Here is a 53,819-nt window from a genome sequence, read left to right as displayed (position 1 = left end):
CTGAAGTACCATATCTGAGAAAAACTCTTGGACATAAGTTCAAAGATTTTGGAAGTGATATTAATTATTTACAGTCGAGCTATTCTTCGAAGTTCTATCAATATGAAGAAGGGCATTATTTAGGAAATCCTGGCAACTATAGAAATTTTTACCTTGCCTATAATCCTGCTGGAGTTGATTATTTTGAGTTAGATCCACTTCCAGATCTCTCTAATGACGACAAATCGCCTCCAAATAAAAAATGATCTTGAAAAATTCAGAAATAATAATGCTCCAAATACATTTGGGGTTGGCGATATCCACGGAGGTCCTGAGGGGCTTGATTTAAGCTTTGGACTTGGGATTGATTATTACGATGCGAGAGATATTCCAGATAAAGATTAGTGATCATGTATCATACCATTTTTATATCGTTTCAAATTAGGTAGTCACAATTAGACTAGTTAATCTAACCAGCACTGAGGTCCGCTCCTCGCTCAAAGCGGGCCTACAGACGCTGCGACCGTCCATTTCGTGCCAGAAACATACATCACAAGTTACGGGTCAGTTCTTCGATATTGCTGGAAAGCATATCCAGCAGCGATCTCACATAAATATTCGTGTTTCCTTGATGCCACATCGCGCTCAGTGGAAGCCCTTCAACGTGTTGCTGTGGCGAAAGAGGAAGGTACTTGACGCCGTCAGCATTCATATTTTTATAGGAGGCAGGCACAAGGGCAATGCCCAGCCCGGCGGCGACTAAACTCAGGATGGTCTGCTTCTCTTCGGCATACTGCGCAATGACGGGCACGCTGCCTCCTTCTTTGAAAATATTCATTGTCAGATCATGGCTGTGACGACGGGTACGTCTTTCCGGCACGATAACGGGTTCATCACGAAAATCATCGATACTGACTTCGCGATAACTGACCAGCCTGTGGTCAGCGGGAACCGCGAGCATGCAGTTTTCATTAGCGATAAAACGCGTGGTCAGCGTAGCGTCAGCATGTTCAGGCGGACGTACAAAGACCACGTCCAGCCATCCTGAAATGAGACGCGGGATAAGATTGTGAGATTTATCTTCCGTAATATGGATATCCGCATCAGGAAACTGCTGGATAAAAAGATTAAGTAATTCAGGCAATAATCCTCTGGCTGCGCTGTCAATCGAACCAATCCGCAGTGTCCTTTTATGCAAGGGTGTCTTTTTTCGAAAATGCAGCCGCAACGCATCGAAGCTGGCAATGACGATCTTAGCCTCATTTAAAAAATCTGCACCCTCTGGTGTCAGTGACACGTTCCGGGTCGATCGATTCAGCAACCTTATCCCCAGATCTTCCTCCAGTAGCTTGATGAAACGGCTGAGTGATGCAGGCATCATTTCGAGTTTACGCGCCGCCCGGCCAAAGTGAAGTTCATCACCTAATACCACAAAGCAACGTAGCTGATTTATATCCATTTTTTCACCAGAAACAGATTATATAAATTATTTGTATAAAGTTGTGCTGATGATAAAACCGCACATCTCTCCATACTGGGTTTATTACAAAACGATAACAACCCTACACGACAATGGAGCATCCCGAAATGAATAATGACCTCGAAAAAAAGGTTATGCGAAAGGTTACCCTGCGCATTATTCCTTTTATTATGCTGCTGTATTTCATCGCTTTTCTCGATAGAGTGAACATTGGTTTTGCCGCCCTGACCATGAATGAGGATTTGGGTTTTTCGCCCACCGTTTTCGGGCTGGGCGCCGGCATTTTCTTCATCGGTTACTTTTTGTTTGAAGTCCCGTCAAACCTAATTCTGCATAAAGTCGGTGCCCGTATCTGGATAGCCCGCGTGATGATTACCTGGGGCCTGGTCTCTGGATGCATGGCTTTTGTTCAGGGTACAACAAGCTTCTACATCCTGCGTTTTTTACTCGGTGTAGCAGAAGCCGGTTTCTTTCCTGGCATCATTCTCTATCTCAGCTACTGGTTTCCGGCCGCAAAACGTGCGCAGGTCACTGCCATATTTATGGCCGCAGCACCGCTTTCGACCGCGTTGGGATCGCCTATTTCAGCCGCTCTGCTTGAGATGCATGGTTTCCTCGGCTATGCGGGATGGCAGTGGATGTTTGTGCTGGAAGCCGTGCCTGCACTGACTCTTGGGGTTGTGGTTCTGTTCTTCCTCACCGATCGCCCGGCCAAAGCCAAATGGCTGACTGACGAAGAGCGTGCGTGGCTGGAAAACACCATGCAGGTCGAGGAACAGGCTCGCGCTGCAAAACAAGGCCACAGCAGCGCATGGAAAGGGCTTGCGGATAAGCGGGTACTGGCTCTCGCGCTGGTTTATTTTGGTACGTCTGCCGGATTGTACACACTCGGCATCTGGTCCCCACAAATCATCCGCAGCTTTGGTGCTACCTCGCTGGAGATTGGTTTCCTCAACGCTTTCCCGGCGGTCATCGGCGTCATCGCCATGATCGTGTGGGCCCGGCATTCCGACCGCACCAGAGAGCGCAGCTGGCATGTGATTAGCGCCTGTCTGCTGGCGGCAGCCGGTCTGATTTACGCCGGTAACGTCAGCACACTGTTTACCGTGATCGTCGCCCTGATGCTGGTCAACGTAGGCATCAGCGCATCGAAACCGCCTCTCTGGAGTATGCCTACCGTGTTCCTGAGCGGCCCGGCAGCGGCAGCGGGTATTGCCACGATTAACTCCATTGGCAACCTCGGTGGCTTTGTTGGCCCGATGATGATTGGCGTGATCCGCCAGCAAACAGGTAGCTACACCTGGGGCCTGTACTTCGTCGCCGGGCTGCTGGCTGTCTCGGCCCTCATTGTCCTGATTCTTTCTGCCAGGGCAGACAAGCCGCAAACGGCAGAACTCCCTCATCCTCATACCCATTAACTGGAGAAATAACAATGCGTAACTACAAAATTGCCGCCATACCTGCCGACGGTATCGGTCCAGAAGTCATTTCCGCAGGCGTTGAAGTGCTGTATGCGCTGACGCGCCACGACCCGCAGCTCAATTTTGAGGTACAGCCCTTTGACTGGGGGTCGGACTATTACAAAAAACACGGTGTGATGATGCCGGAAGAGGGGCTGAATACGCTGAAAAAGTTTGATGCTATTTACTTTGGCGCAGTGGGCGCGCCGGATGTGCCTGACCACATCACTCTCTGGGGCCTGCGCCTGCCCATTTGCCAGGGCTTTGACCAGTACGCCAACGTGCGTCCCACTAAAATCCTGCCGGGTGTCACCTCACCGCTGCGCAACCGCGGGCCGGGCGATCTTGACTGGGTCATTGTGCGTGAAAACTCCGAGGGGGAATACTCTGGCAACGGCGGCCGCGCGCATCGGGGCTTACCGGAAGAGGTGGGCACCGAGGTGGCGATCTTCACCCGCGTCGGCGTGACGCGCATTATGCGCTATGCCTTCAGACTGGCGCAGTCTCGTCCACGCAAGCTGCTGACCGTGGTGACCAAATCCAACGCCCAGCGCCATGGAATGGTGATGTGGGATGAGATTGCCGCCGAAGTGGCGCAGGAATTCCCGGACGTACAGTGGGACAAGATGCTGGTCGATGCCATGACGCACCGCATGACGCTGCATCCACAGACGCTGGATACCATCGTGGCCACCAATCTGCACGCCGATATTCTCTCCGATCTCGCCGGCGCGCTGGCGGGCAGTCTCGGCGTAGCGCCGACCGCCAATATCGATCCGGAACGACGCTTCCCTTCCATGTTCGAACCTATCCATGGTTCCGCTTTTGATATTACCGGTAAAGGTATTGCTAACCCGATAGCAACCTTCTGGACGGCGGTACAGATGCTGGAACATCTGGGTGAACGTCACGCTGCGGCGCTGATTATGGAAAGTATCGAATATGTTTGTGAGAAAGGCATTCTGACGCCAGATGTGGGTGGAACCGCCAGTACGGCGGACGTCACCCGCGCGGTAGTGGAATTTATCGAAGCCAGAGCAACTATCGCCGAGACCGTATAACCATGAAAAATGAACAGGCTGCAGCGATCCTGCAGGATATCTTCCAGCATGCTATCGACAGCGCCCGGGCTGGACCAGCAATCCTGTCAAACCTGCCGGAAAAACCGCGTGGCCGCTGCGTGGTGATCGGCGCCGGTAAGGCCTCGGCGGCGATGGCTGCGGCTGTGGATGCAGCCTGGCCGGATGTGGATGTTTCTGGCGTGGTGGTCACGCGTTACGGTTACGCAGTGCCAGCTGGCCGCATCCGGATTATCGAGGCTGCGCATCCGGTATCCGATTCAATGAGCGAAGTTGCCGCCATGCTGATTGTGGAAGCGCTGCGCGGATTGACCTCTGATGACCTGGTGCTGGCGCTGATTTCAGGTGGCGGGTCGGCGCTGATGGCGCTGCCCGCACCCGGATTAACGCTGAAAGATAAGCAGGTCATTACCCGCGCGCTACTGCACAGCGGTGCCAGCATCAAAGAGATGAATCTGGTACGTCGTCATCTCTCCGCGGTGAAAGGCGGCAAGCTGGCACGAATGGCGCAACCGGCTCGTATTGTGTCACTGATTATCAGCGATGTGCCGGGGGATAACCCGGCAGATGTGGCATCAGGCCCGACGGTCGCCGATGATAGCACGCCGCTGGATGCGCTTCGGGTTCTCCAGCGTTACGGTATTCAGGCCCCGGAACCTGTTCATAACCTGCTAAGCCAGCCGGCAGGCCCGGCTGAAAGCGCAGCGAAGAGTGAAGTCAAACTCATTGCCACGCCGCATCTGGCTTTGCAGGCTGCCGCGTTGGCTGTGCGCAGACACGGACTGATGCCGCTTATTCTGGGCGATGCGATTGAAGGCGAAAGCCGTGAAGTGGCTATCGCTATGGCCGGGATTGCTAAATCCGTGAAGCAGTATGGTCATCCGGTTTCCGGCCCGGCGGTACTGCTGTCGGGGGGCGAAACCACCGTGACGGTAAACAAGGGTCAGCACGGAAAAGGGGGGCGTAATACTGAATTTTCGCTCAGTCTGGCTTGTGCATTGCAGGGTGAAAGCGGCATATGGGCAATCGCCGGGGATAGCGATGGCATCGACGGAACGGAAGATGCCGCCGGTGCGCTGGTCTTTCCGGACACGTTAACACGCGGCAAAATGGCAGGCCTGGATGTGGCGAGTTATCTTGATGGACACGACAGTTATCGCTATTTTCACGCGATCGATGACCTGGTCATAACCGGCCCAACGTTAACAAACGTCAACGATATCCGGGCAATAATGATTATCTGACGCAGCCATATCGCTCTCCTGCAGGCAGGGAGAGCGATATTCCCGGCGTCGCATCGCTCGGCCAGGCAGAATGATTTAACGGCGGGATTCGGTCGCAATCTTCACCGCCAGGCCGGTCAGCACGCCGCCCATTAGCCAGCGTTGGATCACGCCAAACGACGGACGACGCACCAGAAACAGGGCGATGGTACCGGCTGAAATCGCCACCAGCGCGTTAATAGAAACGCTTATCACAATCTGCGTCATACCGAGCAGCAGCGACTGCGCTAGCACGCTGCCGTGCGCGGGGTTGATAAACTGCGGCAGCAGCGACAGGTAGACAATAGCAATTTTCGGGTTAAGCAAATTCGTCAGTAACCCCATCAGAAACAGCTTACGTGCGCTGTGTCTGGGTAGCGCTTTGAGCTGAAACGGCGAACGGCCCCCAGGGCGCACGGACTGCCAGGCCATCCACAATAGATACAGAACGCCTGCGATACGCAGCGCATCATAGGCGTAGGGGACGGCCATCATCAGCGCGGTTAAGCCGAAGGCGGCGCTGACCATATAGAAGATGAAGCCTAAAGCTACGCCGCCGAGAGAGACCAGCCCCGCCGCGCGGCCCTGCGAGATGGAGCGGGAAATCAGGTAGATCATATTAGGCCCAGGCGTGAGCGCCATACCGAGTGAGACGAGCGCGAAGGCGAGTATGTTGTGGGAATCTGGCATGGTAAGGCTCCGGCAAGGCGATGATTTCTTATACTACGGCTTCCCATTTTGTTGGGCGAGGGCTTTGTGCGCAGGCTGTTAATTCTGGTAGTGCATCCGGGGCGGAGCGGTAAGCAAAAAAAAGCCCGCATTGAATGCGGGCAAAAATACTGGAAGCAATGTGAGCAATGTCGTACCGAATACCTGAGTGATTTGCTCAACTATTCGGTAATGAGAAAGATAATATTTCTCATTTAAGATATCAACCCTATCTTTTGTGTGAAAGCGATTTTTTTGCCGTCGAGGGGAGATGAGTGGACCAAATTAAAAAAGAAGCGCTATTCGGTTCCCTCTCCCCATTGGGGAGAGGGGGCACACCGAGCCAATACGGTATTGAAGGGTTATGCGGTTCGGGTCGCCGCCTTCATGCTCTGCACAAAGCTCTTCAGCTCGTCCAGCATCGCCTGCGGATTATCGACGTTGCGTTCGATGATTTTCACAATAGCTGAGCCGGAAATGGCCCCGGCGGCACCGGCATCAATCGATGCTGCAACCTGATCCGGCGCGGAGATACCAAAGCCCTGCAGCGGCGGTGCGGCGTTGTACTCTGCCAGCTTCTCCACCAGATGGTGCAGCGGCAGAGCGGCACGGGTTTCGGTGCCCGTTACGCCTGCGCGGGAGAGCAGGTAGGTGTAGCCGCGGCCGTGCTCGGCAATCTGACGCAGCAGCTCATCGTCGGCGTTTGGCGGGCAGATGAAGATTGGCGCGACGTTGTGGCGCATCGCCGCCTGGCGGAACGGGGCGGACTCCTCCACCGGCACGTCGGCAACCAGTACCGAATCCACGCCGACGCGAGCGCATTCTGCATAAAACTCATCAATGCCGCGATTGAACACCAGGTTCGCGTACATCAGCAGGCCGATTGGGATCGTCGGATGCTTCTGACGGATCGCCGCCAGCATTTCGAAACACTGGGTTGGCGTCACGCCTGCGGCAAATGCGCGCAGGGTGGCGTTCTGGATGGTCGGGCCGTCGGCCAGCGGGTCGGAGAACGGGATCCCCAGTTCCAGCGCATCGGCGCCGCCTGCAATCAGCGCATCAATAATTTTCAGCGACTGTTCCGGGTTCGGGTCACCTAAGGTCACGAAGGGAACAAAGGCGCCTTCCTTGCGGGCCTTCAGTTGGGCAAACAGGTTGTCATAGCGTTCCATCAGATTTCCCCTCGCGCTTTCAGAATATCGTGTACGGTAAAGATGTCTTTATCGCCGCGGCCGGAAAGGTTAACCACCAGCAGCTGCTCTTTTTCCGGGTTCTCGCGCATCATTTTCAGCGCGTGAGCCAGGGCGTGGGACGACTCCAGCGCCGGGATGATCCCTTCGTGGCGGCTGAGTTCTTTGAACGCGTCCAGCGCTTCGTTATCGGTAATCGACACGTACTCGGCGCGGCCGATGCTGTTCAGGTAGGCGTGCTGTGGCCCTACGGACGGGAAGTCCAGCCCGGCGGAGACGGAGTACGACTCTTCAATCTGCCCTTCGTCGGTCTGCATCATCGGCGATTTCATACCGAAGTAGATGCCCACGCGGCCATGCTTCAGCGGCGCGCCGTGCTCGCCGGTTTCGATACCGTGGCCGGCTGGCTCAACGCCAATCAGGCCGACGCTGGTTTCGTCGATAAAGTCGGCGAACATACCGATGGCGTTAGAACCGCCGCCGACGCAGGCAATCACCGCGTCCGGCAGACGACCTTCTTTCTCTCGCACCTGTACTTTAGTCTCTTCACCGATCATGCGCTGGAACTCACGCACGATGGTCGGGAACGGGTGAGGGCCCGCAGCGGTACCGAGCATATAGTGCGCGGTGTCATAGCTGCCAGACCAGTCGCGCAGCGCCTCGTTACAGGCATCTTTCAGCGTTGCCGAGCCGCTGTGCACCGGGATCACCTCCGCGCCCATCAGACGCATACGGAACACGTTTGGCGACTGGCGCTCAACGTCTTTGGCCCCCATGTAGATGCGGCATTTCAGGCCGAGCAGGGCGCTCGCCAATGCCGAAGCCACGCCGTGCTGACCGGCGCCGGTTTCGGCGATGATTTCGGTTTTGCCCATCCGTTTCGCCAGCAGCGCCTGACCCAGCACCTGGTTAGTTTTGTGCGCGCCGCCGTGCAGCAGGTCTTCACGCTTGAGGTACAGCGTGGTCTTAGTCCCCGCCGTCAGGTTGCGACATTTGGTCAGCGCTGTCGGGCGACCGGCGTAGTTTTTTAACAGGTCGGTGAATTCGGCCTGAAACTCGGGATCCTTCTGCGCGTTCACAAACGCTTCTTCCAGCTGGCGCAGGGCGGGCATCAGAATCTGCGGAACATACATACCGCCAAATTCGCCGAAGTAGGGGTTCAGTAAAGTACTCATTATTGCTCCTTAATATGCGCGCAGCGTCTGAAATACCGAGGCCAGTTTGCTGGCATCTTTCACGCCCGGTTTTGACTCGACACCTGAATTGAAATCCAGCCCGACGCAGCCGCTTTTGGCTGCCTCTACGCAGTTGTCTGCGCTTAAACCACCGGCCAGCATCACGTTGCTGAGATCCTGACCTTGTAACAGAGACCAATCGAAACGCTGGCCGCTGCCGCCCTGGCCGTTGTCGAACAGGTATCTGTCGACATGATGCAGATGACGTTGCGGCAGCGTGTCGACCACGCTCAGCGCTTTCCAGATTTGCACCGCCGCGGGCAGCTCGGCGCGCAGAGCGTCGATATAGGCCTGGTCTTCATCGCCGTGCAGCTGCACCGCGTGAAGGGATAATGTGCTGGCACGCTCAACGACGTCGGCGACCGGGGTATTGCGGAACACGCCCACGTAGCTCAGCGGGGCGGCAGCCATCACCTCACGGGCCTGCTCCACGCTGACCGCGCGCGGCGAGGCGGGAACGAAAATCAGGCCGCCGTAGATTGCGCCTGCTTCATAGGCGGCCTGCGCATCCTGCGCGCGGGTTAGCCCGCAGACTTTATTTTCACCCAGCAGCACGCGACGCACCGCGGCGTTGAGGTCGTCGTGGGACATCATCGCCGAGCCGATCAGGAAACCGTTAGCGAAGTGCGCCAGCTCGCGCACCTGGGCATTGGTGTTAATGCCGGACTCGCTGATCACCGTTACATCGTGGCCCAGACGCGGCGCCAGCTGGCGGGTGCGGTTGAGGTCGATGGAGAGATCGCGCAGGTCACGGTTGTTGATGCCGACCACTTTGGCCTTCAGCGCGATGGCGCGTTCCAGCTCTTCTTCGTTGCTTACCTCGGTCAGCACGCCCATGTTCAGGCTGTGCGCCACGGCGGCGAGCTGGCGATACTGCTCGTCGTCCAGCACCGACAGCATCAGCAGGCAGGCATCGGCCTGGTGGTAGCGCGCCAGATAGATCTGGTAGGCATCGATGATAAAGTCTTTGCACAGAATCGGCTGCGGCGCGATCTGGCTGACGATCGGCAGAAAGTCGAAGCTGCCCTGAAAATACTTTTCATCCGTCAGAACGGAAATAGCCGAGGCGTAGTGTTTGTACACGTTGGCGATACGCGCCGGGTCGAAATCATCGCGGATCACCCCTTTCGACGGCGAGGCTTTTTTACACTCCAGGATGAAGGCGGTGCGGGTACCGCGCAGCGCGTCATAGAAGCTGCGCTGGCTTGGCTGCACATCGTTCTGGAACGAGGCTAACGGTTGTTGTTGTTTGCGGGCTTCTACCCAAATCGCTTTATCGGCCACGATTTTTGCTAATACGGTCTGCATTTTTTATCCTCTTGCCGCTAATGCGGTTACGCGGTCGTAGGCTGCGCCGCTGTGCAGCACGTCCAGCACTTTCTGGACGTTCGCCTTCAGGTCTTCATGCCCGTAAAGACGCATCAACATGGCGACGTTGACCGCCACGGCGGACTCATGCGCAGCTTCACCTTTACCTTGTAGCAAGCGCGTCAGAATGTCACGGTTTTCTTCCGGCGTGCCGCCCGCCAGCTCGGCCTGATGGTAAGGCGTGAGGCCAAAGTCGTCGGCGGTCAGCTGATAGCTCTTAATTTCGCCGTTGTGCAGTTCAGCCACCACGGTAGGCGCATGCAGCGAGACTTCATCCATGCCTCCGCTGTGGACCACCGCCGCCCGCTCATAGCCCAGCACGCGCAGGGTCTCGGCAATCGGCAGCACCAGCTCCGGGCTGTACACGCCAATCAGCGCCAGCGGCGGGTGTGCCGGGTTAATCAGCGGCCCCAGCACGTTGAACAGGGTGCGGGTTTTCAGCTGCTGGCGAACCGGCATCGCGTGGCGGAAACCGGTGTGATACTTCGGCGCGAACAGGAAACACACGCCCAGTTCATCCAGCGCCTGACGCGATTTGTCGGCATTCATATCCAGATTGATGCCAAACGCCGCCAGCAGATCCGACGAGCCGGATTTACTGGATACGCTGCGGTTGCCGTGCTTGGCCACTTTCAGCCCGCACGCCGCGGCGACAAAGGCGCTGGCGGTAGAGATGTTGATGCTGTTGCTGCCGTCGCCGCCGGTGCCGACGATATCGGCAAACGGGTAGTCCGGACGCGGGAACGGCGCGGCGTTTTCCAGCAGCGCGGTAGCGGCGCCGGCAATTTCGTTCGGGCTTTCGCCGCGAATTTTCATGCTCACCAGCGCGGCGGCCAGCTGCTCCGGCTTCACTTCACCGCGCACCACGGCGGAGAACAGCACGTGGCTTTCCTGCTGGCTCAGGGTTTGCGCCTGATACAGTTTTTCCAGAATCGGTTGCAGCGTGTTGCTCTGCTCCAGCTTCTGTAGCGCCCAGGCCAGCGTCTGCTCCAGCAGGCGCGCGCCCTGAGAGGTGAGAATCGATTCCGGGTGGAACTGGAAGCCGCAGACGCGATCCGCATCGTGGCGGACCGCCATCACCATGCCGTTAAAGTGGGCGTTGATGGTTAAACCCGCCGGAATATTGCTGCCGACCAGCGAATGATAGCGGGCGACCGGCAGCGGATTGCTCAGGCCGTCGAACATCGCCTGGCCGTCGTGTTCAATGCTGGAGGCTTTGCCGTGGAGAATTTCACCGGCCTGGCCGACGTAACCGCCGTAGGCTTCCACAATCGCCTGATGGCCGAGACAGATGCCGATGATCGGCAGCTTGCCGCGCATACGGGTCAGCAGCTCCGGCATGCAGCCCGCTTCCGACGGCGCGCCCGGGCCGGGAGAGAGCATCAGCACCGGGTTGTCCATGGTGCCGATACGGTCGATTAAAGTTTGTGCCGGAACGTGGTTACGGTAAATCACCACGTTGTGCCCGTTCGCGCGCAGCTGATCTGCCAGGTTATAGGTAAAAGAGTCGATATTATCGAGCAGCAGAATGTCAGCCATCAGAAAATCTCCTGTGCATGATGGGCGGTAGCGATGGCGCGCAGAACCGCACGCGCTTTATTACGGGTTTCATCGGCTTCAGACTGCGGGACGGAATCCAGCACTACGCCCGCGCCCGCCTGCACGGTAGCGACGCCGTTTTCGACAAACGCCGAGCGGATCACGATGCAGGTGTCGAGGTCGCCGTGGGCGGTGAAGTAGCCCACCGCGCCGCCGTAGCTGCCGCGGCGCTTGCCTTCGGCGGCGGCAATCAGCTGCATGGCGCGCACTTTCGGCGCGCCGCTGAGGGTGCCCATATTCATGCAAGCACGGTAGGCGTGCAGCACGTCGAGATCCTGACGCAGCTCGCCCACCACGCGGGAGACAAGGTGCATCACGAAGGAGTAACGATCGACTTTGGTCAGGTCGGCCACGTAGCGGCTGCCCGGCGTACAAATGCGGGCCAGATCGTTACGCGCCAGGTCAACCAGCATCAGGTGTTCGGACAGCTCTTTGTGGTCGGTGCGCATTTCCAGCTCAATGCGGCTGTCAAGATCGCGATCCAGCGAGCCGTCGGCGCGGCGGCCACGCGGGCGGGTACCGGCAATCGGGTAGATTTCAATCTGGCGGTTTGTCGCATCGTACTTCAACGAGCTTTCCGGTGAGGCGCCGAACAGGGTGAAGTCGTTGTCCTGCATAAAGAACATGTACGGGCTGGGATTGCTCTTCTTCAGCACATCATACGCTGCCAGCGGCGACGGGCAGGGCAGCGAGAAGCGACGAGACGGCACCACCTGGAAGATTTCCCCGGCGCGAATCGCTTTTTGCATTTTGCGCACCACGTCGCCGTACTCTTCATCGCTTTGATTGGTTTCGCAGCGCATCTCTTTAATGGTGTGCACCGGCAGCGCCGTCGGCGGTTCGTTAAGCTGCTGGCGAACCTGCGCGATGCGTTGCAGCAGACGATCTTTTTCCGCTTCAGACGGGGTAAACAGGCTCGCCTGAATACGGGTGTTTTTGGTCTGGTGGTCAATCACCAGCAGCGTTTCGGCCAGATAGAAGCAGTAGTCCGGGCAGGCGGTGTCGCTTTCAAGCTGCGGCAGATCTTCAAACCCGGCGACCAGGTCGTAGGCGAACAGCCCGCCGAAGAACATCGCTTCACGCTCGTCCTGCGGAACGGTAACCAGCTCTTGCAGCAGGCGGAAGGCGTCAAACACCGACAGTGAGCACAGGCGAGCGTCTTCATCCAGCAGCGTGCTGACCGCCGGGAAGCGCAGCACACGGCCATCCGGCTGATGGATATTTTCAACGCCCGCCGGCAGCGCAGCGTCGAGCAGCGGCAGCAGGGACGCGCCGTTGGCGGAAAGCGCCTGCAGCGTCACGGTATCGCCCAGCGCGGTGATGCGCAGCGCGCTATCGACCAGCAGCAGGCTTTTTAAATCATTTTTACTGTCAATGTCGGCTGATTCAAGCAGCAGCGTCGCCGGGCGCGCGCCGCACAGCTGGTGGAACAGTGCGGTCGGGTTCTCACGGTAAATCGCGTCACTGGTCAGAAGCTCGAGCATAGGTTTTGGTGTTTGCATCGTTGTTCTCGCCTGTTCTGTATTATTTTTGCTTAATAAAAAGCCCGCTCATTGGCGGGCTGGGTATCTGTATGCGTTACGCAGACGTGATGACTCCGCCCTATCGGGAAGTACGCCACCAGCCGCCGTGCAGAGCAATCATTTTACGTGTCATTTTCAGATACCTTACTAAGTGAACTTGCGTACTAGTTAACTAGTTCGAAGGGGCAAAGTCAACCCCTGATTTTAGAATTTCCCGCAATCCCGCTATGATAGGCCGCGAACAACTCTGAGTAGCATTAAGGAAGCCGTTTTGAGCGACACCAATTACGCAGTGATTTACGATCTGCACAGCCACACCATCGCCTCGGATGGCCGCCTGACGCCGGAAGAACTGGTGCATCGCGCCGGGGAGATGCGGGTGGGGACGCTCGCTATCACCGATCACGATACCGTGGACGGCATTCCTCGCGCGCAGGCGGAAATTGCCCGCGCCGGGCTGCCGCTGACCCTGATTACCGGCGTGGAAATTTCCACGCTGTGGGAAAATCATGAAATTCATATCGTCGGGCTGAATATCGATATCGCCAACCCGGCGCTCAGCGCCTTTTTAAGCGCGCAGATCGACCGACGCCAGCAGCGCGGGAGGATGATCGCCGAACGCCTGGAAAAGGCGCATATTCCCGGTGCCTGGGAGGCGGCGCTGAAAATGGCCGAAGGCGGCGCGGTCACCCGCGGCCATTTTGCCCGTTTCCTGGTCGAGCAGGGCAAAGCCAGTAATATTGGCGACGTCTTCAAAAAATATCTCGCGCGTGGGAAAACCGGTTATGTTCCGCCGCAGTGGTGTACAATAAAGGAAGCTATTGATGTCATTCATCATTCGGGTGGGGTAGCGGTTATTGCTCACCCGGGGCGGTATAACCTGTCCGCCAAGTGGCTGAAAAGATTGCTGACACACTTTAGTGAACACGGCGGCGACGCGATGGAAGTTGCCCAGTGCCAGCAGGCGCCGCACGAGCGCGCTCAGCTTGCCACCTATGCCCGCGAATACGGTTTACTGGCGTCCCTTGGGTCGGATTTCCATCAGCCCTGCCCGTGGATTGAGCTGGGCCGCAAACTGTGGTTACCCGCAGGCGTCGAGGGAGTCTGGCAGCGCTGGGAGCAGCCGCAGAATACAATTGAGAGGGAAGCATGAGTCAGTTTTTTTATATCCATCCGGATAACCCGCAGGCGCGTCTGATTAACCAGGCGGTCGAGATTGTGCGTAAGGGCGGCGTGATCGTCTACCCAACCGACTCCGGCTACGCGCTGGGCTGCAAAATTGAAGATAAAGGCGCGATGGAGCGTATCTGCCGCATCCGTCACCTGCCGGACGGCCACAACTTTACGCTGATGTGCCGCGACCTGTCCGAGCTGTCGACCTACTCCTACGTCGACAACGTGGCGTTTCGTCTGATGAAAAACAATACGCCGGGCAACTACACCTTTATCCTCAAAGGAACCAAAGAGGTACCGCGCCGCCTGCTGCAGGAAAAGCGTAAGACGATCGGTATGCGCGTGCCGTCCAACCCGATTGCCCAGGCGCTGCTGGAAACGTTAGGCGAGCCGATGCTCTCCACGTCGTTGATGCTGCCGGGCAGCGAATTTACCGAGTCCGACCCGGAAGAGATTAAAGACCGTCTGGAGAAACAGGTGGATCTGATCATCCACGGCGGCTACCTCGGCCAGCAGCCGACCACGGTTATCGACCTGACCGAGGATTCACCGGTGGTGCTGCGTGAAGGCGTTGGCGACGTCAAACCGTTCCTGTAATCGGTCATCGCCCGGCGCATTCTCTATGCCGGGCGTTTTTCTGTCGCTTCCTGACCTTTTTTCTTAAAATTCGTGTAGTATGTGCGGTCACCATTCTGGGCGGGTAGCCCGCGTTGTTTTCAAACGTCGCTGCTTGCCTGCTTATGCAGCCCGGTGTGTATTTCCTGCGCTGCTAATAAAGTCTCTAAGACGCCTGTGAAGGCGACACCTGAAGGAAGCTCGATGAGCGATAAAAGCGAAAAACTGCAAAAAGTGCTGGCGCGCGCCGGCCACGGCTCCCGTCGTGAAATTGAAACGATTATTGAAGCGGGCCGCGTCAGCGTCGACGGTAAAATCGCCAAGCTGGGCGATCGCGTTGAAGTGATCCCGGGCCTCAAAATCCGTATCGACGGCCATCTGATCTCCGTTAAAGAATCCGTAGAACAAATCTGTCGCGTTCTGGCCTATTACAAACCGGAAGGCGAACTGTGCACCCGTAACGACCCGGAAGGGCGTCCGACCGTGTTTGACCGTCTGCCGAAACTGCGCGGCGCGCGCTGGATTGCCGTGGGCCGTCTGGACGTGAACACCTGCGGTCTGCTGCTGTTCACCACCGACGGTGAGCTGGCTAACCGCTTGATGCACCCAAGCCGTGAAGTTGAGCGTGAGTACGCGGTGCGCGTCTTTGGTGAAGTGGACGACAACAAAGTGCGTCAGCTTTCTCGCGGCGTGCAGCTGGAAGATGGCCCGGCGGCGTTCAAAACCATCAAATTCAGCGGCGGCGAAGGCATCAACCAGTGGTACAACGTGACCCTGACCGAAGGCCGTAACCGTGAAGTTCGTCGTCTGTGGGAAGCGGTTGGCGTGCAGGTGAGCCGCCTGATCCGCGTTCGCTACGGCGATATTCCGCTGCCGAAAGGCCTGCCGCGCGGCGGCTGGACCGAGCTGGACCTGGCGCAGACCAACTACCTGCGCGAGCTGGTTGAGCTGCCGGCGGAAACCTCATCAAAAGTGGCGGTGGAAAAAGACCGTCGCCGCATGAAGGCGAATCAGATTCGTCGCGCCGTTAAGCGCCATACCACCACCGGTAATAGCAATAACAACGGCAATCGCCGCTCCAGCACGCGCAATAACCCGAAAGGGAAATAATCTCTGTTCCGGCGGCGCTGCCGCCGGGCTTTCCCCCCCCCGAAGCTATTCTCTCCTGTGATTCCATTCACACTTCTGTATAAAGACAAAAAACGGGAATTTCCCGGACAAAGAACGCAAAGTGATAAAATAGCGCTCGCCCTATACTGACGCCACAGATTACTCAAACAGGTAGCCCGAAATGGAAACAAACAAAAAACTCTCGGCAAGCTATGTGGTTATCGGCGTTAAAGAAAAAATTGGCTATGGCTTTGGCGATTTCGCCTCTAATTTATCCTTCGGCTTTGTTTCGCTCTTCTTATTATTCTTCTATACCAATATCTTCGGTATTAGCGCGGTTCAGGCAAGCCTGATTTTCGTTATTGCGCGGGTAGTGGATGCTATCTTTAATATTCTGATTGGCTTCGCCATTGATAAAACCCACAGCCGCTACGGTAAGCTTCGTCCGTGGCTATTATACGGTTCGATTCCGCTCGGGCTGCTGACGGTGCTGTGCTTCCTGCCGCTGGGCGGCGAGGCGAAATTCTGGTTCGCGCTGTGCTCTTATACCATTTATTGCCTGGCCTACACCGCGGTTAACACGCCGTATTCGGCGATGACCAACCGCTTAACCCAACATGAAGCCTCACGCTCCTCGCTGTCGGTCTATCGCTTTGTGCTGGCGATCGTCGGCTACCTGATCGTGTCGACCACTGCGGATATCCTGATCTCACCGTTTGATGACAAACAGATGGGCTACGTTTTCGCCGTCTCCTGCTTTGCGCTGCTGGCGACGTTTTTATTCCTCGCCTGTTTTGGCATGACCAAAGAGCGGGTGGGTGAAGAAGAGGATACGCCTGCGCCCACCCTGCGGGAAATGTTCCGTGCGGTTATCGGCAATGCGCCATTGATTAACCTGTCGCTGTTTACGGTGTTCTTTTATATTGCCTATACCGTATGGATGGCGATTGCTATCTACTTTATTAAATACATTATCGGCAACGAAGGCTTTACCTCGTCGTTCTTTATGATCCAGTCGGCGGCTTATATTCTGGGGACGGTGGTTTCGGAAAAAGTCATCGCCATTATGGGGAAAAAGAAAATGGCCCTGGTGGCGCTATTGATTGGCGTGCTGGGCGTGCTGATGCAGTATTTTGTGGCTGGCAATAATATCTGGTTAATTATGACCGGAGTGTGCCTGTTCAGTATTACGCTGGGCATGGGATTTGTCGCCATGTGGTCAATGATTGCCGATACCGTGGAATATGCGGAATGGCATCACGGCGTGCGCACCGAAGGCGCAATATACGGTTTCTTCAACTTTATCACCAAAATAGCGATGGCAATCGGCGGCGGCTGCGCCGGATGGATGCTGGATTATTACCACTACGATGCCGCCAGTATCAGCGCCAGCGCGCTGAGCGGCATCAATATTCTGATGACGCTATTCCCCGGCGCCATGTTCGCGATCAGCGCCATTTTTGTCGCCAGCTACTCGCTCGATGAAAAAACCTACCGCGATATCGTCCACAAAATCAGCCTGCGCAAGCAGAGCGCGCTTTAACCTCAGGGAGCCAGAGCTATGAACCGTGATTTTACTACCCTTATCGCCGCGATGAACGCCGAAGAAAAAGTGGCGCTGCTGACCGGCAGCGGCCTGTGGCGCACGGCCAGCCTGCCGCAGCACGGCATTGACGATATTGTGATGACCGACGGAACCTACGGCGTGCGCTACAGCAGCGCGCAGATCGACGGCAGCGAAAAATGGAGCATGGACGACTTTATCTCGGTCATCACCCAAACCGCTGACCAGGCCAGTGCCGAAGAGCCGACGGTGAAAGGGGGCAGTGAAGCCCTGTTCAGCGCCTCGCTGCCGGCCACCTGTTTCCCGAACGGTTCGAGCCTGGCCTGTAGCTGGGACAGCGATCTGGTCTATCAAATGGGCCAGGCACTGGGCCGCGAGTGCCAGCATATGGGCGTCGGCATCCTGCTGGGGCCGGGGATTAACATTCGCCGCACGCCGCTGGCCGGGCGCGGCTATGAATACTATGCCGAAGACCCGGTGGTCAGCGGGGATATCGCCGCAGCGCTGATTAACGGCCTTCAGGATGAGGGCGTCGGCGCCAGCCTGAAGCACTTTGCCGCCAATAACTCGGAGTATCGCCGCACGGAAATGGACTCCGTGATTGAAGAGCGCGCGCTGCGGGAAATCTATCTTGCGGGGTTCCAGCGGGCCATTGCGAAGTCGCAGCCGTGGACGGTGATGTCCTCCTATAACCGCCTTAACGGCGTGCAGACCTCGCAGGATCCCTTCCTGCTGACCCAGGTGCTGCGCGACGAGTGGGGCTACCAGGGGCTGGTGATGTCCGACTGGTACGGCGTGAAGGATCGCCCCGCGTCGCTGCTGGCGGGCAACGATCTGGCGATGCCGGAAACCCGTCGCGATAAACAGACGCTGCTGGCGGCGATCGAAAGCGGCGAGGTGCCGATGGCGGTGGTAGACCGCGCGTGCCTGCGCATGCTGGAGCTGCTGGAAAAAGTGCAGCGTCACCGTCGCCCGGATACCCAGGCGGATTTCCCGGCGCATCATGCGCTTTCGCAGCAGCTAGCGGCAGAATCGATTGTCCTGCTGAAAAATGAAAACAATTTACTGCCGCTGTGCCCGGAGAAAACGCCGCGAATCGCGGTGCTGGGTAAACCGGCGCAGGAGCCGGTGATTCAGGGGTCCGGCTGCGCCACCACGGTGCCGTACCTGCTCGACCGTCCGCTGGATGAAATTTTCGACCTCGCCGGCGATGACTTCAGCGTACGCTGGGCGGTGGGCGCGCCGGACGATCTGCAAGACGATGAAGCAGCGCTAGCGCAGGCCAAAACCGTGGCGCAGGAGGCCGACGTGGCGGTGATCTTTGTCAGTACCGCCGTGGGTGAGGACGGCGAAAACGGCGACCGCCAGGACCTGAATATTCTGGCCGTTCATGAGCGCCTGATCCGCGAGGTGGCCGCAGTACAGCCGAACGTGGTGGTGGTGCTGGCCAACAGCGATGCGGTGGTGATGCCGTGGCTGGGCGACTGTAAAGCGCTGCTCGAAACCTTCTTTGCCGGGCAGGGCATGGGGCGCGCGGTGGCGGAAATTCTGTTCGGGCTGCGTAACCCGAGCGGCAAGCTGACGGTAACCGTGCCCAATACGCTTGAAGAGACGCCGGCCTGGCTGCACTATCCGGGGGAAAACCTGCGTCACCACTACGGTGAAGGGCTGTTTGTCGGCTACCGCTACTACGATAAACGCGGCCTGAATCCGCTCTTCCCGTTCGGTTTTGGCTTAAGCTATACGCAATTTAGCTACGCTAATCTGGCGCTGTCGACGACGCGGGTGGGGGCAGACGATACGCTGACCGTCTCCTTTGATGTGAGCAACGTGGGGGAGCGTGAGGGGAAAGAGATCGCCCAGCTGTACGTGTCGGCGCCGCAGGGCGAGCTGATTCGTGAAGTTCGCGCGCTAAAAGGCTTTACCAAGGTGGCGCTGACCGCCGGTGAAACCCGCCGCGTTAGCCTGCAGCTGCCGATTGCCGAACTGGCCTGCTATCATCCGGGGCTGGCCGATTGGGTCATCACGCCGGGGCAGTGGCAGCTTCACGTCGGCGCGTCATCCCGCGACCTACCGCTGACGGCGATGTTTACCGTTGATTGCCCCGCGCGCTACGTGCCGCTGCGCGACGATAACTCGCTGCAGCAGCTGATTCAGCAGCCGGAAGCCTTTGCCCGCGTGGTGGCGCTCATCGCCGGGAAAAGCCAGCTGCCGCCGGAGCACGTTCGGGAGAAGCTGATCCGCCTGGCGCCCGATCTGTTCTGCGGCCTGCTGATTGCGTTCACCGAGTTTCTGGCGCTGGATATTGAGCGTGACGAGCTCAATGCGGTGCTGGCCGGAACTCACTAACAGCAAAACGACAGGAGAAGGCGCGTGTTTCCTTTTTCAGTGACGCATCCTCGCCCGGCCGCCCATACCGGGCGGCAGACGGCAAGCGGCTACGAGCTGATTGCCTTTGACGCGGAGAAACTCAACGTATTTGCCGCCGAGGTTCGCTACTGCGAGCCGCACTGGCATCCGGCACCGGAGCTTATCACGGTGCTGCGCGGGCGGTTTTCGCTGACGGTAGGGCAGGATAGCGTGGTGCTGCACGCCGGCGAGATGCTGTATATCAACGCCGAAGAGGTGCACGCGCTGAGCGCGGAAGAGGAGGGCAGCCAGCTGGTGACCGTGCAGTTTTCACCGGGGCTGTTTGACGAGCTGCATCCGGCGCCGTTGCTCAACTGGCGCACGCATCGCCACGCCATGACGCCTGCCGACAGCGCCGTAGCGCCTCGTTTGCAGGCGCTGCTGGCGCGCATTATCGATAACGACGCGCCGTTTCAGCGCATCGCAGCCATCTATCTGCTGCTGGACGCGCTGGTTGCTGCCGGGCGGCCAACCCAGCGAGCGGAAAGCTCGCTGCGGGAAGAGGCGATGATCAAAGAGGGCATCGACTACATTAACCAGCACTTCGACCAGCCGCTAACCCTCAGCGATGTTGCCGAGCACAGCGGCATGAGCTACTCGTACTTTTCTCGGTTGTTTAAAAAGGTGAGCCGCCACAATTTTAAAGAGTACCTGACGCTGGTGCGGATGAACAAAGCCCGCACCCTGCTGCGGGACACGCGCACGCCGATAACCGACATCAGCCACAGCTGCGGTTTTCAGGAGCATAAGGCGCTGATTGCCGCGTTCAATAAGTACTGCGGGCTAACGCCGACCGAGTATCGCAAACGCTTTATCTCACGGCAGAATCTGGCGGAGAGCGCGCTGGCACAGGGCGAAGATTGCCTGTGTCTGCCGCTCAACCACGCGCTGCTCGACAGGCTAACGCAGCTTAGTAATCAATCCCAATCTGTGCCTTAATCCCGGCTTCAAACGCATGTTTCACCGGGCGCAGTTCGCTGACCGTATCGGCGTACTCAAGAATATCCCGGTGGCAGCCGCGGCCGGTAATGATCACCGTCTGATGCTGCGGGCGCGCTTTGAGCGCCGTTAACACCTCTTCCAGCGGCAGATAATCATAGGCCACCATATAGGTCAGCTCGTCGAGCACCACCATATCCAGCGTCTCGTCGGCCAGCATCCGTTTGGCGTGCTGCCAGACGGCGAGGCAGGCCGCGGTGTCGCTTTCGCGGTTCTGGGTGTCCCAGGTAAAACCGGTGGCCATCACCTGAAACTCCACGCCCAGCGGCTCCAGCAGGTTGCGTTCTCCGTTCGGCCAGGTGCCTTTAATAAACTGAATAACGCCCACGTTATGGCCGTGGCCCACCGCACGGGTGGCGGTGCCGAAGGCGGCGGTGGTTTTACCTTTCCCGTTGCCGGTAAAAACGATCACAATCCCGCGCGTATCCTGGGCCGCGGCAACGCGGGCGGCGACACGCTCTTTCACGCGCTGCTGGCGTTCACGGTAACGTTCATCACTCATTGGGCAATTCCTGGTTTACGCCCTGGCTGGGCATCAAAAGTCATACCGGTTTTCCGGCGGCTATCATCGCCCATCAGCCACAGATAAAGCGGCATGATATCGGCAGGGGTTTTCAGCTTCAGCGCATCTTCCGTCGGGAAGGCGCTGGCGCGCATTTTAGTGCGCGTGCCGCCGGGGTTGATGCAGTTAACGCGCAGCTGGCCCTGGTACTCCTCGGCCAGCACCTGCATCATGCCTTCGGTGGCGAATTTCGACACCGCGTAAGCGCCCCAGTTCGCTCGCCCTTCGCGGCCGACGCTGGAGGAGGTGAAGACCAGCGAGCCGGCCTCCGATTGCAGCAGCAGCGGTAGTAGCGCCTGGGTCAACATAAAGGTTCCGTTGACGTTAACCTGCATCACCTGCTGCCAGAGCTGCGGATCCTGCTCGGCCATCGGCACCACCTCACCCAGCAGCCCGGCGTTATGCAGCACGCCGTCGAGGCGTGGGTAGTGCAGGCTGACTTGCTGCGCCACCTGCTGGCAGGCCTCTGGGGTACAAGTTAGCAGATCCAGCGTATACCAACGGACCGGTAATTCACTGATATTGCTGATTTCTTGCGCAACTGAACGTAATTTTTCTTCGCTGCGGCCCAATAAAATGACGCTGGCGCCGTAGCGCGCATAGGTGATGGCCGCTTCCCGGCCGATCCCGTCGCTGGCTCCGGTAATCAGGATGATACGATTTTGCAACAAGTCGAGCTGGGGTTGATAGTGCACGTTAGCTCCTCTATGACCTTTAGCGGCCATATTTTATGTACTTTTCATGGCTTTTGGGCTTTATGCCTGAATCTGTTCGCTATTTCAATCGGCGCACAGGAGAGACAACCTGTAATTAACAATTTGCAATGATTTCATTTGCAAAAAAGTCATCTGGAAGCGGCCTCGAGGACTGATACTCCAGTCGAGACGTGTCGGGCGCGGTGTTGTACACTGGGCGCAGATTATGTGATTTTTGTACAAGGTGGATGTGTGGAATTACTTTTTCAATATGGTCTGTTTCTGGCAAAGATCGTGACGGTTGTCGTCGCTATTGCCGTAATTGCGGTACTGATTGTCAATCTGACGTCGCGCAAGCGGCAGCGAGGCGAGCTGCGGATCACCAATTTAAGCGAACAGCACAAGGACATGCAGGAAGATTTAGCCGTGGCGCTGCTCGACGGGCCGCAGCAGAAGCTGTGGCATAAAGCGCAGAAGAAAAAGCTGAAACAGGAAGCGAAAGCGGCAAAAGCCAAAGCGAAGCTGGGCGAAACCGCCGCCTCCGGCAAACCGCGCGCGTGGGTGCTGGATTTTAAAGGCAGCATGGATGCCCACGAAGTGGCCTCGCTGCGCGAAGAAATCACCGCCGTGCTGACCATTGCGACGCCGCAGGATCAGGTGGTGCTGCGCCTGGAAAGCCCCGGCGGCGTGGTGCACGGCTACGGCCTGGCGGCCTCCCAGCTGCAGCGTATCCGTGATAAGCAGATCCCGCTGACGGTGGCGGTTGATAAAGTGGCGGCTAGCGGCGGCTACATGATGGCCTGTGTGGCGAATAAAATCGTGGCGGCGCCGTTTGCTATTCTCGGCTCAATCGGCGTGGTCGCGCAGATCCCGAACCTGAACCGTTTCCTGAAAAACAAAGACATCGACGTCGAGCTGCATACCGCGGGCCAGTACAAGCGTACGCTGACCCTGCTGGGGGAAAACACCGATGAAGGCCGCCAGAAGTTCCGCGAAGAGCTGAACGAAACTCATCATCTGTTCAAAGACTTTGTGCAGACCATGCGTCCGACGCTGGACATCGAGCAGGTGGCGACCGGTGAGCACTGGTACGGCTCTCAGGCGCAGGAAAAGGGGCTGGTGGATGAAGTAGGCACCAGCGATGAGCTGCTGCTGGGGCTGATGGCCGATCACGAAGTGGTGAACGTTCGCTATACCCGTCGTAAGAAGATGATGGACCGCTTCACCGGCAGCGCCGCTGAAAGCGCGGATCGCCTGATGATGCGCTGGTGGCAGCGCGGACAAAAACCGATGCTGTAAGCGGTGAGCGTCCTGTAAATAATCACGCCCGGTAAACGTTGTTTACCGGGCGTTTTCTTTGGCGCTCAGGCGATGGTCTTACGCTCAGTCAACCAGGTGATATTTTTCAGACAGCTCGTGTGCAAGATATTTGAACATATTAAACACCGCCGTGCTTTTCGGCGTCGGCAGGCCCTGTTCATCCAGGAAGTACTCACCGCTGAACACCAGCACGCCGTTGCGCTGTTCGACCCCGGTGGCTTCGATGCCGGCAAGGGTATCTTCGTGTTCGCGAATAAGGCGGTTGGCTTCAATCAGCAGCGTCTGACGATCGATAGGTTGGCTATTATTTGACATATTCAACTCCTCAAAATTCTCGCGCTAGTTTACGCCGGGTACCCGTTGTGGGCAAATATTCCCGACGTTTACCAGGGCCAATGATTTTACCGCAGAGTTGGCAGGATGCGCGATTGCATGCTAATAAAGTTGCGTAACGAATTTTATCAGGTACAGTGTGACGCTTTCGGCAATCTGGCAGCAGATTTGCTTGACATTCGACCAAAAATTCTTCGTGCTATAGCACCTGACGAAAAAAAGTCCGTAAACTCAACCATCTGGCGGCCTACATCAAAAGCTGTGCAATAAAAGGTTGATATCCATTGGCATTGCCGCAACATACAAGGCTTGTCGCCAGTGGAACGTGGAACATGTGCGATGTATTCCTGGAAGAATCAAATTAGGTAAAGGTGAATATGGGTAAAGCTCTCGTTATCGTTGAGTCCCCGGCAAAAGCCAAAACGATCAATAAGTATCTGGGTAATGACTACGTGGTTAAGTCCAGCGTCGGTCATATCCGCGATTTGCCGACAAGTGGCTCAGCCGCCAAAAAGAGCGCTGACTCTACCTCCACCAAAACGGCCAAAAAGCCTAAAAAGGATGAACGAGGCGCGCTGGTCAACCGCATGGGCGTCGACCCGTGGCATGACTGGGCGGCACACTATGAAGTGCTGCCAGGCAAAGAAAAGGTAGTTTCGGAACTCAAACAGCTGGCGGAAAAAGCCGACCACATCTATCTCGCAACCGACCTTGACCGCGAAGGGGAGGCCATTGCATGGCACCTGCGGGAAGTGATCGGCGGTGATGAAACGCGCTATAGCCGCGTGGTGTTTAACGAAATTACTAAGAACGCGATTCGCCAGGCCTTTGAAAAGCCGGGTGAACTGAACATTGACCGTGTTAACGCCCAGCAGGCGCGTCGCTTTATGGACCGCGTGGTGGGGTATATGGTCTCGCCGCTGCTGTGGAAAAAAATCGCCCGCGGTCTGTCCGCCGGGCGCGTGCAGTCGGTGGCGGTGCGTCTGGTGGTTGAGCGCGAGCGTGAAATCAAAGCGTTCGTTCCGGAAGAGTTCTGGGATGTCAATGCCAGCACCACCACGCCGGGCGGCGATGCGCTGGCGCTGGAAGTGACCCATCAGGGCGACAAGCCCTTCCGTCCGGTTAACCGTGACGACACCATGGCGGCGGTCAGCCTGCTGGAAAAAGCCAGCTACAGCGTGCTGGAACGTGAAGATAAGCCGACCAGCAGCAAGCCGGGCGCGCCGTTCATCACCTCAACGCTGCAGCAGGCGGCCAGCACGCGTCTGGGCTTCGGCGTGAAGAAAACCATGATGATGGCGCAGCGTCTGTATGAAGCGGGCTACATCACCTACATGCGTACCGACTCCACCAACCTGAGTCAGGACGCGGTAAATATGGTTCGCGGCTACATCAGCGACAATTTCGGCAAGAAATACCTGCCGGAAAACCCGAATCAGTACACCAGCAAAGAGAACTCGCAGGAAGCGCACGAAGCAATTCGTCCTTCCGACGTTGCCGTGCAGGCGGAAGCGCTGAAGGATATGGAAGCGGACGCGCAGAAGCTGTATCAGCTGATCTGGCGCCAGTTCGTGGCCTGCCAGATGACGCCAGCGCAGTACGACTCCACCACGCTGACCGTGAAAGCGGGCGACTTCAAACTCAAAGCGCGCGGTCGTACCCTGCGCTTTGACGGCTGGACCAAAGTGATGCCCGCGCTGCGTAAAGGCGATGAAGATCGCACGCTGCCGGTGGTCAACCAGGGCGATAAACTGAGCCTGGTTGAGCTGACCCCGGCCCAGCACTTTACCAAACCGCCTGCGCGTTTTAGCGAAGCTTCACTGGTGAAAGAGCTGGAAAAACGCGGTATCGGCCGCCCGTCCACCTATGCGTCGATCATCTCGACCATTCAGGACCGTGGCTACGTGCGCACCGAAAACCGTCGTTTCTACGCGGAAAAAATGGGCGAGATCGTCACCGATCGTCTGGAAGAGAACTTCCGCGATCTGATGAACTACGACTTTACCGCGCAGATGGAAGACCACCTCGACCGCGTGGCGAACCACGAAGCCGAGTGGAAGCAGGTGCTGGATCTGTTCTTTGGCGACTTCACCAAGCAGCTGGAAACCGCTGAGAAAGCGCCGGAAGAGGGCGGCATGCAGCCGAACCAGATGGTGCTGACCAGCATCGACTGCCCGACCTGCGGCCGCAAAATGGGTATCCGTACCGCCAGCACCGGCGTGTTCCTCGGCTGCTCCGGCTACGCGTTGTCGCCGAAAGAGCGCTGCAAGACCACCATTAACCTGGTGCCGGAAAACGAAGTGCTCAACGTGCTGGAAGGTGACGACGCCGAAACCAACGCGCTGCGCGCCAAACGTCGCTGCCAGAAATGCGGCACGGCGATGGACAGCTACCTGATCGATCCGAAGCGTAAGCTGCACGTCTGCGGTAACAACCCGACCTGCGACGGCTACGAGATTGAAGAGGGCGAGTTCCGCATTAAAGGCTATGACGGCCCGATCGTGGAGTGTGAAAAATGTGGTTCTGAGATGCACCTGAAAATGGGGCGTTTCGGCAAGTACATGGCCTGCACCAACGACGAATGTAAGAACACGCGCAAAATTCTGCGTAACGGTGAAGTCGCGCCGCCGAAGGAAGATCCGGTGCCGCTGCCGGAGCTGCCGTGCGAGAAGTCTGACGCCTATTTCGTGCTGCGTGACGGCGCTGCCGGGGTATTCCTGGCCGCTAACACCTTCCCGAAATCGCGTGAAACGCGCGCGCCGCTGGTGGAAGAGCTGTACCGCTTCCGCGATCGTCTGCCGGAGAAACTGCGTTATCTGGCCGATGCGCCGCAGCAGGATCCTGACGGTAATAAAACGATGGTACGTTTTAGCCGTAAAACCAAACAGCAGTACGTGTCCTCTGAAAAAGACGGCAAAGCGACGGGCTGGTCAGCGTTCTTCGTTGACGGTAAATGGGTCGAAGCGAAAAAGTAACCTTCCGCTAAAAAACTTCACAAAGGGCCGCTATGCGGCCCTTTTTTATAACCTCGTTATTATTTTTTGTTTCCATCTATACACACTTGCTATAAATGATATAGTGGTTATAGCAGATGCATTTCTTATGCATAAATCATCTTTATGAGCGCTTTCTGAGTACAGACTGGATACAACCGCATGAAATTACAGCAGCTCCGCTATATCGTCGAGGTGGTCAATCACAACCTTAACGTCTCCTCTACCGCTGAAGGGCTTTATACTTCGCAGCCGGGCATCAGTAAGCAGGTCAGAATGCTGGAGGATGAGCTGGGTATTCAGATTTTCGCCCGCAGCGGCAAACATCTGACGCAGGTGACTCCGGCGGGGCAGGAAATTATCCGCATTGCCCGTGAAGTCCTGTCGAAGGTAGATGCCATTAAGTCCGTAGCCGGTGAACATACCTGGCCGGATAAAGGCTCGCTGTATGTTGCCACCACCCATACCCAGGCGCGCTACGCGCTACCGGGCGTGATTAAAGGTTTTATCGAGCGCTATCCGCGCGTGTCCCTGCATATGCATCAGGGCTCGCCTACCCAGATTGCCGAGGCGGTCTCAAAAGGTAACGCCGACTTCGCCATCGCTACCGAAGCGCTGCATCTGTACGACGATCTGGTGATGCTGCCGTGCTATCACTGGAACCGTTCCATCGTGGTCACCCCGGAGCATCCGCTGGCGTCCAAAACGTCGGTGACCATTGAAGAGCTGGCGCAGTATCCGCTGGTGACCTACACCTTTGGCTTTACCGGGCGCTCCGAGCTGGACACCGCCTTTAACCGCGCGGGCCTGACGCCGCGTATCGTCTTTACCGCCACCGATGCTGACGTGATCAAAACCTACGTGCGTCTGGGGCTGGGGGTAGGGGTGATTGCCAGCATGGCCGTTGACCCGATCTCCGATCCGGATCTGGTTAAGCTGGATGCGGACGGCATTTTCAGCCATAGCACCACCAAGATTGGCTTCCGTCGCAGCACCTTCTTGCGCAGCTACATGTATGACTTTATTCAGCGCTTTGCCCCGCATCTGACCCGTGACGTGGTCGATACCGCCGTCGCGCTGCGCTCGAATGAAGACATCGAAGCAATGTTCAAGGATATTAAGCTGCCGGAAAAATAATCCTTAATGATTATCTGCCCCCGGCTTCGGGGGCGAAAGTTCTTATATTACCCGCCGCAACCCCCTGATGTTTATGTGACTGCCCCGCCTTTTCCTTGTTTGAGAATTGTTTCTATTGGCAACATTGCAGCAAAAGTAGAAATAAATTTAACGTTAGGCAAACTTCTCTACTCAAATATTCCTTCAGCGTCAAAAGAATAAATAAATCTGCGTTGAGTATTCGTAAAACCGCTGGATTTTTGCTTAAAATTTACTTAGGATTTATCTCAATGATGATTAGTTGTAACAATTAATTGGTGTGAAAATGATAAGTAATATCGATTGTGAGAGGGCGGTAATGGCATCAGAAAATAAAGAACCGGGCGTAAAACGCAAAGCATGGCTGAGCGTCTTCCTGGGTTCTGCGCTGTTCTGGATTGCCGTCGCGCTGCTGGTGTGGAAGTTCTGGGGCTAACCATGCTGACGTCCGAACGCGTGAAGCCCGCGAAGCCCCGCCCCCCGGCGGCAAAAAAGCCGCCCGAGAATAATAAGGTCCACGTTCCTGATGAGTGGAAATTGACGCCTGAGCAAAAAGATTTTATCGATCTTTTCAATCAGGATGAGAATAAGAAACAGTAATCCGCGGGTATTTCACCTCCGCCTTTCCCTACCGATATACCCAGCCAATCCTTCTCCTGCTATTAATTTCCCTGGTGCCTTGTTTTTAATAAGGTGTTGATCGCATTTATCAATCTGAGCCCTTTTCCGGCGTATTCGGGGCAGTGTGTTATCTTTAATAGAGACCCTGAGGAGTATCAGAGTGTTGCAATTCCCGCCATTTAAGGAGGAGCTATGTCGTCAACCCTACGAGAGACCTGCAAGGAAACGCTACAGGTCGATAATAAAACCTACCACTACTACAGCTTAGCGCTGGCCGCAAACACCCTTGGCGATATCGCTCGCCTGCCTAAATCCCTTAAAGTTTTGCTGGAAAACCTGCTGCGCTGGCAGGATGGCGACTCGGTCACCGCCGACGACATCCACGCGCTGGCGGGCTGGCTTAAAAATGCCCACGCGGACCGGGAAATTGCCTATCGCCCCGCGCGCGTACTGATGCAGGACTTTACCGGCGTGCCGGCGGTGGTGGATCTCGCCGCCATGCGTGAGGCGGTGAAGCGTCTGGGCGGCGATACCCGTAAGGTAAACCCGCTGTCGCCGGTCGATCTGGTGATTGACCACTCGGTGACGGTGGACCGTTTTGGCGACGATGACGCCTTCGAGGAAAACGTGCGCATTGAAATGGCGCGCAACCACGAACGTTACACCTTCCTGCGCTGGGGTCAGCAGGCGTTTAGCCGCTTCCGCGTAGTGCCGCCGGGCACCGGGATCTGCCACCAGGTGAACCTTGAGTACCTGGGGCGGGCGGTGTGGAGCGAACTGCAGGGCAACGAATGGGTGGCCTACCCGGATACGCTGGTCGGCACCGACTCCCATACCACGATGATTAACGGCCTGGGCGTGCTCGGCTGGGGCGTCGGCGGTATCGAAGCGGAAGCGGCGATGCTCGGGCAGCCGGTCTCAATGCTGATCCCCGATGTGGTGGGCTTCAAGCTGACCGGCAAGCTGCGTGAAGGCATTACCGCCACCGACCTCGTGCTTACCGTCACCCAGATGCTGCGCAAGCTCGGCGTCGTCGGCAAATTTGTTGAATTTTATGGCGATGGCCTGGACTCGCTGCCGCTGGCCGACCGCGCCACCATCGCCAATATGGCTCCGGAATACGGCGCCACCTGCGGTTTCTTCCCGATTGATGACGTCACGCTCTCCTATATGCGTCTGAGCGGGCGCAGCGACCAGCAGGTAGCGCTGGTGGAAGCCTACGCCAAAGCGCAGGGCATGTGGCGACAGACCGGTGATGAACCGGTATTCAGCGAGACGCTGGCGCTGGATATGGGCGATGTGGAAGCGAGCCTTGCCGGGCCGAAACGCCCGCAGGACCGCGTGGCGCTGGGTAACGTGCCGCAGGCCTTTAACGCCACCACCGAGCTGGAAGTCAACGCGGCGGGCAACCTCAAACCCGCCGTTCCCTTTATCCTTGAGGGTAAACAGTACACTCTGCCGGAAGGGGCTGTGGCGATTGCCGCGATTACCTCGTGTACCAACACTTCGAACCCGAGCGTGCTGATGGCCGCTGGGCTGCTGGCGAAAAATGCCGTCGCTCGCGGGCTGAAGCCCAAGCCGTGGGTGAAAGCATCGCTGGCGCCGGGCTCTAAAGTAGTCTCCGAATACCTGGATCATGCCGGACTGACCCCGTACCTCGACCAGCTAGGCTTTAACCTGGTGGGCTATGGTTGTACCACCTGTATTGGTAACTCGGGCCCGCTGCCGGAGCCGATCGAAAGCGCGATTAAGCAGGGCGATCTGACCGTAGGCGCGGTGTTGTCCGGTAACCGTAACTTTGAAGGGCGTATTCATCCGCTGGTGAAAACCAACTGGCTGGCCTCGCCGCCGCTGGTGGTGGCCTACGCGCTGGCGGGCAATATGAAGGTGGATCTCACTCAGGAGCCGCTGGGCGAAGATAGCCTGGGTCAACCGGTATACCTGAAGGATATCTGGCCGAGCAGCGCTGACATTGCGCGGGCGGTGCAGCAGGTCTCAACCGATATGTTCCACAAAGAGTACGCCGAAGTCTTCGCCGGCACGCCGGAGTGGAAAGCGATTGCCGTTCCGGCCTCGGACACCTATGGCTGGCAGGAAGATTCAACCTACATTCGGCTGTCACCGTTCTTTGATGAGATGGGCGTAACGCCAGAACCGGTTGCGGACATTCACGGCGCGCGCGTGCTGGCGATGCTTGGCGATTCGGTCACCACCGACCATATCTCGCCGGCGGGCAGCATCAAGGTGGATAGCCCCGCCGGGCGCTATCTGCAGGAGAATGGCGTGGCCGCCCGTGACTTCAACTCCTACGGTTCCCGTCGCGGTAACCATCTGGTGATGATGCGCGGCACCTTCGCCAACATCCGCATCCGCAACGAAATGGTGCCCGGCGTGGAAGGGGGCATGACGCGCCTGCTGCCGGGGACTGAGGTGATGTCTATCTACGACGCCGCGATGCGCTATCAGGCGCTGGGTACGCCGCTGGCAGTAATTGCCGGTAAAGAGTACGGCTCGGGCTCCAGCCGCGACTGGGCGGCGAAAGGCCCGCGCCTGCTGGGCGTTCGGGTAGTGATTGCCGAGTCGTTCGAGCGTATTCACCGTTCCAACCTGATCGGCATGGGCATTCTGCCGCTGGAGTTCCCGCAGGGTGAAAGCCGTAAAACGCTGCAGCTCACCGGGGAGGAGCGGATTGATATTGCCGGGCTACAGCAGCTGAAGCCGGGGGCGACAATTCCGGTCATGCTGACCCGCGCGGATGGTCAGCAGCTCACCGTACTGTGCCGTTGCCGCATTGATACCGCGACCGAGTTAACCTATTACCAGAACGACGGCATTCTGCATTACGTGATTCGCAATATGCTCGGTTAAAAAAACGGGGCCGATGGCTGGCCCCAAAACAGACGATTGCAAAAGAAAACGCGAATGTGGCGTGTTGAACAGAAGCACAGCGATAGCGCCGCCCGGCGCTATCGCGAAACGGATTATTTGAAGGTGTACACCACCCCCATACGCAGACGGAACTGGCGTTCGGTGGACTTCGACGAGCGGCCAATGTCGCCAAAGGTCACGTATGGCTTCCACTCTTTTTTATCCCCTAGCGAATAGTCGAACTGCCATTCCTGCTCGTAGTCGTAGTGCTTGTTACCCCACAAAATTTCATCGCCGTGTTTATAGATAAATTTGTAGGTCGTCGAGAAACGGTCCCAGGTGTAGCGCAAATAAATATCGCCACGGTTGACCGTACGATGTTTGTTGGTACTACAGGATTTATCGCCGTTATAGCCGCAGTCGGGATCGTTAGCATAATCCGTCATCTCGAAACGGTACATCCCGCCGATGGCCCAATTTTCATTAAAGGTATACCAGGGAACGAAACCAAATTTCCATTCGGTGCGCTCGTTATTAAACTCCGGCTGTATTAACGGCGAGATTTTAAAGTTGTCGAAGATAAATGCCCGTGACAAGGTCAGTTCCACGGCATTAATTACCGGGTCGGCATACATTTTGTCCTTGGTGTCGTTGCTGCCGGTTTTGTATTTTGTTTCTATCGCAAAGTTAAAATTGTGTGGCAGTGCCGCCGACATATTTAACTTGTCATAGTGCGTACGGTCGCGCGTCCTGTACTCGTGCCGGTAGTCCAGGCTGAGTGAGCGGATGGGTGAGGTATATTCTTCAGCCAGGAGCGCATGGCTGGTTAACAAGACGCATCCTGCTAAAAAGTATTTACCGGGTAACATAGATATTTTTCCTCTTATTATCTGAATGATGCATTTAGTCATGCATTTTCTTTGCGCGTGTGACAGACACCAGGTTTATTAATGGCATGATTAACTACCTGCGCTGAATAATCGCAGGTAGTTAATCATTCGTTACCCCAGCAAACCTTTATAAAAATACCAACCGCAACGCTATTTTTGTCGGGAATGCAAAGAATAATATCTAAGGTGTTAAGAATGTGAGCATTGCTTAAATAATTAATGAGAACGCTGCAACCTTAACGATTACGTCATTTCATTAAGCACTTTGTCTTTATTTCAAAGGTTATTGCCGGAGTGCACAGGCATGCTGGTAGTAGCTCCTGCCGGGATGAGCCGCAGGAGAAAACTAACCCGACAACTCCTGACATTGAGGGCACTATGGCAAAGGGTGATGTCACACCGCTGATTTTTACTACTGAAACCGACCCCGTTACCGGCGTACGCGTGATGCGTTTAACCCCGCGGGATCGTATTTTTCATCGCAATTATTTTTATCAGAAGTGTTTTTTGCAGGGAGGAACGCGGCTGCTGATTGGCGGCGTTGAGCAGGGTAACTGGAACTACTGGATGCTGGATCTTGCGCAAAGCACGCTGCGCCAGCTCACGGAAGGAGCGGGTGACAACAGCTTTGACGGCTTTATCACCGATGATGACAGCGCGCTGATCTTTATGCGCCACAACCGGCAAATTGTCCGCGTGGAGCTGGATACTCTACAAGAGCAGGTGCTGTACGAACTGCCTGCCCGGTGGGTCAGCACCAGCGCCTGGGCGCCCGACAGCACGGGGCGCAAAATGATCGGCATGTCGCTGCCGGCGGAATCCTACCTGCCGCTGAACGACTGGGACGATTTCCAGCGGCAGTATCATATGAACCCGACCACCCGCTGTGAAGTGATCGACCTGGCTTCCGGCTGCAGCGAGCAACTGTTTGAAGAGCCGCGCTGGTTAGGGCATCCCGGTTTTCGCCCCGGCGACACCGACACCATCATGTACTGCCATGAAGGGCCGCACGATGTGATCCGCAATCGTATCTGGCTGCATCAGCGTCAGACCGGCGTCTCGACGCCGGTCAGCCAGCGGGAGGATGAAACCTTTACCCACGAGTTCTGGGTGCCGGACGGTTCGCACCTCATTTTTGTCTCCCTGCACAAAGAGACGCACCGGCGTCATATCTGCCAGACGCGGGCGGGCAGTACGCAAAGTGAAAAGGTGATGGAAATGCCCGCCTGTTCGCACCTGATGAGTAATTTCGATGGCTCTCTGCTGGTGGGCGACGGCTGCGGTACGCCGGTGGATCTCACCGACGAGGGCGGCTATGCGGCGCTGACCGATCCCTGGCTCTATTTGTTCGAACCCGGCGCGAAGCGCACGCGGCGTATCGCCCGCCACGATACGTCCTGGCGGGTGATCGACGGCCAGTGTCAGGCAAGCCATCCGCATCCGTCGTTTAGCCCGGATCTGCGCCACGTACTCTACACCTCTGACCGCGACGGATTACCCGCCGTTTACCTGGCGGATGTCTCCGCGCTGCTGACAGGATCTTCACAATGAAAAGAATCGCACTCTCTCTGCTGCTGGCCAGCAGCAGTATCCTCTGCGTGACGCCCGCGCTGGCGGACGATAGCGATACGGTCACGCTGCGCGTTGCGTGGTGGGGCGCGAATTCGCGTCACCAGAATACGCTGAAAACCATCCGCGCCTTCGAACAGCAGCATCCCAATATTAAGGTGAAGGCCGAGTATACCGGCTGGGATGGCTTCGTCTCGCGCCTGTCCACCCAGATCGCGGGCAAAAACGAACCGGACGTCATGCAGCTCGACTGGAGCTGGATCCAGGTGTTCTCACGGTCCGGCGACGGCTTTTACGACCTTAACAAACTCAGCAAAGAAGTGGGGCTGGAAAACTACGCCGGCAAGCTGGGCACGGTGACGGTGAATGGCAAAGTTCAGGGGCTGCCGGTGTCGCTGGTGGCGCCGATTCTCTACTACAACACCGAAACCTGGAAAAAGGTCGGCCTTGCCTATCCCAAAACCTGGGATGAGCTGTACGCCGCCGGCAAGGTGTTTAAGGAGAAGCTTGGCGATAACGCCTATCCGGCGATCGTTACCACCTCGATGGAGCTGATTAACTCGTGGATGGTGCAGAAGTACAACCAGCCGATGCTCAACGAAAAAGGAGAGTTCACCTACAGCGAAGCGCAGTGGCTGGAGTTTGTGCAGGTGTATCAGAAGCTGGTGGCCGAGCACGTGCTGCCAAGCCAGAAGTACATCCAGTCGTTTGGCAAAGCGCAGCCGTTTGAAATGAAACCGTGGATCAACGGCGAATTCGGCGGTTCAAACCTGATGAGTTCGGCGGTCGCCAAGTATGAAGACACCCTGGCCCCGCCGGCAAAACTGGAAGTCGGGCCGTATCCGCTGCTGCCGGGGGCCAAGGATGCCGGGCTGTTTATCAAACCGTCGATGATTTTCGCCATCAGCCGCAACACACAGCACCCGAAAGAGGCCGCGATGCTGATGGACTACATGTTTAACCAGCCGGAAGGCGTCGCGCTGATGGGGCTGGAGCGGGGCTTCCCGGTCAGCAAAGCGGCGGCGGACTACGTTCTGAAAAGCAATATGGCGCAGCCGAGCGACCCGGTGATTACCGGCCTGAAGCTGGTGGAGAGCATGCCCTCGGACAACGTCTTCGTCTCGCCGTACTTTAAGAACCCGGAGATTGAGCAGTACTGGCTGGATCTCACCCAGCGGCTCGACTACGGCAAAATCAGCGCCGCCGATGCGGCGAAAGAGTTCGAACGCACCGCGAAGCGCGCGCTGCGTAAACATGCACCGACCAAATAAGAGGGCTATATGGAGAGAGCACAACTGCAGTTCAGCGCGGAACAAACGGTGCAGATGACCGAAAAGCTAATCGATGCGCTGGTGAATATTCGCGATGAAAACGGCGCATTTCTGATGACCCTGGCAGACGGACGCGTTGTCGATACCAAAGGCTGGGGCGGCTGGGAATGGACCCACGGCATTGGGCTGTATGGCCTGTGGCAGTACTGGCAGCAGACGCGTAACCCGCGCTGGCTGGCGATCATCGAGCAGTGGTTTAGCGACCGTTTTCGCGAAGGCACGCCGACCAAAAACGTCAACACTATGGCGCCGATGCTGACGCTGGCGGCGCTGTATGAAGAGACCGGGCATACGCCGTGGCGGCGCTATATCGATATCTGGGCCAACTGGGTGATGTACGACATGCCGCGCACCGAGCTGGGCGGCCTGCAGCATATGACCTTCAATTTCCCCCATCATCAGCAGCTGTGGGACGATACGCTGATGATGAGCGTGATGCCGCTGGCGAAGGCCGGGGTGGTGCTAAACCGCCCGCAGTGGGTAGAGGAGGCTAAGCGCCAGTTCCTGCTGCATTCCCAGTATCTGTGCGATGCGCCGACCGGGCTGTGGTATCACGGCTGGAACTTTGAGGGCCGCCACCACTATGCCAATGCGCTGTGGGGGCGCGGCAACAGCTGGGTAACGGTGGCCATTCCCGACTTTATCGAGATGCTCGACCTGCCGGAGGGCGACCCGGTACGCGAGTTTTTGCTCGGCCAGCTGGCGCGGCAGGTGGCGGCGCTGGCGCAGCGCCAGGATAGCGAAAGCGGGCTGTGGCACACGCTGCTGGATGACCCGACGTCGTATCTGGAGTCGTCGGCGTCGGCGGGTTTTGCCTACGGCATCCTGAAGGCGGTACGCAAGCGCTATATCGATAAGCGTTTCCTCGCGACGGGAATAGCGGCGGCGGAAGGGGTGATGCGGCAGATTACCCCGCAGGGCGAGCTGGCGAACGTGTCGTTCGGTACCGGGATGGGCAAAGATCTGGACTACTATCGCCAGATCGAACGCACCATCATGCCGTACGGCCAGGCGATGGCGATACTGGCGCTGATCGAGTATCAGAATCTGTTTATCTGAACCGGGAAACCGCGCTCTGTGCTATGACTGGAGCGCGGTACGATGGCTGATCAGCGGGAACAGGCCATATTTACGCACCGTACGCGGCGGCATGCCAAAGAAGAGTTTAAAGCGATGAGAAAAGTAGTTGCTGTCGTTAAAGCCGCACAGATAGGCAATATCGGTAATCGACTGCTCGGACGTGACCAGTAAATTCATCGCATGGCACAGCCGCACGTGGGTAATATAATCGTTAGGCGTCAGGGCGGTAATGGATTGTACTTTACGCTCCAGCATCCGCTTCTGAATATTAAATTTTTGCGCCAGGTAATCGATGCTTAATTCATCATTTGCATAATTATGATGTAAATAATTCAGTAAATAGATGATTGAGTCTTCCCTGGTGTCGCTATTGACGGCCTGCCCGATATGGCCTCGCTGGAGAAATATGGCCAGTTGGGTAAATAAGGTTTCCAGCATCAGCGTACGGTGAGACAAATTATGGGTTAATTCTTCATTTAACAGGTTGGTATAAAATGCGCTATGTACAATCGTCTGGTGCGTCGCCATAAATTGTTTTTCTGGCGCAAAGTCGGCAAGTAAATTCAGCAGGGACTCGGGGAGAAACTCTGGCCGGATCAGGATATTGAGCAGGGAAAGTTTCTCTACCTTCTCAAAATAGTGCTCTTCATGCGGTGCCACCACAAACACCGAGCCGCGGCTGATAGGCCATGAAATGCCGTCAATCACGTGCATTCCGCTGCCGGAAGAGACGCAGACCATTTCGTAAAAATCATGGGCGTGCAGCGGACAGATGTCCTGGTCAGCGATGTGCTTGATCATCAATGACGCATTATCCGGTGAATAGGTTGCGTGCCGACGTAGTGCCATGGCAATAGCCTTCGTGGAAGTTGAGATTATTTCTCGACTATAGGATTTTATTACAAAGAAATGAAATGTTTTTTCATTAATTTGCGAGAGTTCACAGCTAATTTTTATTAGCTAATATTAAATGTGATAAAGATCACTGCCTCATCCATCGCGACAATGCGCGATACAGTACGTCTTTATTATATTAGAGGAATCTATGAACGAGAATAAGTTATTAGGTCTGGCATGGATATCACCCTACATAATAGGGTTGCTGGTATTTACCGCGTTCCCCTTTATCTCATCGTTTTTATTAAGTTTTACGCAATATGATTTGATGAGCCCGCCGCAATTTACCGGCATTGAAAACTACCGCTATATGCTGACGGAAGACTCACTGTTCTGGAAGTCGATGGCGGTGACCTTTGTCTACGTTTTTTTGACCATTCCGGTGAAGCTGGCGTTTGCGCTCGGTATTGCCTTCGTCCTCAATTTTAAGCTGCGCGGCATCGGTTTTTTCCGCACCGCGTACTACATCCCGTCAATTCTCGGCAGTTCAGTGGCCATCGCGGTGCTGTGGCGGGCGCTGTTTGCCATCGACGGGTTGTTTAACAGCATGCTGGCGGTGATTGGCATCGATCCAATTAACTGGCTCGGCGAACCGTCGCTGGCGCTGATTTCGGTCACGCTGCTGCGCGTCTGGCAGTTTGGTTCGGCGATGGTCATCTTCCTTGCGGCGCTGCAAAACGTGCCGCAGTCGCAGTATGAAGCGGCGATGATCGACGGCGCGACGAAGTGGCAGATGTTTCTCAAAGTGACGGTGCCGCTGATTACGCCGGTGATTTTCTTCAACTTTATTATGCAGACCAGCGGGACCTTCCAGGAATTTACCGGCCCGTACGTCATCACCGGCGGCGGCCCAACTTACTATACCTATCTGTTCTCGCTCTATATCTACGATACCGCCTTTAAATACTTTGATATGGGTTACGGCGCAGCGCTGGCATGGGTGCTGTTCCTGGTGGTGGCCGTGTTTGCCGCCATCGCCTTTAAGTCGTCGAAATACTGGGTGTTTTACTCTGCCGATAAGGGAGGCAAAAATGGCTGAGCTGCAATCCGTGCTCTCTACCAAAGAGGAAGCCGCGCGCGAAGTGGCCCGTACGCTGCGCCGCGAAAAGGTCAGCCGTACCGTGCGCTACATCATTCTGCTGGTGGTGGGGCTGCTGATGCTGTACCCGCTGGCGTGGATGTTCTCGGCGTCGTTCAAACCGAACCACGAAATCTTCACCACGCTGAACCTGTGGCCATCGCACGCCACCTGGGACGGCTTTATCAACGGCTGGAAAACCGGCACCGAGTACAACTTTGGTCATTACATGATCAACACCTTTAAATATGTGATCCCAAAGGTGATCCTGACCATTATCTCGTCGACCATCGTGGCGTACGGCTTTGCGCGTTTTGAAATCCCGTGGAAGAAGTTCTGGTTCGGTACGCTGATTGCCACCATGCTGCTGCCGAGCACCGTGCTGCTGATCCCGCAGTATCTGATGTTCCGTGAAATGGGCATGCTGAACAGCTATCTGCCGCTGTACCTGCCGACCGCTTTCGCCACCCAGGGCTTCTTCGTCTTTATGCTGATTCAGTTCCTGCGCGGCGTGCCGCGCGACATGGAAGAGGCGGCGCAGATCGACGGCTGCAACTCGTGGCAGGTGCTGTGGTACGTGGTGGTGCCGATTCTGAAACCGGCGATTATCTCGGTGGCGCTGTTCCAGTTTATGTGGTCGATGAACGACTTTATCGGCCCGCTGATCTACGTCTACAGCGTCGATAAATACCCGATCGCCCTGGCGCTCAAAATGTCCATCGACGTCACCGAAGGGGCGCCGTGGAACGAAATTCTGGCAATGGCGAGCATCTCCATTCTGCCCTCCATCATCGTGTTCTTCCTGGCGCAGCGCTACTTCGTCCAGGGCGTGTCCAGCAGCGGAATTAAAGGCTAAGAGGAAATATCATGGCTGAAGTGATTTTTAACAAACTGGAAAAGGTGTACTCCAACGGCTTCAAAGCGGTGCATGGTATCGACCTGACGATTGCCGAAGGTGAATTTATGGTGATTGTCGGCCCATCCGGCTGCGCCAAATCCACCACTCTGCGGATGCTGGCCGGGCTGGAAACCATCAGCGGCGGCGAAGTGCGCATCGGTGAGAAGATCGTTAACAACCTCGCGCCGAAGGAGCGCGGGATTGCGATGGTGTTCCAGAACTACGCGCTATACCCGCATATGACGGTGCGTGAGAATCTGGCGTTTGGCCTGAAGCTGAGCAAAATGCCGAAAGATCAGATCGACGCCCAGGTGAACGAAGCGGCGAAAATCCTCGAGCTGGAAGAGCTGCTGGACCGTCTGCCACGTCAGCTCTCCGGCGGCCAGGCGCAGCGTGTGGCGGTAGGGCGCGCGATTGTCAAAAAGCCGGACGTGTTCCTGTTCGATGAGCCGCTCTCCAACCTCGACGCCAAACTGCGCGCCTCAATGCGTATCCGTATTTCCGATCTGCACAAGCAGCTGAAGAAATCCGGCAAACCGGCGACCACCGTCTACGTCACCCACGACCAGACTGAAGCGATGACCATGGGCGACCGTATCTGCGTGATGAAGCTCGGCCACATTATGCAGGTGGATACCCCGGACAACCTCTATCACTACCCGAAAAATATGTTTGTCGGCGGGTTTATCGGCGCGCCGGAAATGAACATCAAACCGGCGAAAATCGTGAAAAAAGAGGACGGCCTGCATATCACCGTCGGCCACGACACGCTGTCGTTGAGCGCCCAGCAGCAAACCAAGGTTGCTGACTATGCCGACAAAGAGGTCTTTTTCGGGATTCGCCCGGAGTATGTCACCGTCTCAACCCAGCCGTTTGCTCAGAGCTGCGGGCGAGGGACGCTGATCCGCGCGGAAAATATGGGCCACGAATTCTTCCTCTACCTGCAGGTGGGCGAGTTCGAAATGACGGCGCGTATGCCATCGGACGACGCCAGAGAGATCCTCGACGCGGGTATCAATAGCCAGGTCTGGTTCCGCTTTGATATGGAGAAGTGTCACATCTTTGATGCGCAGAGCGAGCAGAATATCTCGCTGTAGGGCAGGAAACGGTCGCCGCCTGGCGGCGACCAGCCTATTACTTATTGAGCAGATGCCCCATCTTCGCCGCTTTGGTGTCGAGATAGTGGGCATTTTTGGGGTTACGCCCCACGATCAGCGGCACGCGTTCCACGATGTTGATGCCCGCTTCGGTCAGGATCTCGACCTTTTTCGGGTTGTTGGTCAGCAGACGCACCGCGTCTACGCCCAGCAGCTTGAACATGTCGGCGCACAGGGTAAAGTCACGCTCATCGGCGGCAAAACCCAGCTGGTGGTTAGCTTCTACGGTGTCGTAGCCCTGATCCTGTAACGCGTAGGCGCGAATTTTATTCAGCAGGCCGATGTTGCGACCTTCCTGGCGATGGTACAGCAGGATCCCACGGCCTTCTTCCGCAATGTGCGACAGCGCGGCCTCAAGCTGGAAACCGCAATCACAGCGCAGGCTAAACAGCGCGTCGCCGGTCAAACATTCTGAGTGTACTCGCGACAGCACCGGCGTTTGCCCGGTAATATCACCAAAAACCAGCGCGACGTGATCGTGCCCGGTTGCCAGTTCTTCAAAGCCCACCATCAGGAAATCGCCCCAGGGGGTTGGCAGTTTGGCTTCTGCCACACGTTTAAGCTGCATGTGATTCTCCAGATTATGTCGGCGCCAATGACGCCTTCTGTTTTCCTTATTTTGCCACAACGTGCTTTACTTCACCTAATGGTGCGCAGACAAGTGTCCGTAAAGCGCACAAAATTAAACATTTGGGGTTATAACGCTGTGATATTGATGAAAAAAGGAACAGAAATCCGCGCCATTCCTGGACGAACGTTTATTGGAGCCCTCTTACTTTTATTGATGCCGATGGCCGTATGGATTTCAGGCTGGCAGTGGCTTCCCGGACCTAGCGCCTGGTGGCTTAAAGCGCTGTACGCGGTGACCGAAACCGTCACTCAACCGTGGGGAATTATCACCCATCTGCTGCTGTGCGCGCTGTTTATTGCCATACTCAGGCCGGGCGTGCGCCAGGCGCTAGCGCTGGCGCTGATCCTCAGCGCCGCCGTACTGCTGGGGCAGGGGGCGAAATCGTGGGTCAAAGGCGTGGTACAGGAACCGCGGCCGTTTGTTATCTGGCTTGAAAAAACGCAGCAGATTCCGGTCGAGCAGTTCTACACTTTAAAGCGTAAGGAGCGTTCGGCGCTGGTGAAAGAACAGCTGGAACAACAAAATGATATCCCGGGCTTTTTACGTCATCACTGGCAAAAAGAGACCGGCTACGCGTTTCCGTCCGGCCACACTATGTTTGCCGCCACCTGGGCGCTGCTGGCGGTAGGGCTGCTGTGGCCTCGCCGCCGCATCATCACGATAGCGGCGATCATGGTCTGGGCGTCTGCGGTCATGGGTAGCCGTCTGCTGTTGGGTATGCACTGGCCGCTGGATCTGATGGTGGCGACCAGCATGTCGTGGCTGCTGGCCACACTTGCGACCCTGCTGGCCGGAAAATTCTGCGGGCCGCTGGAAAAAGAAACAGAAAAACAGGGCGCGACACGCTGAAAAGGGGAAAAGGGTTGATTTCCAGCATGCTAACCCACAGATCTAAGGCTTGCGGAACGCTTTTCCATTTCGTCGTCGCGGTGAAGATGTTATTTTATAAGGCTGGGTGCTGTGTGATCACTGCAAAAGCCGCATAACGGGAAGTAATGTGAAATACCTACTTATTTTTTTATTGGTGTTAGCGATTTTCGTCATCTCAGTGACGCTGGGTGCGCAAAACGATCAGCTTGTGACCTTTAACTACTTGCTGGCACAGGGTGAATTCCGAATTTCAACGCTGCTGGCGGTACTGTTTGCCGTCGGCTTTGCGATCGGCTGGCTGGTCTGCGGCCTGTTCTGGCTGCGCGTGCGCGTATCGCTGCTGCGCGCCGAACGTAAAATTAAACGTCTGGAACATCAGCTTGCCCCTGAGACCGCCACGACGGTAGCGCCGGTACAGCCGGCGATGAAGGAATAATTCTCTATGCTGGAGTTGTTGTTTCTGCTTTTGCCCGTCGCCGCCGCCTACGGCTGGTATATGGGCCGCAGAAGTGCGCAACAGTCCAAACAGGACGAAGCGAGCCGTCTGTCACGTGATTACGTGGCAGGGGTGAACTTTCTTTTAAGCAACCAGCAGGATAAAGCGGTTGACCTGTTCCTCGATATGCTCAAAGAGGACACCGGCACCGTGGAAGCGCACCTGACGCTGGGCAACCTGTTCCGTTCACGCGGCGAGGTTGACCGCGCTATCCGCATTCACCAGACGCTGATGGAAAGCGCCTCTCTCACCTACGACCAGCGCCTGCTGGCGGTACAGCAGCTTGGCCGCGACTATATGGCCGCCGGGCTGTACGATCGTGCCGAAGATATGTTCAACCAACTGGTGGACGAAACCGATTTTCGCATCAGCGCGCTGCAGCAGCTGCTGCAAATCTATCAGGCCACCAGCGACTGGCAGAAGGCTATTGATACCGCCGAGCGCCTGGTGAAGCTGGGTAAAGATAAACACCGCGGCGAGATCGCCCATTTCTGGTGCGAACTGGCGCTCCAGCAGATGGGTAACGACGAGCTGGATAAAGCCATGTCGCTGCTCAAACGCGGCGCGGCGGCGGATCCGTCCAGCGCGCGCGTCTCCATCATGATGGGGCGCGCGGGGATGGCAAAAGGCGACTATGCCAAAGCCATGGACAGCCTGCTGCGGGTGATTGACCAGGATAAAGAGCTGGTCAGCGAAACGCTCGAAATGCTGCAAACCTGCTATCAGCAGCTTGGCAAAGACAAAGAGTGGGAGCACTTCCTGCAACGCTGCGTGGAAGAAAACACCGGCGCGACGGCGGAGCTGATGCTGGCGCAGGTGGTCGAGCAGAGCAAAGGCGGCGACGCGGCGCAAACGTATGTCACCCGCCAGCTCCAGCGCCACCCGACGATGCGCGTTTTCCACAAGCTGATGGACTACCACCTCAACGAGGCGGAAGAAGGGCGCGCAAAAGAGAGCCTGATGGTGCTGCGCGATATGGTTGGCGAGCAGGTGCGCAGCAAGCCGCGCTACCGCTGCCAGAAGTGCGGCTTTACCGCCTACACGCTGTACTGGCACTGTCCGTCCTGCCGCGCGTGGTCCACCATCAAACCGATTCGCGGGCTTGACGGGCAATAGTTTCTAAAAAAACGACCCACTTAGTTACAACATACTTTAATTTCCCCACCGTAGCCGCCTCCGCCATTGTGCCTGCTGGGTCACGCAGGTAGAATGCTGCCCGTTTACCTTTTCTGCACCGCGCGTGCTCACCAACAAGAAGGTCCAGTCATGTCCGTTGCTTCATCTTCTTCTCGTGTTACCACATCCTCTCCCGTTGTTGTCGCCCTCGACTATGATAATCGCGATAAGGCGCTGGCCTTCGTTGACCGTATCGACCCGCGCGACTGCCGCCTTAAGGTCGGCAAAGAGATGTTCACGCTGTTTGGCCCACAGTTGGTACGTGATTTACAGCAGCGCGGCTTTGATATCTTCCTGGACCTCAAGTTTCACGATATTCCGAACACCACCGCCCATGCGGTTGCGGCTGCCGCCGACCTCGGAGTATGGATGGTGAACGTGCACGCGTCCGGCGGCGCGCGGATGATGACCGCAGCCCGTGAAGCGCTGGCACCCTTCGGTAATGACGCGCCGCTGCTGATTGCGGTCACCGTGCTGACCAGCATGGAATCCAGCGATTTGCAGGATCTGGGTATCAGCCTGGCACCGGCGGACTACGCGGCGAAGCTGGCGGCCTTGACCAAAAACTGCGGTCTGGACGGCGTGGTCTGCTCGGCGCAGGAAGCGGTGCGCTTCAAGCAGGAGCTGGGCCAGGCGTTCAAGCTGGTCACCCCGGGGATCCGCCCTGCGGGCAGCGCGGCGGGCGATCAGCGCCGCATCATGACGCCGGAACAGGCGCTGGCGGCGGGCGTAGACTATATGGTCATCGGCCGTCCGGTCACCCAGTCTGCCGACCCGGCGCAGACCCTGCGCGACATTAACGCATCGTTAAATCTGGGGGCATGATGAGCGACAGCAACAGCCGTCTGGTTTACTCCACCGAAACCGGGCGTATTGACGAACCCAAAGCCGTTGCTGAGCGCCCGAAGGGCGACGGCATCGTGCGCATTCAGCGTCAGACCAGCGGGCGTAAAGGGAAGGGCGTATGCCTGATTACCGGTATCGACCTCGACGATGACGCGCTGGCTAAGCTGGCGGCCGAGCTAAAGAAAAAGTGCGGCTGCGGCGGTTCGCTGAAAGACGGCGTGATTGAAATTCAGGGCGATAAACGCGACCTGTTAAAAACGCTGCTGGAAGCAAAAGGCATGAAGGTGAAGCTAGCGGGCGGCTAAATCTGCGTAGCCCTGAAGTCGGGTTAGGTACTTAAATGAAAAGGGCCCCGATAATTCCCGGAGCCCTATAATCTTTCGAAATCAGCTTATTTGCCAACCTGGTGACCGATAATCCCACCTACCGCCGCGCCGCCCAGCGTGCCCAGCGTGCTGCCGTCAGTTAACACGGCACCGCCGAGAGCACCCGCACCGGCACCGATCGCGGTGTTACGGTCGCGCTTAGACCAGTTAGAACATGCGCTCAGCGACATGACCAGCGTTACTGCTACCATCGCGGCAGCCATTTTTTTGCTCATTGAAGTCATTTTGTTTCTCCTGAATATTCTATCCACGGAAGAGCACCTTCAGTATAGCCGTTGCCAGCGGTTTCTCCCGTGAAGCTTGTTGCGCAGGTTGTAAGTTTTGTTGCTAAAAGTCACGCAAGTGATAGTTACTTCCTGTTATATCGCTAACATTAATTTTACGATTTTGTGATGTCGCTGACAGGTAAAAAGTCTTAAATCCGGGGTCGGAAAACTCTCATAGCGAGGCGGGGAAGAAACCCGATGCGCTGTGGCATCGGGTGGGGCAATCAGGGGCGTTGTACGATATTGACGGTCAAACCCGCTTGTTCAAGCTGAAGCTGCTTTTCCATGGACAGGTTATCGTCGGTGATCACCCGGTTGAACTGGCTCATCGGCCCCAGCGCATACGGATGAATGGCGCCGAATTTCGAGCTGTCCGTCAGCACAATCGCTTCGCTGCCTTTCTCCAGCACCGCGTTCACTATATCGGCGCGCATCATATCACGGCCGGTAAAGCCGGTTTCCGGCTGCCAGCCGTCGATACCGATAAATGCTTTACTGAAGTGCACCTGCTGAATGTACTGGCGCGTCAGCGGCCCAACCATGCTCTCGCTCTTCTTTTGATAGATACCGCCAAGCAGGATCACCTCTCCCGGCGTCTCTTTCAGCAGATGTGCGATGTAGCTGCTGACGGTAATAATAGTAATGTCCGGCTGCGTTGCCAGCGCGCGTGCCAGCAGGGCATTGCTGCTGCCGTTTTCGATAAATACCGTTTCACCCGGCTGCACCAGCGAAGCGGCAAACTCGGCCAGCTCGCGCTTGAGGGCGAAGTTGTTCATCATGCGCGTTTCAACGTCTTCACTGTCCAACGGCACCGCGAAACCGTGGGTACGACGCAGATAGCTCTGCTTCTCCAGCAGATTGAGATCCTGGCGAATCGTCACTTCCGAAACGCCGGTCATTTTCGCCAGATCGGCGACGCTCATGCGGCCTTTATCGATAACCAGTTGTAAAATTGTTTGCTGTCGGGCATTCATAATAAATCGATCAATTTCTCTACGCGTAGGGCGGCAGTCAGGCTGAATGCCGCCGTTGGCTGGGCAAAGGGCGTCAGATTTCCCACGGGGATTTTGGCTGACCTGTTCTGCTATCGCGTTCGTCCGCGGCGTAAGCCAGCAGTTCCGCTTTTAATATTTCCAGATTATTGATGGCGGAGTGGGTATCGCCGCCGACCAGAATATCCAATACGGTATCAATACGTTGGGCTACCTGACGCGCATCGAGCTCGGACATGGTGGGATCCTGTTGATAAATTCGATTGAAATCAATGATGCTAAATTTACAGACAAAAGAGAAGTGAAAAAAAGGCTTACCTTATAACCCCTGACGCGCTTGCAGCCAGCGCTCCAGCTCAGCGGCGGGCATTGGCCGGGCAAAATAGTATCCCTGCCGCTCGTCAACGCCGTTTTGCCTTAAGAAAGCGTCATCGTCCGCATCCTCCACCCCTTCGGCAATGATGCGCAGATTCAGCGCTCGAGCCACGGCGATAATCGCCAGCGCCAGCGATTGTGAAACCGACTGAAGGTGGACATGATGCACAAAACTATGGTCCAGCTTGATGGTATCGATCGGAAAACGCGCCAGCTGCGATAGCGACGAGTAGCCGGTGCCAAAATCGTCGAGGTGAATCTGCGCCCCTAATGAACGAAACTGCTGAATGACCTCCAGCGCCTGGTCGGCGTTATCAATCAGGCAGCTTTCGGTCAGCTCAATATCGATCGGGCATTCATCGAAATGCTCAGCCTTCAACGCCTGCTTGAGATCGCTGAAAATGGATTGATCGACCAGCTGACGCGCCGACACGTTGACCGCCACGCGCAGATGAATACCGCGATCGCGCCACTGCGCCAGCTGGCGGATGGCCTCAAGCATCACCCAACGCCCCAGCGGCACAATCAGCCCCGACTCTTCGGCGTAAGAGATAAAGTCTAACGGCGGAATCAGCCCGCGCTCCGGCGAGTTCCAGCGCACCAGCGCCTCTACGCTCTGAATTTCGCCGTTTAACGCCACCTTAGGTTGATAATGGATCACTAATTGATCGGTTTGCAGCGCCTTACGCAGGTTAGTGTCCAGCCACAGGTACTCAAACACGCGCTGATTCATTTCGGGAGAAAAGACGCTGAAGCGCCCGCGGCCTTTCTCTTTGGCGGTATACATTGCGGTGTCGGCGTTGCGAATCAGGCTTTCCCGGTCTTCGCCGTGCTGCGGGGCGAGGGAAATACCGAGCGAGCAGCCGCTGTAGACCTCAATCAGGCCGATACGAAACGGGTCGCGCAGGCGGGTCAGCACCCGCGACGCCATCGCTTCTAAGGCGCTCTGGGAGGTCTCCACCGCCAGGACGATAAACTCATCGCCGCCGAGTCGTGCCAGGGTCTGCCCGTCTTCCAGGCAGCTTAAAATCGACAGCGCGACGGACTGCAACAGCTGGTCGCCAAAAAGGTGACCGTAGGCGTCATTCACCTTCTTAAAGTTATCCAGGTCGAAATAGACCAGCCCAACCTGCTCGTGGTCCTTGCGGTTATCCATGGCGCGGCCAATCAGCTCATTAATCGCGTGACGGTTTGGCAGGCCGGTGATGGTGTCGGTATTCGCCAGCAGCCGCAGCCGCTCCTGGGCTTTGCGTTCTTCGGTAATATCGGTTCCGGAGCAAATCAGGTAGATCTCATTTTTGCCGCTACCGCTGTGCACGAAGCGGTTGCGAAATAAAAACAGGCGCGAGCCTTTGCGCGTTTTGATCCAGCGTTCCACTTCATACGGCCCGCCGTTGGTGAAAAAACGGCTGACGTTCTCGCGCGCAGCCGCCGCTTCCGGGGCCGACATAAACAGCTCGAACGCCGTTTTGCCAATGACGTCCTGCTCTTTGAAGCCGGTATACTCCTCGCACAGGCGGTTGAAACGCTGAATTTTGCCTTCTCTGTCGAGAATCACGATCACCGCGTTAGCTTCCGATACCACCTGTTCGGCGAACAGCAGACCCTGTAACAGGTCGCGCGCAACGGAGGAGGTGTCAAACCACGAGGAGGCGGTGCCGGCCCATTCGGTGCCGCTGACCTTACGGCCTATCAGATGGATGGGAACATCGTAGCCGTTAAGCTGAATATTGATGGCGATACTGGAGGTGGTGACGGACATTGCCCGAATGCGGCTGGCGTTTTCGTCACTCAGCGGAACGGCAAGATCGGCATTGGCATCGGGATCCGCCCCCAGCAGCAGCGTCGGCTCTGCGCGCGACAAGCGCCAGTAAAGGCTGGTTTCGCTGGAGTTTGGGCCGAGCAGATTTTGTGCCAGAGACTTCACCATATCTTCCTCGCGTACACCTGCGTGCGGATGCCATGGTATTCAGTGTGAACGTTTTTGGGCGATTTCGCTGAGAAAAAAAGAGAGCAGGTTGGCAAAACATTAAAAAATAATAACGAGGTATGAAGATTATTTATCCGGCAGGATGTTTTAAATAAGTGATATGAATGCATTTTGTTATTAATTGTCTTTTGAAAATTGTATTGTTTGTATAAATGGTTTTATGCTCTTTAATATAATATTGTAAAATCACGTTATACTACTACGAATAACTGATATTCACTTTACTTGCAGTGAAGTTGTAGATATAAACCTGTATTGATTAATGATGAAATGCCACCGAATAACTTCTGGAACAACGAAATGAAAAAAAAGGTTATCCTTGTTTTTGGGATGATGCTCCTTGTGGGCTGTAGCGCAAAATACAATGCTGCCGAAGTCACGAAAAACACCGAACAGCTGATTAAAAATAAAAAAGTACTTATCGCTCAACCGGAAAATGGTACCTATGACGCGAAGGTATACAGCCAGTCTGGGTCCATGACCGCAATGGCTGTACGAACGGCATTTTCTCGCTATACGGATGATGCTGCGGTTATCTCGACATGTGCTACGCAAGAATGCCTGCAGAACAGTCAGCAAATGAAAGACGGCTATTATGTTATTCCGCAAATTTTACATTGGGAAGATAGGGCAACTGAATGGTCGGGTCTTCCAGATAAAATAGAAGTAAAGATTACGGTGTACAACGCGCAAAGCAATAATGTGATTGCTTCCACAATACTAAACGGGAGCAGTAAATGGCTAACCTTTGGTGGCGACCATCCACAAGATCTATTACCGCAGCCCATCAATGAATATGTAGCGAGTTTGTATTAAAGATATTCGCTCGAATGCAGAGAATAAAAAAACGGCCCCGAAGGGGCCGTTTCAGCAGATTACGCGGCCGGGCGGGCAATCACGCTGCGCGTCTCCATGCGCACTTCCGCAATGGTGACATCAATCACGTCGGTGACTTTATAGGCCACTTCGCCTTTGATTTGCACGGTGCCGCTTTCCTGGCTGCAAACCAGCTCGTCGCGTACGGCGTGCAGGAACGGGGCCGGAATAAAGGCCACCGCGCCGTTATCGACCAGACGTACGCGCATACCGCCGCGGCTTACGTCAATAATCTCGGCGGCGAAGCGCGTATCGTTACCCGCCATCGGGCTGAGGTAGCGCGCATATAGCCAGTCCGCGACGTCGCGTTCCGCCATACGGTTCAGACGGCGGCGTTCGGCCATCTGTACGGTGATGTCATCCTGCGGACGTGAAGCGCTTTCACCTTTGATCACCGCCTTCAGCAGACGATGGTTGATCATATCGCCGTACTTACGAATCGGCGAAGTCCAGGTGGCGTACGCTTCGAGGCCTAAACCAAAGTGCGGGCCAGGCTCGGTGCTGATTTCAGCGAACGACTGGAAGCGGCGAATGCGGCTGTCGAGGAAGCCTGACGGCTGTGCGTCCAGCTCGCGGCGCAGCTTGCAGAAGCCTTCCAGCGTCAGCACTTCCACCGGGTCGACGTGCACGTCGTGGGTTTTCAGCAGCGCGGCCAGCGCTTCGGTGTTGTCCGGCGCGAAACCGGTGTGGACGTTGTAAACGCCGAAACCGAGCTTGTCGCGCAGCACGCGCGCCGCGCAGATGTTAGCCGCAATCATTGACTCCTCAACGATGCGGTTGGCAATACGACGCGGCTCGGCGACGATATCCAGCACTTCGCCTTTCTCGCCCAGCACGAAGCGGTAGTCCGGACGGTCTTTGAACACCAGCGCGTGGGTTTGACGCCACTCGCTGCGCACCTGACAGACGCGTTGCAGCAGGGTAATCTGGCGCGCAATGGCTTCGCTCTGCGGCTGCCAGCTGCCGGTATTCTCCAGCCAGTTGGACACGTCGTCGTACACCAGTTTGGCTTTCGACTCGATGTTAGCGGCAAAGAACTCAATGTTGTCTTCAATGGTGCCATCGGCGGCCAGCGTCATGCGGCAGGCCAGCACCGGACGCACCACTTCTGCGCGCAGGGAGCACAGGTCGTCAGACAGCTCGCGCGGCAGCATCGGGATGTTAAAGCCCGGCAGGTAGTTGGTGAACGCACGAATTTTGGCGGCGTTGTCCAGCTTGCTGCCTTCGACGATCCAGGCGGTTGGGTCGGCGATAGCGACGGTCAGCAGCAGCTTGCCGTCGGCGGCTTCCTCCACAAACAGCGCATCATCCATATCTTCGGTGCTGGCGCTGTCGATGGTGACGAAGTCCAGCGCGGTCAGGTCGCGGCGCTCAAGCCCTTCGTCCTGCATTTCGGTGGCAACACCGTTCGGCGCTTCTTTTTCCAGGTTATGACGGGCGAGGGTTACCCACCACGGCACAAAGTGGTCGTCACCAAAGGTAATGAATTGGGTCAGTTCAGCGTAGAAGCTGCGATCGCCTTTCAGCGGATGACGGCGCATTTCAGCAACGGCCCAGTCACCCTGTTTAAAATCGTGCGTCACGCCACGTTCGGCGCGGCAAGGAATCGCGTCTTTCAGCAGCGGATGGTCAGGTACGATAGACAGGCGGTCGTCCTTGCGATGCACCTTACCCACAAAGCGGGTCAGGAACGGCTCGACCAGTTCTTCCGGCTCGGCGCTCTCTTTTTCTTTTTCAGAGTGGATCACCGCAATAATACGGTCGCCGTGCATCACTTTTTTCATCTGCGGCGGCGGAATAAAGTAGCTTTTCTGTCCGTCGACTTCGAGGAAACCGAAACCTTTTTCCGTGGCTTTGACGACCCCTTCCGCGCGTGGCGTTTGGGAATGGAGTTGCTGTTTTAGCTGCGCAAGCAGCGGGTTGTCCTGAAGCATATTGATCTATTTTCGTGGCCAAAAGAGCGGCTGACATTGTGACGCGAATCACCGGGTTGCAGCAAGCGCTGTTTCACCCTTTTACGTAACTTGTTGTGCGCTGCCCAGCGCGATGCGTAGCCTGTTTAACCAGCCGCTGAAGGCGGTCCAGGCAAGCAGCGCGATGGCATCTGGCGTGGACACCCCGTGATCGATAAGCGGACTCATCTGCGCGGCGCTAAAGCGGTCTGGCGCGCGGGTCAGCAGCTGTGCGGCCTGGGCGAGCGCCCGTTCGCAGGGGTAGTGGTGGCTCCACGCCAGAATCGCCCGTTCGCCGTTGCGTACCGCCTCCGGCAGGCCGCTGGCGCCTTGCCATAATCCGCTGTTGTAGTTGAAACAGCTGACGCTGCCGTTGATGCGCGCCGGAATCAGCGCCGACAGCGGCAGCAGCGGGTGCGTAAACGTCAGCGCATTGAGCAGTTCACCCAATCCTGCCAGCAGCGTCTCCTCATGGGCCAGCACCGGGGCCAGCGCGTGAAGCTCCGCCAGATTCTGCCAGCGGGAGAGCGCCTCGCCCTGCGGCGTATTGGCCTGATGCGCTTCAATGACCTCCAGATCGGTATGCCACCGCGTGCTATCGCTGGTGAAGCGGTCGGGGTCAGCGTCTTCCTGGACCGGCATACCGGGGATCCAGCGAACCGGGAAGCCCATGTGCGCCTGGAAGAGGGCAATAATTCGCGCCTGGAAGCCGACGAAACCGACAATCTGATTAATCAGAATAATGTCATGCAGCGTCATTCCCACGTCGTCCAGCTGCTGGCGCGCGCGGGGGGTGATGATCGACGGCGAGCTGGCGAGCTGGCGGGCATATTCGGTAATTTGCGCCAGCCGACGGTTGCTCTCGCGCGACGAGTCCGGCCCCGGCAGCGGCGCCAGCCGTGCGGCATAGTGATTGCACAGGCGCTGAACGCCGCAGACCTGGGCGACGGTTAGCGCGGTGCTCAGGCGATCGTAGTCGCTGAAGGTGCGCAGCCGATTAACGGAGACGGCGTCGGGGAACAGTTGATTAGCCAGCGTGCGGGCAGCGCTCAGCCAGCGTTGATTAGCGCTTAGCAGCGCGTCAGGCAGGGCGAGGTCCAGTAAAAAACGGTCGTCAACGTGCGCGGCTTCGGGAACCAGCGGCATCACGTCGCTGTGTTGGGTTCTCGACTGGGTTTCGTGATACCAGTGGTTTTTGCCGGAAACGCGGCGTGGCTCCATGGGTGTTCCTTGATCTGAAGGTGGCGACCGGCCGCGTCGAAGGAGATGTTGCCGGATCGTTATGGATAAATATCCTGGCGCATGCGTGACGAGGGAGAAAATATTGTTCGGCGATAATTAATAACTGACTGGAATAACAGAGGCGGGAGGGGGGCTGTAGGCCGGATAAGGCGTTTACGCCGCCATCCGGCAATGTGCGCCAATTTACCTGATGGCGCTGCGCTTATCAGGCCTACAGTCGAGGCTACAGATCCAGCTCGTTCATGGCGGCAATGCTGAAGCCGCCGTCAACGTGCAGCACTTCACCGGAAACGCCGGCGGCGAGGTTTGAGCACAGAAACGCGGCGGAGTTACCGACATCTTCAATGGCGACGGTGCGGCGAATCGGCGTTACCGCTTCGCAATGGGCGAGCATTTTTCGGAAATCCTTGATGCCGGAGGCGGCCAGCGTACGAATCGGGCCCGCTGAGATGGCATTGACGCGAACGCCTTCCGGCCCCATGGCGTTAGCCATATAGCGGACGTTCGCTTCCAGCGACGCTTTCGCCAGCCCCATGACGTTGTAGTTGGGGATCGCGCGCTCGGCGCCGAGGTAGGACAGCGTCAGCAGCGCGGAGCCGGGCTTCAGCATCTCACGGCAGGCTTTCGCCATCGCCACGAAGCTGTAGGAGCTGATGTCGTGGGCGATTTTAAAACCGTCACGGGTGACCGCGTTGACGTAGTCGCCGTCAAGCTGGTCGGCGGGCGCAAAGCCAATCGAGTGGACGAAACCGTCGAACGTTGGCCATGCTTTTACCAGCTCGCTGAACAGCGCTTCAATGCTCTCGTCTTCCGCCACGTCGCACGGCAGCACAATCTGCGAGTCCAGCGAGGCGGCGAAATCTTCAACGCGGCCTTTCAGTTTGTCGTTCTGATAGGTGAACGCCAGCTCGGCCCCTTCGCGGTGCATCGCCTGAGCAATGCCGTAGGCGATGGACAGTTTGCTGGCGACGCCGGTAATCAGGATACGTTTGCCGGAAAGAAAACCCATAGCGTAATCCTCCTTCTCTTAAGGGTGACGGCGGCGATTAGCGGTCTTTGCGCCAGGCGTCGGCGGTGAGCGCCTCGCCAAAGTGACCGGCAATCAACCGTTTGGTTAAATCGTGCAGCGGGGAGGCCAGCACGTCGGCGGTGCTGCCGCGCTCGACCACTTCCCCCTGATGCATTACCAGCACCTGATCGCTGATGTGCTTCATCATCCCCAGATGCTGGGTCACATAGATGTACGAGATGCCCTGTTTCTCCTGCAGTTCCAGCATCAGGTTCACCAGCTGCGAACGCATCGACATATCCAGCGAGGCCAGCGCTTCGTCGCAGATGATCACCTTCGGGCGCAGGATGAGCGCGCGCGCCAGCCCCAGACGCTGTTTCTGCCCCGGGGCCAGCATGTGCGGATAGTAGCTGACGTGGTCCGGCAGCAGGCCGACCAGACGCAGGGTATCGATAATCTGCTTACGTCGGGCCTCGGGTTCGAGATCGGTATTCAGGCGCAGCGGGAAATCG

48 protein-coding genes, 1 pseudogene and 1 other annotated feature (1 of these 50 only partly in view) are annotated in these 53,819 nt (G+C 56.8%); of the genes and pseudogenes, 28 read left to right on the top strand and 21 right to left on the bottom strand.

The features are described from left to right. A pseudogene (locus tag ACK5JN_RS02250) lies at window positions 1-384 on the top strand (ETEC_3214 family protein); the annotation flags it as partial. A gap of 145 nt (window positions 385-529) precedes the next feature. On the opposite strand, the gene ACK5JN_RS02245 reads toward ACK5JN_RS02250, so the two are convergent. Continuing rightward, window positions 530-1,438 carry a LysR family transcriptional regulator gene (locus ACK5JN_RS02245; protein WP_416868656.1) on the bottom strand — a complete coding sequence of 303 codons (909 nt, stop codon included), beginning with the start codon at window positions 1,436-1,438 and terminating at the stop codon, window positions 530-532. A 128-nt stretch (window positions 1,439-1,566) separates the two neighbouring features. On the opposite strand from ACK5JN_RS02245, the gene ACK5JN_RS02240 reads away from it, so the two are divergent. From ACK5JN_RS02240 to ACK5JN_RS02230, 3 genes are read left to right on the top strand one after another with little or no spacing between them, the layout of a single operon-like run. Beyond that, window positions 1,567-2,877, top strand: a complete 1,311-nt coding sequence (locus ACK5JN_RS02240; RefSeq protein ID WP_416868655.1) for an MFS transporter — start codon at window positions 1,567-1,569, stop codon at window positions 2,875-2,877. Between the two features lie 14 nt (window positions 2,878-2,891). Further along, window positions 2,892-3,980 (top strand): tartrate dehydrogenase, encoded by a 1,089-nt coding sequence (locus tag ACK5JN_RS02235; RefSeq protein ID WP_416868654.1) that lies wholly within the window; start codon window positions 2,892-2,894, stop codon window positions 3,978-3,980. 2 nt (window positions 3,981-3,982) lie between these two features. Beyond that, complete coding sequence (locus ACK5JN_RS02230) at window positions 3,983-5,242, top strand: glycerate kinase type-2 family protein (protein WP_416868653.1); 1,260 nt, start codon at window positions 3,983-3,985, stop codon at window positions 5,240-5,242. Between the two features lie 75 nt (window positions 5,243-5,317). Here ACK5JN_RS02230 and ACK5JN_RS02225 read toward each other — a convergent pair whose 3' ends face one another. The 6 genes from ACK5JN_RS02225 to ACK5JN_RS02200 all read right to left on the bottom strand — a co-directional run bounded on the left by ACK5JN_RS02225 (window position 5,318) and on the right by ACK5JN_RS02200 (window position 12,862). Next, window positions 5,318-5,950 carry a LysE family translocator gene (locus ACK5JN_RS02225; RefSeq protein ID WP_416868652.1) on the bottom strand — a complete coding sequence of 211 codons (633 nt, stop codon included), beginning with the start codon at window positions 5,948-5,950 and terminating at the stop codon, window positions 5,318-5,320. Between the two features lie 380 nt (window positions 5,951-6,330). Next, window positions 6,331-7,140: a tryptophan synthase subunit alpha gene (trpA, locus tag ACK5JN_RS02220; RefSeq protein ID WP_416868651.1), complete on the bottom strand. Its 810-nt coding sequence runs from the start codon at window positions 7,138-7,140 to the stop codon at window positions 6,331-6,333. Further along, the gene (gene trpB / locus ACK5JN_RS02215; RefSeq protein WP_416868650.1) at window positions 7,140-8,333 is read right to left on the bottom strand and encodes a tryptophan synthase subunit beta; all 1,194 of its coding nucleotides are present in this window, start codon (window positions 8,331-8,333) and stop codon (window positions 7,140-7,142) included. The genes trpA and trpB overlap by 1 nt, the downstream gene beginning before the upstream one ends. A gap of 9 nt (window positions 8,334-8,342) precedes the next feature. Next, on the bottom strand, window positions 8,343-9,701 hold the full coding sequence (trpCF, locus tag ACK5JN_RS02210) for a bifunctional indole-3-glycerol-phosphate synthase TrpC/phosphoribosylanthranilate isomerase TrpF (protein WP_416868649.1): 1,359 nt from the start codon (window positions 9,699-9,701) through the stop codon (window positions 8,343-8,345). Window positions 9,702-9,704: 3 nt separating this feature from the next. Beyond that, entirely contained in the window at window positions 9,705-11,300 is a 1,596-nt protein-coding gene (gene trpD, locus ACK5JN_RS02205; RefSeq protein WP_416868648.1) for a bifunctional anthranilate synthase glutamate amidotransferase component TrpG/anthranilate phosphoribosyltransferase TrpD, read from the bottom strand. Further along, window positions 11,300-12,862 carry an anthranilate synthase component 1 gene (locus tag ACK5JN_RS02200; protein ID WP_416868647.1) on the bottom strand — a complete coding sequence of 521 codons (1,563 nt, stop codon included), beginning with the start codon at window positions 12,860-12,862 and terminating at the stop codon, window positions 11,300-11,302. The genes trpD and ACK5JN_RS02200 overlap by 1 nt, the downstream gene beginning before the upstream one ends. Window positions 12,863-12,896: 34 nt before the next feature. Beyond that, window positions 12,897-12,989: a sequence feature (Trp leader region), on the bottom strand. A gap of 165 nt (window positions 12,990-13,154) precedes the next feature. On the opposite strand from ACK5JN_RS02200, the gene rnm reads away from it, so the two are divergent. The 6 genes from rnm to ACK5JN_RS02170 all read left to right on the top strand — a co-directional run bounded on the left by rnm (window position 13,155) and on the right by ACK5JN_RS02170 (window position 20,693). Beyond that, a complete protein-coding gene (gene rnm / locus ACK5JN_RS02195; protein ID WP_416868646.1) occupies window positions 13,155-14,036 on the top strand; it encodes an RNase RNM in 882 nt (293 codons plus the stop codon). Then, window positions 14,033-14,653, top strand: coding sequence for an L-threonylcarbamoyladenylate synthase (locus ACK5JN_RS02190; RefSeq protein WP_065357592.1), 621 nt, complete (start codon window positions 14,033-14,035; stop codon window positions 14,651-14,653). Before rnm ends, ACK5JN_RS02190 begins: the two co-directional genes overlap by 4 nt. 222 nt (window positions 14,654-14,875) lie before the next feature. Next, window positions 14,876-15,781 (top strand): 23S rRNA pseudouridine(2605) synthase RluB, encoded by a 906-nt coding sequence (gene rluB / locus ACK5JN_RS02185; protein ID WP_416868645.1) that lies wholly within the window; start codon window positions 14,876-14,878, stop codon window positions 15,779-15,781. A 181-nt stretch (window positions 15,782-15,962) separates the two neighbouring features. Then, the gene (locus ACK5JN_RS02180) at window positions 15,963-17,324 is read left to right on the top strand and encodes an MFS transporter (RefSeq protein WP_416868644.1); all 1,362 of its coding nucleotides are present in this window, start codon (window positions 15,963-15,965) and stop codon (window positions 17,322-17,324) included. Window positions 17,325-17,342: 18 nt separating this feature from the next. After that, window positions 17,343-19,694, top strand: coding sequence for a beta-glucosidase (locus ACK5JN_RS02175; protein WP_416868643.1), 2,352 nt, complete (start codon window positions 17,343-17,345; stop codon window positions 19,692-19,694). Between the two features lie 24 nt (window positions 19,695-19,718). Next, entirely contained in the window at window positions 19,719-20,693 is a 975-nt protein-coding gene (locus ACK5JN_RS02170; RefSeq protein ID WP_416868642.1) for an AraC family transcriptional regulator, read from the top strand. On the opposite strand, the gene cobO is transcribed toward ACK5JN_RS02170, so the two are convergent. After that, window positions 20,665-21,255 carry a cob(I)yrinic acid a,c-diamide adenosyltransferase gene (cobO, locus tag ACK5JN_RS02165; protein WP_416868641.1) on the bottom strand — a complete coding sequence of 197 codons (591 nt, stop codon included), beginning with the start codon at window positions 21,253-21,255 and terminating at the stop codon, window positions 20,665-20,667. The genes ACK5JN_RS02170 and cobO overlap by 29 nt on opposite strands. After that, entirely contained in the window at window positions 21,252-22,010 is a 759-nt protein-coding gene (locus tag ACK5JN_RS02160; protein ID WP_416868640.1) for a YciK family oxidoreductase, read from the bottom strand. Before ACK5JN_RS02160 ends, cobO begins: the two co-directional genes overlap by 4 nt. 252 nt (window positions 22,011-22,262) lie before the next feature. On the opposite strand from ACK5JN_RS02160, the gene sohB reads away from it, so the two are divergent. After that, on the top strand, window positions 22,263-23,309 hold the full coding sequence (sohB, locus tag ACK5JN_RS02155; RefSeq protein WP_416868639.1) for a protease SohB: 1,047 nt from the start codon (window positions 22,263-22,265) through the stop codon (window positions 23,307-23,309). Window positions 23,310-23,393: 84 nt separating this feature from the next. Here the strand turns inward: sohB and ACK5JN_RS02150 are convergent, their stop codons facing one another. After that, a complete protein-coding gene (locus ACK5JN_RS02150; protein ID WP_064546024.1) occupies window positions 23,394-23,645 on the bottom strand; it encodes a YciN family protein in 252 nt (83 codons plus the stop codon). Window positions 23,646-24,040: 395 nt separating this feature from the next. On the opposite strand from ACK5JN_RS02150, the gene topA reads away from it, so the two are divergent. The 5 genes from topA to acnA all read left to right on the top strand — a co-directional run bounded on the left by topA (window position 24,041) and on the right by acnA (window position 31,300). Next, the gene (gene topA / locus ACK5JN_RS02145) at window positions 24,041-26,638 is read left to right on the top strand and encodes a type I DNA topoisomerase (protein ID WP_416868638.1); all 2,598 of its coding nucleotides are present in this window, start codon (window positions 24,041-24,043) and stop codon (window positions 26,636-26,638) included. Window positions 26,639-26,818: 180 nt separating this feature from the next. Further along, a complete protein-coding gene (gene cysB / locus ACK5JN_RS02140; RefSeq protein ID WP_035892921.1) occupies window positions 26,819-27,793 on the top strand; it encodes an HTH-type transcriptional regulator CysB in 975 nt (324 codons plus the stop codon). A gap of 304 nt (window positions 27,794-28,097) precedes the next feature. Beyond that, window positions 28,098-28,247, top strand: a complete 150-nt coding sequence (locus tag ACK5JN_RS02135) for a YmiA family putative membrane protein (RefSeq protein ID WP_416868637.1) — start codon at window positions 28,098-28,100, stop codon at window positions 28,245-28,247. A 2-nt stretch (window positions 28,248-28,249) separates the two neighbouring features. Next, a complete protein-coding gene (locus ACK5JN_RS02130; protein ID WP_416868636.1) occupies window positions 28,250-28,411 on the top strand; it encodes a hypothetical protein in 162 nt (53 codons plus the stop codon). A gap of 213 nt (window positions 28,412-28,624) precedes the next feature. Continuing rightward, a complete protein-coding gene (gene acnA / locus ACK5JN_RS02125; RefSeq protein ID WP_416868635.1) occupies window positions 28,625-31,300 on the top strand; it encodes an aconitate hydratase AcnA in 2,676 nt (891 codons plus the stop codon). 113 nt (window positions 31,301-31,413) lie between these two features. Here acnA and ACK5JN_RS02120 read toward each other — a convergent pair whose 3' ends face one another. Beyond that, a complete protein-coding gene (locus ACK5JN_RS02120; protein WP_416868634.1) occupies window positions 31,414-32,133 on the bottom strand; it encodes an oligogalacturonate-specific porin KdgM family protein in 720 nt (239 codons plus the stop codon). 435 nt (window positions 32,134-32,568) lie between these two features. Here ACK5JN_RS02120 and ACK5JN_RS02115 point away from each other — a divergent pair, with 435 nt between their 5' ends. Genes ACK5JN_RS02115 through ACK5JN_RS02105 form a run of 3 tightly spaced genes read left to right on the top strand, consistent with a single transcriptional unit; the run spans window position 32,569 to window position 36,149 of the window. Then, window positions 32,569-33,741, top strand: a complete 1,173-nt coding sequence (locus ACK5JN_RS02115; RefSeq protein WP_416868633.1) for an oligogalacturonate lyase family protein — start codon at window positions 32,569-32,571, stop codon at window positions 33,739-33,741. After that, entirely contained in the window at window positions 33,738-35,030 is a 1,293-nt protein-coding gene (locus ACK5JN_RS02110; RefSeq protein ID WP_416868632.1) for an ABC transporter substrate-binding protein, read from the top strand. The genes ACK5JN_RS02115 and ACK5JN_RS02110 overlap by 4 nt, the downstream gene beginning before the upstream one ends. 9 nt (window positions 35,031-35,039) lie before the next feature. Then, window positions 35,040-36,149 (top strand): glycoside hydrolase family 88/105 protein, encoded by a 1,110-nt coding sequence (locus ACK5JN_RS02105; protein ID WP_416868631.1) that lies wholly within the window; start codon window positions 35,040-35,042, stop codon window positions 36,147-36,149. A gap of 21 nt (window positions 36,150-36,170) precedes the next feature. Here ACK5JN_RS02105 and ACK5JN_RS02100 read toward each other — a convergent pair whose 3' ends face one another. Next, complete coding sequence (locus ACK5JN_RS02100; RefSeq protein WP_416868630.1) at window positions 36,171-37,019, bottom strand: helix-turn-helix domain-containing protein; 849 nt, start codon at window positions 37,017-37,019, stop codon at window positions 36,171-36,173. A 196-nt stretch (window positions 37,020-37,215) separates the two neighbouring features. On the opposite strand from ACK5JN_RS02100, the gene ACK5JN_RS02095 reads away from it, so the two are divergent. Genes ACK5JN_RS02095 through ACK5JN_RS02085 form a run of 3 tightly spaced genes read left to right on the top strand, consistent with a single transcriptional unit; the run spans window position 37,216 to window position 40,140 of the window. After that, window positions 37,216-38,106, top strand: coding sequence for a carbohydrate ABC transporter permease (locus ACK5JN_RS02095; RefSeq protein ID WP_416868629.1), 891 nt, complete (start codon window positions 37,216-37,218; stop codon window positions 38,104-38,106). After that, window positions 38,099-39,001 (top strand): carbohydrate ABC transporter permease, encoded by a 903-nt coding sequence (locus tag ACK5JN_RS02090; protein ID WP_416868628.1) that lies wholly within the window; start codon window positions 38,099-38,101, stop codon window positions 38,999-39,001. The genes ACK5JN_RS02095 and ACK5JN_RS02090 overlap by 8 nt, the downstream gene beginning before the upstream one ends. Window positions 39,002-39,012: 11 nt before the next feature. Next, window positions 39,013-40,140 carry an ABC transporter ATP-binding protein gene (locus ACK5JN_RS02085; RefSeq protein ID WP_416868627.1) on the top strand — a complete coding sequence of 376 codons (1,128 nt, stop codon included), beginning with the start codon at window positions 39,013-39,015 and terminating at the stop codon, window positions 40,138-40,140. Between the two features lie 37 nt (window positions 40,141-40,177). Here the strand turns inward: ACK5JN_RS02085 and ribA are convergent, their stop codons facing one another. Continuing rightward, a complete protein-coding gene (gene ribA / locus ACK5JN_RS02080) occupies window positions 40,178-40,768 on the bottom strand; it encodes a GTP cyclohydrolase II (RefSeq protein WP_185666043.1) in 591 nt (196 codons plus the stop codon). 165 nt (window positions 40,769-40,933) lie between these two features. Between ribA and pgpB the strand changes: the two genes are divergently transcribed. The 5 genes from pgpB to yciH all read left to right on the top strand — a co-directional run bounded on the left by pgpB (window position 40,934) and on the right by yciH (window position 44,524). Continuing rightward, the gene (pgpB, locus tag ACK5JN_RS02075; RefSeq protein WP_416868661.1) at window positions 40,934-41,680 is read left to right on the top strand and encodes a phosphatidylglycerophosphatase B; all 747 of its coding nucleotides are present in this window, start codon (window positions 40,934-40,936) and stop codon (window positions 41,678-41,680) included. A 148-nt stretch (window positions 41,681-41,828) separates the two neighbouring features. Further along, complete coding sequence (locus ACK5JN_RS02070; protein WP_416868626.1) at window positions 41,829-42,137, top strand: LapA family protein; 309 nt, start codon at window positions 41,829-41,831, stop codon at window positions 42,135-42,137. 6 nt (window positions 42,138-42,143) lie between these two features. Continuing rightward, window positions 42,144-43,313: a lipopolysaccharide assembly protein LapB gene (gene lapB, locus ACK5JN_RS02065; protein ID WP_416868625.1), complete on the top strand. Its 1,170-nt coding sequence runs from the start codon at window positions 42,144-42,146 to the stop codon at window positions 43,311-43,313. 150 nt (window positions 43,314-43,463) lie between these two features. After that, window positions 43,464-44,198, top strand: coding sequence for an orotidine-5'-phosphate decarboxylase (gene pyrF, locus ACK5JN_RS02060; protein WP_416868624.1), 735 nt, complete (start codon window positions 43,464-43,466; stop codon window positions 44,196-44,198). Then, window positions 44,198-44,524 (top strand): stress response translation initiation inhibitor YciH, encoded by a 327-nt coding sequence (gene yciH / locus ACK5JN_RS02055; protein ID WP_416868660.1) that lies wholly within the window; start codon window positions 44,198-44,200, stop codon window positions 44,522-44,524. The genes pyrF and yciH overlap by 1 nt, the downstream gene beginning before the upstream one ends. Before the next feature lie 86 nt (window positions 44,525-44,610). Here yciH and osmB read toward each other — a convergent pair whose 3' ends face one another. The 4 genes from osmB to pdeR form a co-directional block, all read right to left on the bottom strand. Continuing rightward, on the bottom strand, window positions 44,611-44,829 hold the full coding sequence (osmB, locus tag ACK5JN_RS02050; RefSeq protein ID WP_416868623.1) for an osmotically-inducible lipoprotein OsmB: 219 nt from the start codon (window positions 44,827-44,829) through the stop codon (window positions 44,611-44,613). A 266-nt stretch (window positions 44,830-45,095) separates the two neighbouring features. Further along, window positions 45,096-45,845, bottom strand: coding sequence for a DNA-binding transcriptional regulator YciT (locus ACK5JN_RS02045; protein ID WP_416868622.1), 750 nt, complete (start codon window positions 45,843-45,845; stop codon window positions 45,096-45,098). Window positions 45,846-45,918: 73 nt separating this feature from the next. Continuing rightward, entirely contained in the window at window positions 45,919-46,101 is a 183-nt protein-coding gene (locus tag ACK5JN_RS02040; protein ID WP_035896315.1) for a hypothetical protein, read from the bottom strand. Window positions 46,102-46,182: 81 nt separating this feature from the next. Continuing rightward, window positions 46,183-48,168, bottom strand: coding sequence for a cyclic di-GMP phosphodiesterase (pdeR, locus tag ACK5JN_RS02035; RefSeq protein WP_416868621.1), 1,986 nt, complete (start codon window positions 48,166-48,168; stop codon window positions 46,183-46,185). 360 nt (window positions 48,169-48,528) lie between these two features. Between pdeR and ACK5JN_RS02030 the strand changes: the two genes are divergently transcribed. Further along, window positions 48,529-49,044 (top strand): DUF4823 domain-containing protein, encoded by a 516-nt coding sequence (locus tag ACK5JN_RS02030; protein WP_416868620.1) that lies wholly within the window; start codon window positions 48,529-48,531, stop codon window positions 49,042-49,044. Between the two features lie 59 nt (window positions 49,045-49,103). On the opposite strand, the gene ACK5JN_RS02025 is transcribed toward ACK5JN_RS02030, so the two are convergent. The 4 genes from ACK5JN_RS02025 to sapF form a co-directional block, all read right to left on the bottom strand. Next, entirely contained in the window at window positions 49,104-51,038 is a 1,935-nt protein-coding gene (locus tag ACK5JN_RS02025) for an exoribonuclease II (protein WP_416868619.1), read from the bottom strand. 81 nt (window positions 51,039-51,119) lie between these two features. Beyond that, complete coding sequence (locus ACK5JN_RS02020; protein ID WP_416868618.1) at window positions 51,120-52,277, bottom strand: CMD domain-containing protein; 1,158 nt, start codon at window positions 52,275-52,277, stop codon at window positions 51,120-51,122. Window positions 52,278-52,521: 244 nt separating this feature from the next. After that, window positions 52,522-53,307 carry an enoyl-ACP reductase FabI gene (gene fabI, locus ACK5JN_RS02015; protein WP_416868617.1) on the bottom strand — a complete coding sequence of 262 codons (786 nt, stop codon included), beginning with the start codon at window positions 53,305-53,307 and terminating at the stop codon, window positions 52,522-52,524. 37 nt (window positions 53,308-53,344) lie between these two features. Further along, window positions 53,345-53,819: the 3' portion of a putrescine export ABC transporter ATP-binding protein SapF gene (gene sapF / locus ACK5JN_RS02010; protein WP_035896320.1), read on the bottom strand. 332 nt of this gene lie beyond the right edge of the window; only the last 475 of its 807 coding nucleotides appear in the window; its start codon lies beyond the right edge, outside the window; it ends in the stop codon at window positions 53,345-53,347.

The sequence above is a fragment of the Kluyvera sp. genome (genome assembly GCF_047971185.1).
Lineage (GTDB): Bacteria > Pseudomonadota > Gammaproteobacteria > Enterobacterales > Enterobacteriaceae > Kluyvera.
This window is presented reverse-complemented; position numbering and strand designations above follow the sequence as displayed.

What these genes read in the sequence shown, in the direction of transcription:
- topA (WP_416868638.1), top strand. Translation starts at nt 24,041, where the DNA reads ATGGGTAAAGCTCTCGTTATCGTTGAGTCCCCGGCAAAAGCCAAAACG.
- pdeR (WP_416868621.1), bottom strand. Translation starts at nt 48,168, where the DNA reads ATGGTGAAGTCTCTGGCACAAAATCTGCTCGGCCCAAACTCCAGCGAA.
- ACK5JN_RS02150 (WP_064546024.1), bottom strand. Translation starts at nt 23,645, where the DNA reads ATGTCAAATAATAGCCAACCTATCGATCGTCAGACGCTGCTGATTGAA.
- ACK5JN_RS02115 (WP_416868633.1), top strand. Translation starts at nt 32,569, where the DNA reads ATGGCAAAGGGTGATGTCACACCGCTGATTTTTACTACTGAAACCGAC.
- ribA (WP_185666043.1), bottom strand. Translation starts at nt 40,768, where the DNA reads ATGCAGCTTAAACGTGTGGCAGAAGCCAAACTGCCAACCCCCTGGGGC.
- ACK5JN_RS02180 (WP_416868644.1), top strand. Translation starts at nt 15,963, where the DNA reads ATGGAAACAAACAAAAAACTCTCGGCAAGCTATGTGGTTATCGGCGTT.
- trpCF (WP_416868649.1), bottom strand. Translation starts at nt 9,701, where the DNA reads ATGCAGACCGTATTAGCAAAAATCGTGGCCGATAAAGCGATTTGGGTA.
- ACK5JN_RS02030 (WP_416868620.1), top strand. Translation starts at nt 48,529, where the DNA reads ATGAAAAAAAAGGTTATCCTTGTTTTTGGGATGATGCTCCTTGTGGGC.
- ACK5JN_RS02175 (WP_416868643.1), top strand. Translation starts at nt 17,343, where the DNA reads ATGAACCGTGATTTTACTACCCTTATCGCCGCGATGAACGCCGAAGAA.
- rluB (WP_416868645.1), top strand. Translation starts at nt 14,876, where the DNA reads ATGAGCGATAAAAGCGAAAAACTGCAAAAAGTGCTGGCGCGCGCCGGC.
- ACK5JN_RS02110 (WP_416868632.1), top strand. Translation starts at nt 33,738, where the DNA reads ATGAAAAGAATCGCACTCTCTCTGCTGCTGGCCAGCAGCAGTATCCTC.
- ACK5JN_RS02135 (WP_416868637.1), top strand. Translation starts at nt 28,098, where the DNA reads ATGATAAGTAATATCGATTGTGAGAGGGCGGTAATGGCATCAGAAAAT.
- ACK5JN_RS02225 (WP_416868652.1), bottom strand. Translation starts at nt 5,950, where the DNA reads ATGCCAGATTCCCACAACATACTCGCCTTCGCGCTCGTCTCACTCGGT.
- ACK5JN_RS02235 (WP_416868654.1), top strand. Translation starts at nt 2,892, where the DNA reads ATGCGTAACTACAAAATTGCCGCCATACCTGCCGACGGTATCGGTCCA.
- trpA (WP_416868651.1), bottom strand. Translation starts at nt 7,140, where the DNA reads ATGGAACGCTATGACAACCTGTTTGCCCAACTGAAGGCCCGCAAGGAA.
- yciH (WP_416868660.1), top strand. Translation starts at nt 44,198, where the DNA reads ATGAGCGACAGCAACAGCCGTCTGGTTTACTCCACCGAAACCGGGCGT.
- ACK5JN_RS02090 (WP_416868628.1), top strand. Translation starts at nt 38,099, where the DNA reads ATGGCTGAGCTGCAATCCGTGCTCTCTACCAAAGAGGAAGCCGCGCGC.
- trpD (WP_416868648.1), bottom strand. Translation starts at nt 11,300, where the DNA reads ATGGCTGACATTCTGCTGCTCGATAATATCGACTCTTTTACCTATAAC.
- ACK5JN_RS02020 (WP_416868618.1), bottom strand. Translation starts at nt 52,277, where the DNA reads ATGGAGCCACGCCGCGTTTCCGGCAAAAACCACTGGTATCACGAAACC.
- trpB (WP_416868650.1), bottom strand. Translation starts at nt 8,333, where the DNA reads ATGAGTACTTTACTGAACCCCTACTTCGGCGAATTTGGCGGTATGTAT.
- ACK5JN_RS02200 (WP_416868647.1), bottom strand. Translation starts at nt 12,862, where the DNA reads ATGCAAACACCAAAACCTATGCTCGAGCTTCTGACCAGTGACGCGATT.
- ACK5JN_RS02085 (WP_416868627.1), top strand. Translation starts at nt 39,013, where the DNA reads ATGGCTGAAGTGATTTTTAACAAACTGGAAAAGGTGTACTCCAACGGC.
- ACK5JN_RS02025 (WP_416868619.1), bottom strand. Translation starts at nt 51,038, where the DNA reads ATGCTTCAGGACAACCCGCTGCTTGCGCAGCTAAAACAGCAACTCCAT.
- lapB (WP_416868625.1), top strand. Translation starts at nt 42,144, where the DNA reads ATGCTGGAGTTGTTGTTTCTGCTTTTGCCCGTCGCCGCCGCCTACGGC.
- ACK5JN_RS02245 (WP_416868656.1), bottom strand. Translation starts at nt 1,438, where the DNA reads ATGGATATAAATCAGCTACGTTGCTTTGTGGTATTAGGTGATGAACTT.
- ACK5JN_RS02045 (WP_416868622.1), bottom strand. Translation starts at nt 45,845, where the DNA reads ATGAATGCCCGACAGCAAACAATTTTACAACTGGTTATCGATAAAGGC.
- cysB (WP_035892921.1), top strand. Translation starts at nt 26,819, where the DNA reads ATGAAATTACAGCAGCTCCGCTATATCGTCGAGGTGGTCAATCACAAC.
- acnA (WP_416868635.1), top strand. Translation starts at nt 28,625, where the DNA reads ATGTCGTCAACCCTACGAGAGACCTGCAAGGAAACGCTACAGGTCGAT.
- cobO (WP_416868641.1), bottom strand. Translation starts at nt 21,255, where the DNA reads ATGAGTGATGAACGTTACCGTGAACGCCAGCAGCGCGTGAAAGAGCGT.
- ACK5JN_RS02240 (WP_416868655.1), top strand. Translation starts at nt 1,567, where the DNA reads ATGAATAATGACCTCGAAAAAAAGGTTATGCGAAAGGTTACCCTGCGC.
- ACK5JN_RS02230 (WP_416868653.1), top strand. Translation starts at nt 3,983, where the DNA reads ATGAAAAATGAACAGGCTGCAGCGATCCTGCAGGATATCTTCCAGCAT.
- ACK5JN_RS02190 (WP_065357592.1), top strand. Translation starts at nt 14,033, where the DNA reads ATGAGTCAGTTTTTTTATATCCATCCGGATAACCCGCAGGCGCGTCTG.
- osmB (WP_416868623.1), bottom strand. Translation starts at nt 44,829, where the DNA reads ATGACTTCAATGAGCAAAAAAATGGCTGCCGCGATGGTAGCAGTAACG.
- ACK5JN_RS02095 (WP_416868629.1), top strand. Translation starts at nt 37,216, where the DNA reads ATGAACGAGAATAAGTTATTAGGTCTGGCATGGATATCACCCTACATA.
- ACK5JN_RS02100 (WP_416868630.1), bottom strand. Translation starts at nt 37,019, where the DNA reads ATGGCACTACGTCGGCACGCAACCTATTCACCGGATAATGCGTCATTG.
- ACK5JN_RS02040 (WP_035896315.1), bottom strand. Translation starts at nt 46,101, where the DNA reads ATGTCCGAGCTCGATGCGCGTCAGGTAGCCCAACGTATTGATACCGTA.
- fabI (WP_416868617.1), bottom strand. Translation starts at nt 53,307, where the DNA reads ATGGGTTTTCTTTCCGGCAAACGTATCCTGATTACCGGCGTCGCCAGC.
- ACK5JN_RS02105 (WP_416868631.1), top strand. Translation starts at nt 35,040, where the DNA reads ATGGAGAGAGCACAACTGCAGTTCAGCGCGGAACAAACGGTGCAGATG.
- ACK5JN_RS02130 (WP_416868636.1), top strand. Translation starts at nt 28,250, where the DNA reads ATGCTGACGTCCGAACGCGTGAAGCCCGCGAAGCCCCGCCCCCCGGCG.
- pyrF (WP_416868624.1), top strand. Translation starts at nt 43,464, where the DNA reads ATGTCCGTTGCTTCATCTTCTTCTCGTGTTACCACATCCTCTCCCGTT.